This window comes from Anaerococcus sp., from assembly GCF_030825785.1.
Lineage (GTDB): Bacteria > Bacillota > Clostridia > Tissierellales > Peptoniphilaceae > Anaerococcus.
In genome coordinates, this window is sequence record NZ_JAPJPG010000006.1 from 1 (window position 1) to 53,573 (window position 53,573).

57 protein-coding genes, 3 tRNA genes, 1 riboswitch and 1 other annotated feature are annotated in these 53,573 nt (G+C 36.4%); of the genes, 10 read left to right on the plus strand and 50 right to left on the minus strand.

The genetic code is table 11. The features are described from left to right. The 8 genes from pheS to RCH56_RS01590 all read right to left on the minus strand — a co-directional run. Positions 1 to 881 (minus strand): phenylalanine--tRNA ligase subunit alpha (gene pheS / locus RCH56_RS01555; protein ID WP_306483243.1); only part of this gene is annotated, 881 nt, incomplete at its 3' end. A 261-nt stretch (positions 882 to 1,142) separates the two neighbouring features. Continuing rightward, entirely contained in the window at positions 1,143 to 1,868 is a 726-nt protein-coding gene (locus RCH56_RS01560; RefSeq protein WP_306483244.1) for an RNA methyltransferase, read from the minus strand. Beyond that, on the minus strand, positions 1,868 to 2,221 hold the full coding sequence (gene rplT, locus RCH56_RS01565) for a 50S ribosomal protein L20 (RefSeq protein ID WP_297380389.1): 354 nt from the start codon (positions 2,219 to 2,221) through the stop codon (positions 1,868 to 1,870). Before rplT ends, RCH56_RS01560 begins: the two co-directional genes overlap by 1 nt. A gap of 10 nt (positions 2,222 to 2,231) precedes the next feature. Then, a complete protein-coding gene (gene rpmI, locus RCH56_RS01570; RefSeq protein WP_306483245.1) occupies positions 2,232 to 2,429 on the minus strand; it encodes a 50S ribosomal protein L35 in 198 nt (65 codons plus the stop codon). A 1-nt stretch (position 2,430) separates the two neighbouring features. Next, positions 2,431 to 2,985, minus strand: a complete 555-nt coding sequence (infC, locus tag RCH56_RS01575) for a translation initiation factor IF-3 (RefSeq protein ID WP_015778266.1) — start codon at positions 2,983 to 2,985, stop codon at positions 2,431 to 2,433. Further along, positions 2,962 to 3,078 (minus strand) — a sequence feature (ribosomal protein L20 leader region). Its footprint overlaps the gene before it by 24 nt. Before the next feature lie 90 nt (positions 3,079 to 3,168). After that, positions 3,169 to 3,621: a MarR family winged helix-turn-helix transcriptional regulator gene (locus tag RCH56_RS01580; protein WP_306483246.1), complete on the minus strand. Its 453-nt coding sequence runs from the start codon at positions 3,619 to 3,621 to the stop codon at positions 3,169 to 3,171. 11 nt (positions 3,622 to 3,632) lie between these two features. Further along, positions 3,633 to 4,487 (minus strand): DegV family protein, encoded by an 855-nt coding sequence (locus tag RCH56_RS01585; RefSeq protein ID WP_306483247.1) that lies wholly within the window; start codon positions 4,485 to 4,487, stop codon positions 3,633 to 3,635. Positions 4,488 to 4,791: 304 nt separating this feature from the next. After that, a complete protein-coding gene (locus RCH56_RS01590; RefSeq protein ID WP_306483248.1) occupies positions 4,792 to 5,538 on the minus strand; it encodes a metal-dependent hydrolase in 747 nt (248 codons plus the stop codon). An 85-nt stretch (positions 5,539 to 5,623) separates the two neighbouring features. On the opposite strand from RCH56_RS01590, the gene RCH56_RS01595 reads away from it, so the two are divergent. Both RCH56_RS01595 and RCH56_RS01600 read left to right on the plus strand, forming a co-directional pair. Then, positions 5,624 to 6,103: an aminoacyl-tRNA deacylase gene (locus tag RCH56_RS01595; RefSeq protein WP_306483249.1), complete on the plus strand. Its 480-nt coding sequence runs from the start codon at positions 5,624 to 5,626 to the stop codon at positions 6,101 to 6,103. Next, entirely contained in the window at positions 6,100 to 6,771 is a 672-nt protein-coding gene (locus RCH56_RS01600; protein WP_306483250.1) for a hypothetical protein, read from the plus strand. Before RCH56_RS01595 ends, RCH56_RS01600 begins: the two co-directional genes overlap by 4 nt. Positions 6,772 to 6,883: 112 nt before the next feature. Here the strand turns inward: RCH56_RS01600 and RCH56_RS01605 are convergent, their stop codons facing one another. The 7 genes from RCH56_RS01605 to RCH56_RS01635 all read right to left on the minus strand — a co-directional run bounded on the left by RCH56_RS01605 (position 6,884) and on the right by RCH56_RS01635 (position 14,437). Next, the gene (locus tag RCH56_RS01605) at positions 6,884 to 8,227 is read right to left on the minus strand and encodes an acetyl-CoA hydrolase/transferase C-terminal domain-containing protein (protein ID WP_306483251.1); all 1,344 of its coding nucleotides are present in this window, start codon (positions 8,225 to 8,227) and stop codon (positions 6,884 to 6,886) included. Positions 8,228 to 8,405: 178 nt separating this feature from the next. After that, positions 8,406 to 9,590, minus strand: a complete 1,185-nt coding sequence (locus RCH56_RS01610; RefSeq protein WP_306483252.1) for an acetyl-CoA C-acetyltransferase — start codon at positions 9,588 to 9,590, stop codon at positions 8,406 to 8,408. Between the two features lie 44 nt (positions 9,591 to 9,634). Further along, positions 9,635 to 10,477, minus strand: a complete 843-nt coding sequence (locus RCH56_RS01615) for a 3-hydroxybutyryl-CoA dehydrogenase (protein WP_306483253.1) — start codon at positions 10,475 to 10,477, stop codon at positions 9,635 to 9,637. 41 nt (positions 10,478 to 10,518) lie between these two features. Further along, a complete protein-coding gene (locus tag RCH56_RS01620; protein WP_306483254.1) occupies positions 10,519 to 11,298 on the minus strand; it encodes an enoyl-CoA hydratase-related protein in 780 nt (259 codons plus the stop codon). A gap of 142 nt (positions 11,299 to 11,440) precedes the next feature. Beyond that, on the minus strand, positions 11,441 to 12,445 hold the full coding sequence (locus tag RCH56_RS01625; RefSeq protein ID WP_306483255.1) for an electron transfer flavoprotein subunit alpha/FixB family protein: 1,005 nt from the start codon (positions 12,443 to 12,445) through the stop codon (positions 11,441 to 11,443). Between the two features lie 9 nt (positions 12,446 to 12,454). Further along, entirely contained in the window at positions 12,455 to 13,264 is an 810-nt protein-coding gene (locus RCH56_RS01630) for an electron transfer flavoprotein subunit beta/FixA family protein (protein WP_306483256.1), read from the minus strand. A 33-nt stretch (positions 13,265 to 13,297) separates the two neighbouring features. Then, positions 13,298 to 14,437 carry an acyl-CoA dehydrogenase gene (locus RCH56_RS01635; protein ID WP_306483257.1) on the minus strand — a complete coding sequence of 380 codons (1,140 nt, stop codon included), beginning with the start codon at positions 14,435 to 14,437 and terminating at the stop codon, positions 13,298 to 13,300. Between the two features lie 521 nt (positions 14,438 to 14,958). On the opposite strand from RCH56_RS01635, the gene RCH56_RS01640 reads away from it, so the two are divergent. The 4 genes from RCH56_RS01640 (at position 14,959) to RCH56_RS01655 (ending at position 18,418) form a co-directional block, all read left to right on the plus strand. Next, positions 14,959 to 16,383: an FAD-binding oxidoreductase gene (locus RCH56_RS01640; RefSeq protein WP_306483259.1), complete on the plus strand. Its 1,425-nt coding sequence runs from the start codon at positions 14,959 to 14,961 to the stop codon at positions 16,381 to 16,383. 15 nt (positions 16,384 to 16,398) lie between these two features. Further along, positions 16,399 to 16,746 carry a CidA/LrgA family protein gene (locus tag RCH56_RS01645; RefSeq protein WP_306483260.1) on the plus strand — a complete coding sequence of 116 codons (348 nt, stop codon included), beginning with the start codon at positions 16,399 to 16,401 and terminating at the stop codon, positions 16,744 to 16,746. Next, complete coding sequence (locus RCH56_RS01650; RefSeq protein WP_306483261.1) at positions 16,746 to 17,438, plus strand: LrgB family protein; 693 nt, start codon at positions 16,746 to 16,748, stop codon at positions 17,436 to 17,438. Before RCH56_RS01645 ends, RCH56_RS01650 begins: the two co-directional genes overlap by 1 nt. Positions 17,439 to 17,545: 107 nt before the next feature. Then, on the plus strand, positions 17,546 to 18,418 hold the full coding sequence (locus RCH56_RS01655) for a MerR family transcriptional regulator (RefSeq protein WP_306483263.1): 873 nt from the start codon (positions 17,546 to 17,548) through the stop codon (positions 18,416 to 18,418). Positions 18,419 to 18,537: 119 nt separating this feature from the next. Here the strand turns inward: RCH56_RS01655 and RCH56_RS01660 are convergent, their stop codons facing one another. From RCH56_RS01660 to RCH56_RS01700, 9 genes are all read right to left on the minus strand, one after another. After that, the gene (locus RCH56_RS01660) at positions 18,538 to 18,900 is read right to left on the minus strand and encodes a desulfoferrodoxin family protein (RefSeq protein ID WP_306483264.1); all 363 of its coding nucleotides are present in this window, start codon (positions 18,898 to 18,900) and stop codon (positions 18,538 to 18,540) included. Between the two features lie 76 nt (positions 18,901 to 18,976). Then, positions 18,977 to 20,263: a histidine--tRNA ligase gene (hisS, locus tag RCH56_RS01665; RefSeq protein WP_306483265.1), complete on the minus strand. Its 1,287-nt coding sequence runs from the start codon at positions 20,261 to 20,263 to the stop codon at positions 18,977 to 18,979. A gap of 70 nt (positions 20,264 to 20,333) precedes the next feature. Then, positions 20,334 to 21,008: a DUF6873 family GME fold protein gene (locus RCH56_RS01670; RefSeq protein WP_306483266.1), complete on the minus strand. Its 675-nt coding sequence runs from the start codon at positions 21,006 to 21,008 to the stop codon at positions 20,334 to 20,336. Positions 21,009 to 21,048: 40 nt separating this feature from the next. Continuing rightward, positions 21,049 to 21,122: transfer RNA gene (locus RCH56_RS01675), tRNA-Cys, on the minus strand. 8 nt (positions 21,123 to 21,130) lie between these two features. Next, a tRNA-Gly gene (locus RCH56_RS01680) sits at positions 21,131 to 21,205 on the minus strand. 316 nt (positions 21,206 to 21,521) lie between these two features. Beyond that, a tRNA-Phe gene (locus RCH56_RS01685) sits at positions 21,522 to 21,597 on the minus strand. Positions 21,598 to 21,764: 167 nt separating this feature from the next. Next, positions 21,765 to 23,630, minus strand: coding sequence for an ABC transporter ATP-binding protein (locus RCH56_RS01690; RefSeq protein ID WP_306483267.1), 1,866 nt, complete (start codon positions 23,628 to 23,630; stop codon positions 21,765 to 21,767). After that, on the minus strand, positions 23,623 to 25,386 hold the full coding sequence (locus RCH56_RS01695) for an ABC transporter ATP-binding protein (protein WP_306483268.1): 1,764 nt from the start codon (positions 25,384 to 25,386) through the stop codon (positions 23,623 to 23,625). The genes RCH56_RS01690 and RCH56_RS01695 overlap by 8 nt, the downstream gene beginning before the upstream one ends. After that, a complete protein-coding gene (locus RCH56_RS01700; protein ID WP_306483269.1) occupies positions 25,383 to 25,826 on the minus strand; it encodes a MarR family winged helix-turn-helix transcriptional regulator in 444 nt (147 codons plus the stop codon). The genes RCH56_RS01695 and RCH56_RS01700 overlap by 4 nt, the downstream gene beginning before the upstream one ends. A gap of 102 nt (positions 25,827 to 25,928) precedes the next feature. Here RCH56_RS01700 and RCH56_RS01705 point away from each other — a divergent pair, with 102 nt between their 5' ends. Both RCH56_RS01705 and RCH56_RS01710 read left to right on the plus strand, forming a co-directional pair. Further along, complete coding sequence (locus tag RCH56_RS01705; RefSeq protein WP_306483270.1) at positions 25,929 to 26,834, plus strand: AAA family ATPase; 906 nt, start codon at positions 25,929 to 25,931, stop codon at positions 26,832 to 26,834. Further along, positions 26,827 to 28,557 (plus strand): hypothetical protein, encoded by a 1,731-nt coding sequence (locus tag RCH56_RS01710; RefSeq protein ID WP_306483271.1) that lies wholly within the window; start codon positions 26,827 to 26,829, stop codon positions 28,555 to 28,557. The genes RCH56_RS01705 and RCH56_RS01710 overlap by 8 nt, the downstream gene beginning before the upstream one ends. An 89-nt stretch (positions 28,558 to 28,646) precedes the next feature. Here the strand turns inward: RCH56_RS01710 and murJ are convergent, their stop codons facing one another. From murJ to srtB, 17 genes are all read right to left on the minus strand, one after another. Continuing rightward, positions 28,647 to 30,191, minus strand: coding sequence for a murein biosynthesis integral membrane protein MurJ (gene murJ / locus RCH56_RS01715; protein ID WP_306483272.1), 1,545 nt, complete (start codon positions 30,189 to 30,191; stop codon positions 28,647 to 28,649). A 186-nt stretch (positions 30,192 to 30,377) separates the two neighbouring features. Next, complete coding sequence (locus RCH56_RS01720; RefSeq protein ID WP_306483273.1) at positions 30,378 to 31,904, minus strand: 4Fe-4S dicluster domain-containing protein; 1,527 nt, start codon at positions 31,902 to 31,904, stop codon at positions 30,378 to 30,380. An 18-nt stretch (positions 31,905 to 31,922) separates the two neighbouring features. After that, a complete protein-coding gene (locus RCH56_RS01725) occupies positions 31,923 to 32,204 on the minus strand; it encodes a hypothetical protein (RefSeq protein WP_306483274.1) in 282 nt (93 codons plus the stop codon). A gap of 65 nt (positions 32,205 to 32,269) precedes the next feature. Then, positions 32,270 to 33,895, minus strand: coding sequence for an ATP-binding protein (locus RCH56_RS01730; RefSeq protein WP_306483275.1), 1,626 nt, complete (start codon positions 33,893 to 33,895; stop codon positions 32,270 to 32,272). Beyond that, positions 33,892 to 34,551 carry a response regulator transcription factor gene (locus RCH56_RS01735; RefSeq protein ID WP_306483276.1) on the minus strand — a complete coding sequence of 220 codons (660 nt, stop codon included), beginning with the start codon at positions 34,549 to 34,551 and terminating at the stop codon, positions 33,892 to 33,894. Before RCH56_RS01735 ends, RCH56_RS01730 begins: the two co-directional genes overlap by 4 nt. Further along, positions 34,552 to 35,169: a PhoU domain-containing protein gene (locus RCH56_RS01740; protein ID WP_306483277.1), complete on the minus strand. Its 618-nt coding sequence runs from the start codon at positions 35,167 to 35,169 to the stop codon at positions 34,552 to 34,554. A 1-nt stretch (position 35,170) separates the two neighbouring features. Beyond that, positions 35,171 to 35,953: a phosphate ABC transporter ATP-binding protein PstB gene (gene pstB, locus RCH56_RS01745; protein ID WP_105301021.1), complete on the minus strand. Its 783-nt coding sequence runs from the start codon at positions 35,951 to 35,953 to the stop codon at positions 35,171 to 35,173. Positions 35,954 to 35,972: 19 nt separating this feature from the next. Beyond that, positions 35,973 to 36,785, minus strand: coding sequence for a phosphate ABC transporter permease PstA (gene pstA, locus RCH56_RS01750; RefSeq protein WP_306483278.1), 813 nt, complete (start codon positions 36,783 to 36,785; stop codon positions 35,973 to 35,975). A gap of 9 nt (positions 36,786 to 36,794) precedes the next feature. Then, positions 36,795 to 37,658, minus strand: coding sequence for a phosphate ABC transporter permease subunit PstC (pstC, locus tag RCH56_RS01755; protein WP_306483279.1), 864 nt, complete (start codon positions 37,656 to 37,658; stop codon positions 36,795 to 36,797). Position 37,659: 1 nt separating this feature from the next. Continuing rightward, a complete protein-coding gene (locus tag RCH56_RS01760; protein WP_306483280.1) occupies positions 37,660 to 38,643 on the minus strand; it encodes a substrate-binding domain-containing protein in 984 nt (327 codons plus the stop codon). Positions 38,644 to 38,786: 143 nt separating this feature from the next. Then, on the minus strand, positions 38,787 to 39,782 hold the full coding sequence (locus tag RCH56_RS01765) for a sugar kinase (protein ID WP_306483281.1): 996 nt from the start codon (positions 39,780 to 39,782) through the stop codon (positions 38,787 to 38,789). Positions 39,783 to 39,888: 106 nt separating this feature from the next. Further along, complete coding sequence (locus RCH56_RS01770) at positions 39,889 to 41,190, minus strand: TRAP transporter large permease (protein ID WP_306483282.1); 1,302 nt, start codon at positions 41,188 to 41,190, stop codon at positions 39,889 to 39,891. Further along, the gene (locus RCH56_RS01775) at positions 41,187 to 41,738 is read right to left on the minus strand and encodes a TRAP transporter small permease (protein WP_306483283.1); all 552 of its coding nucleotides are present in this window, start codon (positions 41,736 to 41,738) and stop codon (positions 41,187 to 41,189) included. Before RCH56_RS01775 ends, RCH56_RS01770 begins: the two co-directional genes overlap by 4 nt. 1 nt (position 41,739) lies before the next feature. Next, entirely contained in the window at positions 41,740 to 42,762 is a 1,023-nt protein-coding gene (locus tag RCH56_RS01780; protein WP_306483284.1) for a TRAP transporter substrate-binding protein, read from the minus strand. A gap of 17 nt (positions 42,763 to 42,779) precedes the next feature. Beyond that, entirely contained in the window at positions 42,780 to 43,778 is a 999-nt protein-coding gene (locus RCH56_RS01785) for a LacI family DNA-binding transcriptional regulator (protein WP_306483285.1), read from the minus strand. A gap of 267 nt (positions 43,779 to 44,045) precedes the next feature. Further along, positions 44,046 to 44,948, minus strand: coding sequence for a DNA-3-methyladenine glycosylase (locus RCH56_RS01790; protein WP_306483286.1), 903 nt, complete (start codon positions 44,946 to 44,948; stop codon positions 44,046 to 44,048). Continuing rightward, positions 44,948 to 45,724 carry a class B sortase gene (gene srtB, locus RCH56_RS01795; protein WP_306483287.1) on the minus strand — a complete coding sequence of 259 codons (777 nt, stop codon included), beginning with the start codon at positions 45,722 to 45,724 and terminating at the stop codon, positions 44,948 to 44,950. Before srtB ends, RCH56_RS01790 begins: the two co-directional genes overlap by 1 nt. Positions 45,725 to 45,822: 98 nt before the next feature. On the opposite strand from srtB, the gene RCH56_RS01800 reads away from it, so the two are divergent. Together RCH56_RS01800 and RCH56_RS01805 are read left to right on the plus strand one after the other, a co-directional pair. Then, the gene (locus tag RCH56_RS01800) at positions 45,823 to 46,056 is read left to right on the plus strand and encodes a glutathione S-transferase N-terminal domain-containing protein (protein ID WP_015778308.1); all 234 of its coding nucleotides are present in this window, start codon (positions 45,823 to 45,825) and stop codon (positions 46,054 to 46,056) included. An 8-nt stretch (positions 46,057 to 46,064) separates the two neighbouring features. Continuing rightward, a complete protein-coding gene (locus RCH56_RS01805) occupies positions 46,065 to 46,868 on the plus strand; it encodes a Cof-type HAD-IIB family hydrolase (protein WP_306483288.1) in 804 nt (267 codons plus the stop codon). Positions 46,869 to 46,909: 41 nt separating this feature from the next. On the opposite strand, the gene RCH56_RS01810 is transcribed toward RCH56_RS01805, so the two are convergent. The 9 genes from RCH56_RS01810 to thiD form a co-directional block, all read right to left on the minus strand. Beyond that, positions 46,910 to 47,128 (minus strand): hypothetical protein, encoded by a 219-nt coding sequence (locus RCH56_RS01810; RefSeq protein ID WP_306483289.1) that lies wholly within the window; start codon positions 47,126 to 47,128, stop codon positions 46,910 to 46,912. A 140-nt stretch (positions 47,129 to 47,268) separates the two neighbouring features. Further along, positions 47,269 to 47,976 (minus strand): aldose epimerase, encoded by a 708-nt coding sequence (locus RCH56_RS01815; protein ID WP_306483290.1) that lies wholly within the window; start codon positions 47,974 to 47,976, stop codon positions 47,269 to 47,271. Beyond that, positions 47,976 to 48,485 (minus strand): ferritin, encoded by a 510-nt coding sequence (locus RCH56_RS01820; protein ID WP_306483291.1) that lies wholly within the window; start codon positions 48,483 to 48,485, stop codon positions 47,976 to 47,978. The genes RCH56_RS01815 and RCH56_RS01820 overlap by 1 nt, the downstream gene beginning before the upstream one ends. Continuing rightward, positions 48,485 to 48,787, minus strand: coding sequence for a hypothetical protein (locus RCH56_RS01825; RefSeq protein ID WP_306483292.1), 303 nt, complete (start codon positions 48,785 to 48,787; stop codon positions 48,485 to 48,487). Before RCH56_RS01825 ends, RCH56_RS01820 begins: the two co-directional genes overlap by 1 nt. 136 nt (positions 48,788 to 48,923) lie before the next feature. Further along, positions 48,924 to 49,559, minus strand: a complete 636-nt coding sequence (locus RCH56_RS01830) for an epoxyqueuosine reductase QueH (RefSeq protein WP_306483293.1) — start codon at positions 49,557 to 49,559, stop codon at positions 48,924 to 48,926. A gap of 71 nt (positions 49,560 to 49,630) precedes the next feature. Continuing rightward, positions 49,631 to 50,020, minus strand: coding sequence for a 30S ribosomal protein S9 (rpsI, locus tag RCH56_RS01835; RefSeq protein WP_306483294.1), 390 nt, complete (start codon positions 50,018 to 50,020; stop codon positions 49,631 to 49,633). 11 nt (positions 50,021 to 50,031) lie between these two features. After that, complete coding sequence (gene rplM, locus RCH56_RS01840; protein ID WP_105301041.1) at positions 50,032 to 50,472, minus strand: 50S ribosomal protein L13; 441 nt, start codon at positions 50,470 to 50,472, stop codon at positions 50,032 to 50,034. 191 nt (positions 50,473 to 50,663) lie between these two features. Then, positions 50,664 to 51,821: a putative hydroxymethylpyrimidine transporter CytX gene (gene cytX, locus RCH56_RS01845; RefSeq protein ID WP_306483295.1), complete on the minus strand. Its 1,158-nt coding sequence runs from the start codon at positions 51,819 to 51,821 to the stop codon at positions 50,664 to 50,666. A 6-nt stretch (positions 51,822 to 51,827) separates the two neighbouring features. After that, the gene (gene thiD, locus RCH56_RS01850; protein ID WP_306483296.1) at positions 51,828 to 52,625 is read right to left on the minus strand and encodes a bifunctional hydroxymethylpyrimidine kinase/phosphomethylpyrimidine kinase; all 798 of its coding nucleotides are present in this window, start codon (positions 52,623 to 52,625) and stop codon (positions 51,828 to 51,830) included. A gap of 65 nt (positions 52,626 to 52,690) precedes the next feature. Beyond that, a riboswitch (TPP riboswitch) is annotated at positions 52,691 to 52,793 on the minus strand. Positions 52,794 to 53,573 lie beyond the last annotated feature (780 nt).

Sequence of the window (53,573 nt, forward strand, 5' to 3'; positions counted from 1 at the left end):
AGTACATTTGGATGAACCATTCCTCCACCCAAAAGTTCCATTGACCAACCAGTGTTACCACAAGCAGGACATCCCTCTCCCTTACAGATTGGACAAGTTACGTCTACTTCAAGGCTTGGCTCTGTGAATGGGAAGTGGTGAGGACGATATCTTAGTTTCATCTCATCTCCAAACATTTCCTTGATAAAGGTCTCTAGAGTCGCCTTAAGGTTAGCCATAGAGACATTCTCGTCAACTACCAAACATTCCAATTGGTGGAACATTGGTGAGTGGGTTGCATCGACTTCGTCGTTTCTGAAAACTCTGCCTGCTGAAACCATTTTTATAGGAAGTTTGCCTTCGTTCATTACTCTAATTTGCATGCTTGATGTGTGAGGTCTAAGCAAAACTTCATCATTTATATAGAAGGTATCTGATGTTGACCTTGCTGGGTGATCTTCTGGTGAGTTAAGATCATCAAAGACGAACTTCACTGTATCGACTTCTGGACCTTCTACTACATCAAAGCCCATGTTTTGAAAGATTGATTCTAGCTCCTCCATAGTTTGGTTGATCACTGCCAAATGACCTGATTCGTACTTGTCGAAGTGGGCTGTGACATCAATTTTTTCTGCCTTAACCTTCTCTTCTAGGAGGGCTTTTTTGATTTCTTCGTTTTTAAGAAGAAGTTTCTCTTCTATTTCCTTGCTGGTCTTGTTGATTAACTTACCTGCGGCTGGTTTTTCTTCATTAGGAAGTTTGGCAATTGACTTTTTAAGATCTGTTATCTCTCCCTTTTTTCCTAAGTACTTGATTCTTAGCTTTTCCAAGTCGTCTAGTGACTTAGCAGCTTCTATTTTATTAGTAAAAGTTTCTAATACTTTTGTTAAATTCTCTTCCATTTTTCCTCCAAATAAAAAAATCCGCCCTCTAAAGGACAGATATTTCTGCGGTACCACCTTATTTGATTTATATACAATATTTACTAAAATTTAGACTTCTAATAAATACTTATATAAATCCACTCTTAGCTTTAACGTAAGCTTAGACGTATCGACTACTTTATTCATCTCAAGCTTCATCGGTGAATATCCCTAGTCGTTACTTAAAAGGCTCTCAACATCCCCAATTTGCTGTATAAGAATAACTAAAGTCTTTCCGAATCAATAGCCTAGTGTATTCATCATTATGCTCGCTGCGATAGCAGCGTTTAAGGATTCGATTTCTCCTTGCATAGAAATTTTGATAAAATCGTCGGTCAATTTCCTTATATCCTCACTCAGTCCATTGGCCTCGTTTCCTATAGCAAGAATTATCAAATCGTTAGAACTATCATACTTTCTAACATCGATTCCTTCCATATGACTCGAAAGAAATCTATAGCTTTTCTTAAGCTTTCTTATCTCCTCTAGGCTAAGCTCCACTATGTTTTCCCTAAAGACTGACCCCATGGATGCCCTTAGACATTTCTCGTTGTAGATATCCACGCATCCCTTGGTTAGGATTATATCAGAAAAACCAAAGGCTTCGGCAGATCTAATTATTGTTCCCATATTACCAGGATCAGAAATATGATCAAGAAGAAGGATCCTATCTGATTTTAAATTACAAGCTTCTTTCTTTCTGATTACTGCAGCATAGCCGTCTGGAGATTTTAACTCGCTTAGCTTAGCAAATAAGTTTCTATCAAATACAAGGTAAGGGATATTTCCTTCAAAAGATATCCCCTCTCTTAAGAAAAGAAAGTCTATCTCGGCATTAGACTTGATAGCTTCCTCGATTAGCTTTCTTGACTCAATGACAAATAGTCCTTCCTTGTCCCTGTATTTTTTGTTTCTAAGTTTTTTTATTAATTTAAACTTTGGGTTAGCTTGAGATTTGATTATCATTAAGCTGCTTGGTTTGCAAGCTCTACAAGTTTAGCGAATTCTTCTGGGTTGTTTACTGCAAGTTCAGCAAGCATTTTTCTGTTGATGTCGATGTTTGCTTTCTTAAGGTTACCCATAAATTTAGAATAGCTTGTTCCGTTAAGTCTTGCTGCTGCGTTGATTCTAGCGATCCATAGTTTTCTGAAGTCTCTTTTTCTGTGCTTTCTTCCGATGTAAGCATAGTTAAGAGATTTCATTACAGCTTGGTTAGCTGTTCTGAATAGAAGGCTCTTGGAACCGTAGTATCCTTTAGCTTGTTTTAATACTTTTTTGTGTCTTTTTTTAGCGTTTACTGCTCTTTTTACTCTTGCCATCTATATCCTCCTATGCACCGATCATGTTCTTAACGTTTTTCAATTCACTTGATGAAACAACTGTTGCTTTTCTTAGTCTTCTTTTTCTGTTTGGTGATTTCTTAGCTGTAAGGTGTCCCTTGTAAGCTTTTCTTCTCATTACTTTTCCGCTGCCAGTAACTTTGAATCTCTTAACTGCAGCTCTTCTTGTTTTATTTTTCTTTGCCATCTTATTCTCCTTTTTCATCATTTGGTTCTAGAAACATTACTAGAGATCTTCCTTCCATTTTTGGTTTTTTGCTAACCTTGTAAGAATCTCCTAGCATTGTCTTAAACTTATCCATCAATTCGTAGCCAGGCTCTTTACGTCCAAGCTCTCTACCACGGAATCTTATAGAAACTTTTACTTTATCCCCGTTATTTAAGAATTTCATGCTTTGATTTGCTTTTGTTTGCAAGTCATTATCTTCTATATTAAGAGAAAATCTTGTTTCTTTTAGTTGAGCATTTTTTTGTTTTTTTCTATTCTCTTTTTCTTTTTTCTCTTGATCATATTTGAACTTGCCGTAATCCATTATTCTAGTAACAGGTGGCTTAGCCTTTGGGCTCATCAATACTAGGTCAAGTTTGCTATCATAAGCCATGTCTAGGGCTCTGTTTAGGTCAACTATTCCTACCTGATTACCATTTTCATCAATAAGTCTTACTTGCTTAGCTCTAATTTCATCATTTATTCTTAAATCTTTTATAAGTATACCTCCATATATTAAAAAAAGCGGGCACAAAGTACCCGTTCCAATTTATAATTAAATCTCGTAATTAAAAATTATTAACCTACAAACTTAAGTCGGCAGGTGAGTTGGGTACTTCTTTGTTGTCTACGCTTCTTATAGTACTATATCATGGCTTTTTTGTCAAGAGTCTTTCTCTTATTTCTGACAAAAAACACCTATTTTAATTAATTATTTCTATCTAAGAAATTCTCTAAGCTCTTTTTCAAGCTCCCTATTTACAAGGTCCAAATTATCATATAGATACTCTCTCTCTTTGCTATCAAGTTTATCTTCTACTTTTCTAAGAACCCTTGCAGTAAGCTCATTTTTAATCCTTTTGTATGAAAAGTATTTATCTGTTAAGACTATGTGAGTAATCCTTGCGTCCTCCATTGACTTAGTCTTTGTTATATAGCCCTTCTTCTGTAAGATATTAATCCTATAAGAAACATTGGGCTGGGACATATATAGAAACTTTACCAAGTCGTTTATACTTGGTCTATCGAGATATTCTATAACTTCTAGGATCATACTCTCAGCCAAACTTAGAGATGAGGAATGATAGTTCATAAAGACTGACCTAAAAAAATGAAGCTTGGTCTTTTTTACAATCTCATCTAGAATATTATCCTTATTTTTCTTATTCATAACTACCCTATCTAGCTTATCTTTAGAAAGGCAAAGCCGAATAGGCCAGGTCCTGTATTAGCTCCAAGAGTTGGGGAAATTTGTCCTTTGATAAAAAGGCTCGCCCCATCAATAAATTCCTTTAGGGTATCTTCAAGCCTATCGGCCATATCATTGGAGTCACCATCTCCTATAAATATATAGTAGTTTTTGGCATCTTGTAAATATTCCTTGGCGATCTTATAGAATTGCTTGAAGATCCTCTTCTCTCCTCTGACAATCTTCATTAGCTTAAATTTACCCTCTTCAGGATTAACCGTGATTAGTGGCTTAACATTTAAGGAATCAGAAAGCTTGCCAAAAGTTTTTGGGACTCTCCCACCTTCTACTATATATTTTAGGGATTCCAAAGTGAAAAATACCCTAGAATTCTCACGGGTCTTCTCCAATTCTTCTTTTACCTCTCCGAAACTTTTCCCTTGGTCTATTAGATCTTTGGCAAAAAGAGCCAAAAAACCTTCTGCCATGGTAAGATTTCTACTATCAAAGGCATAGGTTTCTATATTGGAAGCTTCGAGCATATCACATAAATTATAAGTTCCCGAGAAGTGACTTCCTATACAAAGCATTATTACCTTTCCGTATCCGTCATTTTTGATCTCTTCAACAAGCTCCATTATATCTCCTGGCGCTGGAAGACTTGTTTTTGCCTTATCTCCTTCTTTTTTGATATAGGAATAGAATTCATCAGGACTGATATCAATCCTATCCTTAAGGAATTCTCCTCCTATATTGACATATAAAGGAAGATAATATATGCCCTTTTCCCTTGCAAGCTCTGGGGAAATATCAGCCCCTGAATCTACCATTATTGCTATTTTTTCCATATTTACTCCTAACGATTCTCTATATTAATAAATCTTCTATAGCTACTTTTTATTATTACTAAAGCTTTTAGAAAATTTCTATATTAATCAAGAGAAATACAAACACAACTATATTAAAAGTCTCTTAAAGACTAGTAAAACTATTATTAGTAAATTATCCATAAATACTAGGACCTTTCCATAGGATAAGTATTACTATTTACTCGTCTTTGTCAAAGATCTTATTACCTATGGATGAATCTTCGTCTAAAATCTTTTATTACGGCTTATTATACCACTTTGTAGGCTTATCTACTATCCTACTTTAATCATCCATGTCTATTTCAAAATCCTGATTATCTTCGTCAATAAATCTCACGTCTGTAGGATTCTCTGAAAAACTTACGGCAAAATCCTTGCTCATTTCAAAGTCCTCATCGACGTTTAGGGGGAAAAATATTTGTGGATTGAATATCTCTATAAAACTTCTTGGATAGGAGAAACTAGCACTTCCCTCATCTGTCTTTATGGGAAAAAATCCTAAGTCTATTTCTCCTTCTCTATCAAATATTTCATAAAGATAATTTATAAGTTTAGTATTCCCTTCTCCTTGTTTAAAGAAAATAGACTCACCCGTATAAAAGATAGAAAAATCAAAAACCTTTACAAGAAAGCTTAGACCAAATCCATTAGCGGAAAAACTTAAGACCTCTATATCCTTAGTTAGCTTATATCTATCCGATGAATTTATGAAAATCACATTCCTTTTTTTATATAAGTCTTTGAGATTTTCGACGGAAAGCCCCTCATCATTTAGATAAATCACATTGCCATCTCCCTTATCGTAGGCAATGTCTGAGGATAAAACGTAGCTAAAGTTATCCATATCAAATAACTTCAAAATCTCTTGGGTATAGTGACCATCCCTGTTGCTTGTGGCAAAGAATATAGTCTTCTTATCATCTGGAATGTTGAGTATCCCATTACAATAATCGAAGACTAAAAGATATTCTCCAAGCTCCAAACTATAGCAATTCTCCCCTACATAATTTACTTTGATATCATCATACATAACAAACTCCCTTACTATCTTTAAAATATATACCCAATCTTGTCAAATATAAATTTATCGTATAATTACTTTGAAGGGAGCTAATATGAAAAAAGATTTTAAAACTAATGCCATGAGAATTTTAGACAATTTGAATATAGATTATCAACACGTTGATTATGAGTTAGAAGGAGACTTTACTTCTGCAGTAGATATAGCAGAAAAAACTCACGAGGATGTAGATATAGTCTATAAGACTCTTGCAACTATTTCTAAAGACAAGGAAGTCTTCGTCCTCGTAATACCTGCAGCAGATTCTATAGACTTCAAAAAGGCAGCGAGAGCCTGCGGAGTAAAAAGCCTTTCTATGCTCCACCTAAAAGACCTTAAGAAAACCGTAGGCTATGAGAGGGGAGCTACAACAGCGATTGCTATGAAAAAGGACTATCCAGTAGTCCTTGACGAAAAGGCCAGAAATCACGATATAATCAAAGTGTCTGCTGGCAAAATCGGTCACGGCTTAAAACTTAGACCTGATGATTTCATAAAGGCAACTAAGGGCAAATATGAGGATATTACCCAATGAAAATGATTAAAATCTTAACTTCTGGAAATTTATCCTATGCTTATAATAAATCGTCTGATTTAAAGGAGAAATTGGAGGAAGATAGGGAGGAAGAACACTTAAGTGAAGTTAAGTTCCTAGTTGCTAACGATAGAGATTATGAGAAGCTGATGATTTTTGTAATCCTTTCTCCCATTTTTATAGCGTGTCTTGATTCATCGAGCCAAGAACTGGACTTTTTTAGGAGAAGAATTTCAAATTCTAACTTTTCCTACGGACTTTATCCAGAGTTTTTCCCCTTTAATGAGGAAAAATATAGGAGTTTTTATATGAATAAGGAAAATAAAGAAGATATTTTCCTAAATGAAGAAGGCCTTATAGAATTTACTATAAATCCTCTCAAGGATGAATACATACTAGCCTTGACATACTTAATAGAAAAACTTATAGAAGATGATAAAAATAGAAAAAAACTTCTCACTTATTTTGCTGAAATCAGAAACGATATAGTAATTAACGGCAGAAGGTCGATTCTTGCAAATGGCATCCAGGCCTTTTATCTATCAAAATATGTAGTTGTGCGGATGATTGAAATTATAGATAAGCTTATGACAGAGGAAAAAAATGGTACTATATACCTAAAAGCAATTTATGATAGACTAGAAAATCTTAAGCGATGTGATTTTTAAACAAATATCTTGTATTTGACAATTAATTCTTAACTTGATTAAATAATAACATATAAAACTAGATTTAATGATCTAAAGCTCGCAAATTAATGCGAGCTTTATTGATTTTAGCTTATTTATTAGATTTTCTCCAAATTCCTAGTTTTTCTGCTTCTTTGATCAACTCATCTCTATTGTCTGGATGAGCTAAGCTAACAAGAGCTTCTGCTGCTTGCCATGTTGATAGACCTTTGAAGTTTACTATACCTTGTTCTGTTGCTATATAGTGGGTGTTGCTTCTTACAGCAGTTGCTTGGGTACCAGGTTTGAAAGTTGGAACTATATTTGAAATTCTCTTACCTTCCTTGTTAACTCTAGAAGACTTAAGAGCTATAAATGATCTACCACCCTTGGATCTGTAGGCTCCAAGTACAAAGTCAAGGGCTCCACCTGCTCCAGAGATATGCTTACTACCTACAGATTCGGCAGAAACTTGGCCCCAAAGGTCAACTTCTAATACTGTATTAATTGATACATAGTTATCGTGAGCTGCTATTACATCAATATCGTTTACATAAGAAACTGGAGCTGCCATGAGTTCTTCGTTGCCATCGATATAGTCATACATCTCTTGGCTTCCTACTGCAAAGGCATATACTTGCTTACCTGGGTTTATATCTTTTCTCTTGCCTGTAATTCTTCCAGCTTGAGCCATCTCCCTGAAACTATCTACATACATTTCTGAGTGAACTCCCAAATCTTTTAAATCAGACTTAGCAATTTGACTTCCTATAGCATTAGGGAGCCCTCCGATACCCAATTGTAGAGTATCGCCATCTCTTAGATTATCTACAACATATTTGGCAACTTGGATTTCTTCTTCTCCAAATTTTGCGCCTGGTAGAGTTAGCATATCGTAGTTGCTTGATTCATAGACATAGTCCACGTCTTTGATATTGATAAAATTTCTAAATCCACCGAGAGCAACTGGTACGTTTTCATTAACCTCTAGCACAACTTTTTCTGAGTTTTCAAAAGATGTTAGGGCGTGAGATGCTGATAGTCCAAAATTGAAGTTACCGTGTTTATCCATAGGAGAAACTTGGATAACTGATACAGTAGCCTTATTTGCATTTTCTGCTATATATCTTTCTATTTCAGAGTATTTGATTGGAATAAAATAAGCACCGTACTTATTGTTGTTGACTAACTTTCTTTCTGGTCCAGTTGAGTGCCAAGAATGATAGATGAAATGTTCTCCTGTGCTGTCTGCCTGGCCTACATATGGGTTGTAAGGAACAACACCACTTCTAATCTTTACGTCTTTTAATTCGTCTACTCTTGCTGCAAGAGCCTTATCAAAGTCTACTGGTACCAAGGCTCCCCAGCCCATTTCAACCCAATCCCCGTCTTTAACGAGTCCTGCTGCTTCCTTTACTGTTATTAGTTTATCTTGATATAATTTTTCAAAATCCATTTTGAACCCCTTTTTATATTAAAATCGTTTTCAGTATATATTATACCCATAAATATATGTTTTATTCTCTATTTGATATTTATTATCAACCACTTTCATTTAATCTTTATTCTAATTTATAGGTGTTTTTAGATAAAATAAGAGGGTGTAAGCATACACCCTCCATCATTATTAATTCTTATCTTTCAACTACTACAGCAGTACCCATACCACCACCTATACATAAGGTTGCAATACCTTTTTTAGAATCTCTCTTTTGCATTTCGTAAAGAAGTGTTGTAAGGATTCTTGCTCCACTTGCTCCAACAGGGTGTCCAAGAGCGATTGCACCACCGTTTACGTTAACTATATCTGTGTTAAGACCAAGCTCTTTGATTACAGATAGGGCTTGAGCAGCGAATGCTTCGTTAGCTTCGATTAGGTCGATATCTTCAAGTTTTAGATCAGCTTTTTCAAGAGCTTTTCTAACTGTTGGGATTGGGCCTGTACCCATGATAGCTGGATCAACACCTTCTGTAGCGTAGCTTACGATTGTAGCAAGTGGCTTAACGCCTAATTCTTTTGCTTTTTCTTCACTCATTACTACTAGTGCTGCAGATCCATCGTTAAGACCTGATGCGTTAGCTGCTGTTACACTACCACCATCTCTCTTAAATGCTGGTTTAAGTTTAGAGATACCTTCAGCTGTTACGCCTTCTCTGATGTGTTCATCTGTATCAACTACAGTTACATTTCCTTTTCTATCTTTTACTTCTACAGCTACGATTTCGTCTTTGAATTTACCTTCTGCTCTTGCTTTTTCTGCCCTGTTTTGGCTCATTGCAGCAAGCTCGTCTTGTTCTTCTCTTGTTAGACCGAATTTTTCAACTATATTTTCAGCTGTCATACCCATGTGATAGTTGTTGAATGCATCCCAAAGACCATCTTTAATCATTTCGTCTACAGCCTTCTTATCTCCCATTCTAGCTCCCCATCTTTCGTTTTGAAGAAGGTATGGTGCATTTGACATTGATTCTGTACCACCAGCTACAACTATGTCAGAATCTCCTGCCATAATCATTTGAGCTGCTAGAGATACACTTCTAAGTCCTGAACCACATACAATATTAAGAGTCATTGCTGGTTTTTCTTTAGGGATACCTGCTCCGATAGAAATTTGTCTAGCTACGTTTTGTCCAAGACCTGCTTGAAGTACGCAACCAAATACCATTTCATCTACATCTTCTGGTTTAATTCCTGCTCTTTCAATTGCTCCCTTAACTGCTGTAATTCCTAAATCTTGAGCACTAACTGATTTTAATGCTCCGCCGTATGATCCTATTGGCGTCCTTGCTGCACTTGCTATTACTACTTTTCTAGTCATATTATCTCCTTATATTTAAAATTCGTTTACTTTTGGTCTATTTTTTATTTGCTGTAGTCGTAGAAACCTTTACCAGTTTTTCTACCAAGGTCTCCTGCTCTTACCATTTGTCTTAGAAGTGGATTTGGTCTGTACTTGCTATCTCCAAATTCGTTGTATAGAACTTCCATGATTGCAAGACATGTATCAAGGCCTATAAGATCTCCTAGAGCAAGAGGTCCCATTGGATGGTTTGCACCAAGTTGCATTCCCTTGTCTATATCTTCAACGCTTGCAAGTCCATCTGCAAGAACTCCGATTCCTTCGTTAATCATTGGGATTAGAAGTCTATTTACTACAAATCCTGGTCCTTCTTTAACTTCTATAGGTTGTTTTCCTAAATCTTCTGCAAGTTTAAATATTGTTGTGTTTGTTTCATCAGATGTGTGAAGTCCTCTAATAACTTCAACTAGTTTCATAACTGGAACTGGATTGAAGAAGTGCATTCCAATAACGTTTTCTGGTCTGTTTGTAGATGCAGCAATATCTGTAATTGATAGTGAAGATGTATTAGATGCAAGGATTGCTCCTTCTTTTACAACTTCGTCAAGTTCTTTGAAGATTTCTTTTTTAAGTTTTGGATTTTCTGTAGCAGCTTCTATAACTACGTCACAGTCAGCCAAATCTTTTACTTCTGTTGTGTAAGTAATATTTTTAAGAGCTGTATCTTTTTCATCTTCTGTCATTCTTTCTTTAGAAACTTGTTTAGCATAGGATTTTTCAATTCTTGCTTTAGCTTTTTCTAAGAATTCATCTTTGATATCTCTAACTACTACTTCGTATTTTCTTGCAGCAGTTTCTACGATACCGCCACCCATAATTCCTGAACCGATTACTCCAATTTTCATAATTACTCCTTTATTTTTCTCTCTATTTTATACTTACCCGATTATTTATTTTTAAACTCAGCCTTTTCCTTATTTAAGAAAGCATTCATGCCTGCCTTTTGATCTTCTGTCGCAAATGAAAGACCAAATAGGTTTTCTTCAATCTTAATAGCTGAATCTATATCAACTTGTCCACCAACGTTTATAGCTTCTTTGGCAAGTCTTACTGCAACTGGTCCGTTAGAAGCAACTTTAGAAGCAAGTTTTGCTACTCTTTCTTCTAATTCATCGGCAGCAACTACTTCTTGAACAAGTCCTATTTCTAATGCCTTATCAGCCTTGATATTTGATGATGTATAGATTAGATATTTCGCATATCCAGGTCCAACTAGTCTTTGTAGTCTTTGTGTTCCACCAAATCCTGGTAGGATTCCAAGACCAGTTTCAGGTTGACCAAATAGCGCCTTATCACTTGCGATTCTAAAATCACAGCTCATAGCAAGCTCGCATCCACCACCTAGGGCGAATCCATTAACAGCTGCTATTGTTGGGATTTCGAGACTTTCTAGTTTTCTAAATACTGCTAGCCCCTTCTTACCAAAAGCTTTTCCTTCAAGTGGAGAAAGTGTTGACATTTCCTTGATATCTGCTCCTGCAACGAAGCTTCTTCCCTCGCCTGTTACTATTAGGGCTCTTAAGTCCTTGTTTTCCTTAATTTCATTTAAAACTTTGTCAAGTTCATCAAGAACTTCAGAGTTAAGTGCATTAAGAGCCTTTGGTCTATTGATTGTAAGCTTTCCTATGAAGCCATCAACTTCGTACTTGATTGTCTTATATTCCATAATCGCCTCCTGTTTAGCAATAAATTATTACTAGGTCTTTATTTTATGATATTTTTTTATCAATAAGCTTCAATAGTTAGCTGCTTATAATCTGATGTTATTAAACTATCATCTTCTAAGCAGCTTCTATCCTACAAGCTAATTAGTTAGCTTTTCTTTCTTTTATTAATTCTGTTAATTTTGGAACTACTTCAAATAAGTCCCCAACAATACCGTAGTCAGCTATATCAAATATTGGTGCATCTGGGTCTTTGTTAATAGCTATGATTGTATCACTTGCTCCGATACCAGCCAAGTGTTGGATAGCTCCAGAGATACCAACTGCTATATAAACTTTTGGTCCTACAGTCTTACCTGATTGACCTACTTGGTGAGAGTGAGAAATCCAACCAGCATCTACAGCAGCACGTGATGATCCTACTGTACCATCTAAGGCTTCTGCTAATTCTTCGATTAACTTAAAGTTTGCAGGATCTGCAAGTCCACGTCCACCAGAAACGATGTATTCTGCACCAGCAAGATCTACATCTTCTCCTTCATCTCTTGGGATGAAGTCTAAGATTTTTGTTCTAACTTCTCCGTCATATTTAATATCTTCAGAGATTTCATCGATTTCATCTTTTGCGCCAACTTCTTCTTTAGAGAATACCCCTGGACGAACTGTACCCATTTGTGGTCTAGAATCTGGGCAAAGGATTTGTGCCATTAAGTTACCACCGAAGGCAGGTCTTGTCCATTTTACATTTCCTGTTTCAAAGTCAACGTCAAGTTCTGTACAATCTGCTGTAAGTCCAGTTCCAAGTCTTGAAGAAATTCTTGGACCTAGGTCACGTCCTACGTTAGTAGCACCGATTAGGATTACATTTGGATTGTGTTTTTCAACAAGTTTACATACAGCATTTGTGTAGATGTCTGTATTGTATTGTTTATATTCTTTACCTTCTACAGTAATTACGCCGTCAACGCCGTATTTTTTAACTTCTTCTTTTGCATTATCAGCATTTTCGCCTATGATTACTGCATATAGTTTTTCTTTAAGTACATCAGCCATTTTTCTGCCTGGATTTAGTAATTCTAATCCAACATTTAAGGCTTTTCCTTCTTCATTTGTTTCTACTATTACCCAAAGATTTTTACAATCTGTCATACTTCCCCCTTAAATAAGCTTTTGATCTACTAGAGCATCCATTAACTTAGTTGCAGCTTCTTCTGCTTCCATGTCTTCAAACATAACTGCAATTTTTGTTCTGTCTGGAGCGTAAGATTTATTAACTCTAGTTGGAGATCCCTTAAGACCAATTTTTGTCTTGTCTATTGTAGCTTCTAAGTCGTCGAATGTGATTTGTCCGATTTCAGCTTTTTTAGCTTTGAGCTTGTTTTTGATTTTTGGATATCTAAGCTCTTCGTCACCATACTTTGTAAATGTGATTAGGGCTGGAAGTACACATTGTACGTTTTGAGCTCCGCCTTCTACTTCTTGTAAAACTTTAATTCCTTCATCGTTTAGCTCTGCTGTATAAGCACGTGTAACTTGAGGAAGTCCTAGGTGTTCTGCAAGTTCTGGTCCTACTTGTGCTGTATCTCCGTCGATTGCTTGAAGACCACAGTAAACTAGGTCAGGTTCGCCTTCTTTTTCTGCTACTGCCTTTATAGCATTAGATAGAATGTAAGATGTAGCAAGTGTGTCAGATCCACCGAATTTTCTATCTGTTACAAGATATGCCTTATCAGCACCAACAGCTAGACAATCTCTAAGCATTGCTTCTGCTTGTCCAGGTCCCATTGATATTACTACAATGTTTACTTCAGGATCCTTGTCCTTAAGTCTAAGAGCTTGTTCAAGAGCGAAAGCATCATAAGTATTTAGGATACTTGGAACGCCCTTTCTTATAAGTGTATTTGTGATAGGATCGATTTTGATCTCATTTGTGTCTGGAACTTGTTTCGCACATACGAAAATATTCATATATCCCCCTTTAATTCTAAGTAACTATCGAGCTTATTTATTTAATAATGCGCCAGATACAACCATTAACATTACTTCTGAAGTACCTTCATATATTTCTGTTATTTTTGCATCTCTCATCATTCTTTCAACTTCATATTCTTTGATATAGCCGTATCCACCTAGTAGTTGAACAGCCTTTGTTGTAACATCCATTGCAACTCTTGATGCTTTAAGTTTTGCTTCAGCTGCTGCTACTGTGTAGCTTTCACCAGCATCTTTAAGTGTTGCTGCTTTATAAACTAAGTGACGAGCTGATTCAATGTCAATTGCCATTTCAGCAAGTTTGAATTGTGTATTTTGGAATTTAGCTAATGGTCTTCCAAATTGGTTTCTTTCTTTTACGTATTTAACTGCCTTATCAAGAGCACCTTCAGCTATACCTAAAGCTTGAGCTGCTATACCAATTCTACCACCATCTAGTGTTTGCATTGCGTATTTGAAGCCCTTACCTTCTTCACCAAGTAGGTTTTCTTTTGGAACTTTACAATCTCTAAAGATTAATTCCATTGTTGATGAACCTTTGATACCCATCTTATCTTCTACTGTACCAAAGTCGAATCCTTCCATTCCTTTTTCAACGATGAATGCAGAAATCCCTCTAGTTCCTTGCTCTTTATCAGTCATTGCAAATACAACATAAGTATCAGCGTAACCTGCGTTCGTTATAAAGATTTTTGATCCGTTTAGTACGTAGTGATCTCCATCAAGTTTAGCAACAGTTTTTTGTCCTGATGCGTCTGTTCCTGCATCTGGTTCTGTAAGTGCGAATGCACCGAGTTTTTCACCTGAAGCAAGTGGTGTTAAGTATTTTTCTTTTTGTTCTTCGTTACCAAATTTGTTAATACAATCAGCGCAAAGTGATGTATGAGCTGAAACGATAACTCCTGTTGTTGCGCATGCTTTAGAAAGTTCTTCTACAGCAAGAACATATGTAAGTGTGTCAAGGCCTATTCCACCGTATTCTTCATCGAAAGGAATTCCGAAAAATCCTAGCTCTTGCATTTTTGCTACGTTGTCTTCTGGGAACATGTGTTTCTCGTCTACTTCTATTGCAAGTGGAGCAACTTCTTTTTGAGCAAAGTCTCTGAACATGTCTCTCATTTCTAATTGTTCTTCTGTTAACTTATACATAATCTCTCCTTATAAAACTTTTTAGATGATATATCAGAACTGATATATTCTTAACTAACTCTTATGTTATTATATTAACAATGTTAACGACAAATGTCAAGCTCTTTTTTAAGTTTTTACAAAATTTTAATATAGATTTTATAAAAACCTAAGCCCATGAAATTTATTTTCCTTATATATATAAACATTTTCCTTATCGACTTAAATAAATTAACTATTTATTAGTAGAATAAGTATATTTATACAATATAAAAGCATATTTTCATAGATATAAGCTTATTTATCTCTTCATTAATCATGATATCACAAATAACTATTATGTCAATCGTTTACAGAGATAATTTCATTGTTTCCCTATCAAAAAACCTTATAGCGGTATAATGTTTAATTTTCAACGATATTTGATTTTAATTCTTGAAAAATTTTTTTTGAAAACATTTTTACAAATCTAAAATCTTGTGATATAATCTAAGCATAAATATTAAATGATATTTAATACATATTATTTATAGGAGGTTTAAATGAATAATTATAACGCAATATCAGATGATATTATCCAACAAATCAAAGACGCCGTTTCTGGCAAAGTTTATGTTGGAGACGAGGTAAACGAAGACTTCTTCCATGATGAAATGCCAATCTATGGTGAAGGCTACCCAGATTGTCTTGTCGATGCAACATCTACAGAAGATGTAGCAGCTGTAATGAAGATCTGTAACGAAAACAAAGTTCCTGTTATAGCAAGAGGAGCTGGTACTGGTCTTACAGGTGCTGGTGTTGCTATTAAAAAAGGTGTAATGATCAACATGCAAACCATGAACAAAATTATTGAATATGATGAAGATAACATGGTAGTTAGAGTACAACCTGGTGTTTTACTAAATGATTTGGCTCAAGACTGTCTATCAAAAGGTTACCTATACCCACCTGATCCAGGTGAAAAATTCGCAACTCTAGGCGGAAACGTTGCTACAAACGCTGGTGGTATGCGTGCTGTTAAATACGGTACAACAAGAGATTATGTTAGAGCTATGGAAGTTGTTCTTCCTAACGGAGAAATCACTAATTTTGGTGCTGTAATTTCTAAATCATCAACAGGTTATTCACTTAAGGATCTTATGATTGGTTCTGAAGGAACACTTGGAATCATAACAGAGTTAACACTAAAAATAGTTCCAGCTCCAAAGACAACTATTTCATTAATAGTTCCATTTGAAGACTTAAACAGCTGTATAGCAACTGTCCCAAAACTATTCCAAGCTAATCTTAACCCTCAAGCTATCGAATTTATGGAAAGAAAGATAGTTCTTGCTTCTGAAAAATATATCGGAAAGGAAACTTTCCCTAAAAACATCGAAGGTACAGATGTGAATGCTTACCTACTTATCACATTCGATGGTGATGATGAAGATGGTATTTACGATACGATGGAAAGAGCTGCAGAAGTTCTTACAGAAAATGGAGCAATCGACGTATTAGTAGCTGATACTCCAGCACAACTTAAAGAAGCGTGGGCTGCAAGAAGCTCATTCCTTGAAGCAATCGAATCTCAATACGAACTTCTTGATGAATGTGACGTCGTAGTTCCAATAACAAAAATTGCAGAATATGTAGAATTCGTAAATGAAACTTCTGAAGAATATATGTTCGACGTACAAAGCTTCGGTCACGCAGGAGACGGAAACTTACACATCTACACCCTTTCTAATGAAAGTGACAAGCTTGACCAATTCAAGGACGAAGTTAATGAATTCATGCTTATAATCTACAAGAAAGCATACGACCTCGGTGGTAAACTATCAGGTGAGCACGGAGTAGGATCTGGTAAGCTTAAATATCTAAAGGAATTTGAAGGAAATTTAAATACAGGAATAATGAGAGGAATCAAGAAAGTATTCGACCCTAATATGATTCTTAACCCAGATAAAGTTATAGGACTTGAATAAAACTAAGGAGTAGCAATGAATTATCTAAAAGAATTTGTAATTCTTTGCGTATGTTTATTCCTAGGTGTCATTACGAGACACCTCATAAACTTCCCTATACCTGAGGCTGTATATGGTATGATCTACCTCTTTATAGCACTTAACTTTAAAATATTAAAGCCTGAGGACGTACAAGAGACTTCAGATGGTATCTTACACAATCTAGCCTTCCTTTTCGTTCCAGTTGGCGTTGGTATAATAGCAAATTACGATGTAATCCAAGGTAACATTGCCAAATTGTTAATTATCACAGCCATTGGAACAGCTTTGACAATGGCCGTAACAGGTATCGTTGTTCAATTACTACAAAGGAGGAAGAAATAATGTTTGATAACTCATATTTCGGTATAATCCTATCATTTGCTGCCTATGAAATAGGAAAATGGATAAATAGCAAAGTAAAAAAACCACTTGCCAATCCCCTCCTCATAGCAATCCTATTGATAATTGGATTTCTGTCAGTAACTGGCATACCTTATGAAAGTTACAAAAAAGGTGGAGATTTCATAGCGTTTTTCATCGCTCCTGCTACTGTTGCAATGATTTTAGACCTATACGCAAACCTTGACTCTTTAAAGGCTAACCTAGTTCCAATCTTAGTCGGAGTTCTAATAGGTTCTATTTTCTCAATGCTTTTGGCAATAATCTTGTCAAAAGTAGTTGGATTTAATGGACAGATGATTACATCACTAGTTCCTCAATCAATCACAACAGCTATAGCCATCTCACTAACAGATGAATACGAAGGTATCGTGGCCCTAACTGCTATGATAGTTGTGTTTAGAGGTGTAATAGGAGCTGCTATGGCGCCAAGTATTCTAAAAATATGTAAACTAAAAGATCCTGTTGCCCAAGGTGTTGCAATAGGAACAGCAAGCCACGCTGTCGGTACTAGCCAAGCTAGACAAATAGGTAAGATTCAGGGCGCTATGAGCGGACTTTCAATAGCTGTTGCAGGTATCATAACTGTATTTCTTATGCCACTTGCTATGTCTGTTGTAAACTTAATAGCATAAGATAAAAACTGTCAGTATATTCTGGCAGTTTTTTATGTATAATATTTTCTTTTATGATATAATATCTGTAATTCATAAAATAAAATTGGCAAAAGGAGGTGGCCTTAGTGCAAGATCACTATACTATCGGTAAAGTCTCAAAAATGAGCAATATTCCCAAAGAGACCTTGAGATATTACGATAAAATAGGACTATTTTGCCCTGATTACAGAGATAATGAAACAGGCTACAGATATTACAGCAAAGAAAGTCTTAAGACTCTTCTCATCCTAAGACGACTTAGAAATCTAGGTTTTTCTATAGAGGCCCTCAAAAATAGTTTGGACGTAAACTCTCTAGACAATCTGGAAAGTTTGATTTACGAAAAATCTTTAGAATATGAAAAACAAATACAAATACTTCAGGCTAGAAAGGTTGCCTGTGATATTGCTATCAAAAGATTTGCCAGGGCCAAGAAGGCTACAGACTACATAATTAAGGAAGGAATAGATCCAATAGACTTTCCAGTTAAGATCGACTACATAGAAGAAAACCCAGTGGTATTTTCAAGAAAAATTATGAAAAATTACGTTCATCCAGATATTACTCTTGCAAGATGGATCGATATATACGAAAAATGCACAGAAAATGGCCTAGAAATGATGGGGTCAATTCTTATAATCTTTCACGGAAGGCCCTTCGATCAATTTCTAGAAAAAAACTCTGACGTAGAATTTGCTATGCAGGTAACAAAAATCGAGGCTGGTAGACTTAATAAAAGAGTAACGAGATTTTGGGGAGGATTCGAAGCTGTAACTTCCTATTATGTGGGAGATTACAAAAATATTAGACAAAAACATAAGAAAATGCTAACTCGGATTAATGACCATGGTTACAAGGTCACAGGTCCTATAACAGAGGAGTTTCTCATCTCTCCCCTAGATGTCGACGATCCATCTAAGCATGTGACAAAAATAATTATCCCTATCGAAAAAAGATAAGCAAGATAATATAAAAGAATTTAAAAACTTTATATCTTATTCGAGATTTAAATAATACATAAAATAAAGAAAATTGTCAAAAGTAAAAGCGGACCCTAAAATCCGCTTTTTTCTATCTATTAGTCAAGTTCTAGTGAGTTTTCCCATAGACCGTGGATGTTACAATAGCTTAGTGCGTAGAAAGTACCTTTCTTTTCTGTTTTGATTACGCCTGATGCACATGGTTCAGAAAAGATTTCATCTTCGCCGTGAGCTGAGTATTGGTATGATCCAACCTCTACTGGGAATTTGCCATCTTCGGCCTTGAAGAATACTTTAATCCAAGCGATGTGGTGTTCAAGTGTGTTAGGATGTTCAATTTCCTTACCAACTCTTGCGTTAACTCTTATTTTACCATCTTCAAGTCTTTCAACTTCTAGTTCTGGTACGTGTTTTTCAGCTTTCCAATCACCTGATTGTACAGTTTCAGTTAATTTTGTCATATTTTTACCTCCATATGATCATATGTTGTCTACATAATAACTTATACCCAATATTTTAAAAAATATAGCCTATAAATCAAAGTTCTTCGAATTTTTTACTAACTTGCTCTCCAGTTTCCATGTCCTTTATGGAGTATTCTCTCTTACTCATCTCTTCTTCACCTAAGATAATTACTCGTCTTATTCCACACTTATCCGCATAGTTCATCTTCTTCTTAAACTTCACGCTTTCAAGGTAGATATCTACACTTTCCCCAGAATCTCTTAGTTTGTTTAGGATTTCTATACCATATTCATTTATAGACTCATCCATTGGAATTATAAGAATATCTGTCAAGCTCTTTATCATCTCATCAATTAGACCGAGTTCTTGAAGTTGGTAGAATAGTCTTGTAAGTCCGATTGACATACCTACTCCTGGTAGTTTTTGCTTGGAGAAATTGCTTGCAAGATCCTCATATCTTCCACCTGAGCAGACAGAACCAATCTTTTCATATCCATTTATAAAGGTCTCATAGACTGTAGATGTGTAATAATCGAGCCCTCTTGTTATGGCAAGGTCGATTTTAATGTTGTCATCAGGTATGCCTAGATCAACCATGTACCTATAGACCTTATTTAACTCATCTACTCCCTCAAGGAAAAGCTCATCACCAGAAAAATCAAAGAGCTTATATAAAAGCTTTTCATTAGAATCTTCGTTTTCTATAAATTCTACGATTGTCCTAGCTTTTTTCTCATCTGTTAGTTTAACAAGTTCTTCAAATGTATTTTCTATGCCTATCTTGTCTTTTTTATCAATTGTCCTTAGGACGTCGGTAGTATCCTCTATTCCTAAACTTTTAAAAAAACCATTTAGAAGTTTCCTATTATTTATCTTAAAGGTTATTTGAGGAAAATCTAGCTTTTCAAATATCTCATAAATTACCCTTGGTAGGAGGGCGTCATTGTAAATCGAAAGACTGTTATGGCCAATAATATCTATATCAGCCTGGTAGAATTCCCTATATCTTCCCTTTTGATTTCTCTCACCCCTGTAGACTTTTCCTATGTGATAGCGTTTGAAAGGGAAATTTAGATCTTGAAAGTGCTCTGATACGTAGCGTGCTAGAGGAACAGTTAGATCAAATCTCAAACTCATATCCTTAGAATCAGAGGCAATCTCATAGATTTGTTTTTCAGTTTCTCCGCCTCCCTTAGCGAAGAGTATCTCATTTTTCTCAATAACTGGCGTATCGATTGGCATAAATTGATATTTCTTGTAGGTTTCTTCGACTATGTTTTTAATATTATCAAAAACTAATTGCTCCTTAGGTAAAAGTTCCATTACCCCCGCAATTGTAGATGGTTTTACAATGTTCATACTATCCTCTCTTTTTTCTTTACTATAATAAATTATACGATTTTTTCCAAAAGAAAAAAGCCTAGACAGCCTATATACAAATCAAAGACCCCAGGTCAGTAAGGTCTGTCTTTGGATAAATAATTTCTATATTTTCCCTATCGCAAGCTTTTTTGATTCTCTTAAAGGACTTTTGTCTTGATATGTCTCCAGTAAAAACTAATTTCTCATCTATAATACCGCAAGTTCCTCCAATAAAGCCTTGGCCAAAACCATCAAGCTCGATTTTATCATTTTCTAGTAAGATAATATTTACTTTGTCCTTAAGGGCCTTATAAATCCCGTAATCGCTTGTAAGTAGACTTTCTCTAAGAGGAATAATAGAACATCTACTATAGCCTTGCTTTACAAAAAGATGTTTATAATTCCTCCCTTTAAGGCTTCTCTCGATGTTTTCCTCAGTAAAGTCATTGTGGATATAAAAATCCTTGAAAGTCAAGAGGTTATAGATACAATCTTTAGGATATTTCTTAAAAACAGATGATCCCTTTATAAGATTTTTAGAAGAGAGCTTCACTTTATAATATGGAAAGACCTCCTCGGCTACTACTATATTATCACTATCTATGGCGAAAATAGAAAGATCAGGATGATCAGCAATCCTCCTATCGAGGTTTGGATTATCTATAGTCTCTATAAAATCTATATTTTGATCAGTTAAGAATTTCTTAAACTCTAAACTTGCCTTATTACTTAAAATTAACATAAATACTCCTAATAAAAAAAGCTCTCCGAAGAGAGCGATTTGGAGGCGCCACTCAGATTTGAACTGAGGGTAAAGGTGTTGCAGACCTCTGCCTTACCACTTGGCTATGGCGCCAAAAACAATGGAGCGGATGACGAGATTCGAACTCGCGACCCTCGCCTTGGCAAGGCGATGCTCTACCACTGAGCCACATCCGCACATCTATTATTATATATCATAATTTGGATTTGTAAAGTTTTTATTATATTTTATTTAATTTTAAAATATTAAATAGCTAAGAAACCAATATATCAATGCTTAGAGATCTCTCGAATTCGCATAAGATAAGGAATTGTTTATAATACTCTTATACTTATAATAGTAAGGTGAACTTCCTCCTTGGCCAGACGGGCCTTCTGCTACGCAGAACCACTCCGTGGTGGATCCTCTACTGGCCAGACAGGATTTCTATTCTCGGGCTTCGCCCTGCGACCATTTCATGGAGACTCCTCTATAAGCCGGAGGGGCTTGTTCTGGTGCCCAGAGGCGGAATCGAACCACCGACACGGGGATTTTCAGTCCCCTGCTCTACCGACTGAGCTATCTGGGCTTATTAGTTAATACCTATATATGATAACATAGGATTTTGGCTTTGTCAAATGTTTTCATTGCCCTTAGGATTTTCTTTAATTTATCAAGCTTTTATCTATGTCATTCTATGTAAAAATAGACGGAATTTTTCATCCGCCTATTTCATCTTTTATCTTCAACTGTTTCCTAGTCTAACTCTAGTTGGCCAGTGTAGAGTTGCCAGTAGGTTCCTTTTTCTTCTATTAGCTTATCATGGCTTCCTCTTTCGATTATCCTTCCATTTTCCATTACCATTATTACATCAGAGTTTTGGATGGTGGATAGTCTGTGGGCTATTACTATTGAAGTCGATCCTGCCATGAGGTTATCCATCGCTTCTGTTACTTCAAGCTCTGTTGCTGTGTCAATGGAGCTTGTCGCCTCGTCTAGGATTAGCATTGGTGGCTCGGCTATCGCCGCTCTTGATATCGATATGAGCTGATTTTGCCCATCTGATAGGCTTGATCCGTCTCCGTTTATTTCTGTATCGTATCTTTCAGGAAGTCTCTTGATAAAGGAGTCTGCTCCTGATAGTCTTGCGGCAGAATTAATCTGATCTGAATCTGCATCAAGCTTACCATATTTGATATTTCCTTCGATTGTATCAGAAAAGAGATTTACTTCTTGAAGGACCATACCGAAAGCCTTTCTTAGGGCTTCTTTTTTGATATTTTTGATATTAATACCATCGACTTCAATTACTCCATTATCTATTTCATAAAATCTTGTAATCACATTGGTTATGGTTGTCTTTCCAGCTCCAGTAGAACCTACAAAGGCAATCTTCTCGCCTGGATCTGCGTAGAAGGAAATGTCTTTTAGAATTTGGTTTTTGCCATCATATGAGAAGTCCACGTTTTTAAATTCCAGTCTTCCTTCTAGAAGTTGGTATTTATCTTCGCCGTCTTCTTCCCATTTCCAAGCATATCTTCCATTCATTCCAACATGCTCTGTAATAGTTCCGTCTCTTTTAACTATTGCACTTACAAGATCAATATAGCCAGTGTCGATTTCTTCTTCCATATCCATCACCTCAAATATCCTATCAGCTCCTGCAAGGGCTTGGAATACTGCGTTTGCTTGTTGGGATATGTTTACTATAGGGTTTTGGATTTGTCTAATATTTGATAAAAATGCTGCAAGTACTCCGACTGTGATATTTCCTTTTATAGTAAGGTAAACTCCCAGTACTGTGATTAGAGCGTAGAGTATGTTCACTGAGTTAAGGAGAAAAGGCATGATTTTTCCTGCATTGATAATTGCCTCGGCAAAGCTTGCTCTTAGTTCTTCACTTTTTTCAATAAATTCTTCTTCTGCAATTTTTTCTCTTGAAAATACCTTAACCACTTTTTGTCCAGAAAGCATCTCTTCATTGAAGCCGTGAAGCTTTGACACGTTGGCTTGGGCCTTGGCGAAAAACCTCCCTGACCTTAGTACAATCTTTGATAGAATTGGAATCATAACTACAAGTCCTATGATTAAGCATAAGGTTAGGTTAAAGTCTAGCTTAAACATAACTATTAGGGTTCCAAAGAAGGTAAGTACACTTCTTATAATTGTTGGAACTGTGTTGGCCAAGGCTTGGGATAAGACGTCCGTATCATTTGTGAAACGACTCATTATCTCCCCATGTTGGTTATTGTCGAAAAATCTTACTGGAAGAGTTTGAATCTTATCAAAAAGGTCGCGTCTTATGTTTCTGATTGATCTTTCACCGACTCTTACCATAAGTCTTGAATATATTAAACTTGTTACAGCCGATACTAAATAGATAAAGCCCATTTGTATGACAGCAGTCTTAAGTCCTGGGACATCTCCTTTGAGGATATGATTATCTATAATAGGCTGGAGCATATTTACTCCCCAAATTTGGGTCACTGTAGATATTATTACTCCAAGGATAATCACAATCATCTGCCATTTGTAATCAAAGAGATAGGCCATGAGCCTTGACAAGGACTTAAATGACATTTTCCTTCTGTAATCTTTTTTTTGTATGCGATTATCAGTCATTATCATTACCTCCTTGTTGTTGAATATCATAAGTTTGTCTGTAGTTTTTGTTTCTTTCGTAAAGCTCGTCGTGAGTGCCTATATCAGAAATTTTTCCTTCTTCCATAACGATAATTCTATCTGTGTACTTAAAAGAAGATACCCTTTGTGAGATTATAATCTTGGTTAAGTCTTTTAGGTTTTTATCTATTCCTTCCATAATCGCAGTTTCAGTCTTGGTATCTACTGCAGAGGTTGAGTTATCGAGTATCAAGATTTTTGGTTTCTTTAAGAGAGACCTTGCTATAGTTAGCCTTTGTCTTTGACCACCGGAAACTCCACTTCCTCCTTGACCTAGGACTGACTCATATGAGTCATTTCTTGCTCTTACGAAATCATCTGCTTGGGCAATTTCTGCTGCAAGACGAACTTCTTCATCACCTGCTTCGCTATCTCCCCAGCGTAAGTTATCCGCTATAGTTCCAGAGAAAAGTGTGTTTTTCTGAAGTACTATCGAAACCCTATCTCTTAGGGTCTTAAGGTCATATTCTCTTATGTCATGTCCCCCAACCTTAAGGCTTCCCTTACTTATATCGTAAAGTCTTGGTATAAGTTGGACTAGGGTAGACTTGGCAGATCCTGTTGGCCCAAGGATTCCTATTGACTCTCCGCTTTTGATGTGAAGATTGATATCTTCAAGCTGATAATTATCTGAATCTTCATCGTACTTAAAGGAGACATCATCAAAGTCGATTGATCCATCTTCAAGATCAAGACCTTCTACTTTGTCATCATTATCCATTGTTGGCTCTCTTTTTATAACTTCAACTACACGGGTTATACCTGGTGAAGCTGCCATAAACATAGTAAGAACCATGCTCATGCCGATGAAGGCTCCTAGAAGCATAATTGCATACATGTTAAAGGAAATTAGATCTCCTACACCAAGTCTACCCTCGATAATCTCGATACCGCCATAGTAGGTTAGACCTACGAAGGTTGCAAACAAAATAAAGTTTGCTACAGGGAAGACATAGCTCATAGGTCCTTGTGAACCATCTGCTAGCTTAAACATCTCTTCGTTTTGAAGGCCAAACTTATCCAGTTCATATCTTTTTCTAACGAAAGACTTGATTACCCTCATATTGTTTAAGTTTTCTTCTATAACTAGGTTTAACTTATCGTATTGGAAACGAGCCTTCTTGAACTTTGGTAAAGCGTAGGTAGTAAGTGCCATCAAGGCTATGAAAAGCAAAGGCACTGCTACAAGAAATATAAGGGACAATTTGGCACTGGCCCTAAAGGCTAAAACAAAGGAAAATATAGCCATAACAATAGTCTTACTTACAAATCTTGTTGACATAAACATTGATTGGGCTAGCTGTTGCATATCAGAAGTTAACCTGGTTAAGAGAGATGGAACTCCAAAATATTCCAAGTCTTCGAAAGAAAACTTCTGTATGTTTTTGTATTGGGCCCTTCTTGCATTATCAGCAAGTCCACTCGAAGTAAGACCTGCGTTTTTAGTAGCTTGCATACCAAAGTACATGGTTACAAGAGAAAGAACTACCATCAATACTCCATATTTTATAGCAAGACCTAAGTCCTTGTCGTTTACGGCAGTATTTAGGGTCATACCCATAATCATTGGTATAAGTAGTTCTAGAATTGTCTCAAGCGTTGTGAATATCTGTGACAGCAATCTAGTTTTTTTGTACTTTCCAAGATGCCTCTTCATATAAGAAAAGGATCTGTTAAATTCCTTTATACTATTCATCTATCCTCCTTCATAAAATTATTAGAAATTGAATCCAAGAGAAGTTCTAAGTATTTAGTAATCTCTCTTACATTCTTTTCTCCCAAATCCTCATACATGGCTCTGATGGCCTCTTCTATTGGGACTAAGACCTCTCTCATCCTAAACTCGCCCCTCTTAGTAAGGTAGAGGTTTTTCGCTCTCTTGTCATCCTCATCTCTTCTAAGTTCGATAAACTCCTTTTCCTTTAAATTCATGATTGCGCTATTTATAGTCTGTTTGGGGGCTTTGAACTTATTTACGAGAGTCTTTTGTTTTACTTTTTCATTCATTCCGATTTGGATTAGAATCATACTTTCCAAATCGTTTAGGCCATAATAGTTTGCTCTTTCCCTATTGAGGCCGTTGGCCTTTCTTAGTAGAGAAAAAATATTAATTATGGCTTTTAGTTTTTCGTCCATCTACCCTCCTTACTTTTGTTTACCATCATATTATAGTCCGATTTTGGACTATGTCAAGTGAAAAATCCTCCTTAGATTGTATAGTATAAAGCGAGGTGAAACATGATTAAATACTTACAAGAAGAAAATATAGACGAAAATTTGATAAAACAATTAGAAGAATATAGAAAAGAAAATGGACTTACTGATAACGACAGGGTGATCAAACCTGAGTACAAATACTACGGCAAGGAAGTTCTAGAGCAAGCCATAGCCGCCCTCCTCGCAGGAAAAAACATCCTCCTTACAGGAGCAAAGGCTACAGGAAAGAATGTACTTTCATCAAATCTTTCCTACCTCTTCCAAAGACCATCCTACAACGTATCCTTCCACGTAAATACTGACTCCGCAGCCCTTATAGGTGCAGATACCTTCAAAAACGGCGAAGTTGTCTTTAGGAAGGGTCCTATAACGGAAGCGGCAGAAAAGGGTGGCTTTGCCATCTTAGATGAGATAAATATGGCCAAAAACGAAGCTATCTCAGTCCTACACGCAACCCTCGACCATAGAAGGATAATAGACCTTGCAGGCTACGATAAGATTGCCCTTGACCCAAATACAAGATTTATCGCCACCATGAACTACGGCTATGTAGGAACAAGAGAGCTTAACGAGGCCCTTTCTTCAAGATTTATGATTATAAATGTACCAAATATTACAAAGGGAAATCTCGATAAGCTCCTAGCTGATAACTTCCCAACCCTTAAGGAAAAATACAGGAAGGCCTTTATCGACTTATTTATAAGTCTCCAAACAAAGAGCGAAAACAACGAGATTTCTACTAAGTCAGTCGACCTACGTGGACTAATAGGAGCTATTGAAACAATTAAGATTGGTCTATCTCCTTACCAAGCCCTGATGATGGGTCTTGTCAACAAATCCTTCGATGAATTCGAAAGACAAATAGTCCTCGACGCCCTAAAGAGTAAAATTCCTACAGATATAGGAGAAAGTGTATTTGATGAATGATCAACTAGAAAAGATTAGACAGTACAACATAATCTGGGACTTCGCCAAGACCTACAAGTTTCTTCCCAAAAAGTCCTATCCCATGGAAGATATCTATCTAAACATGATCACAGGCTTTAAGATAGGGACCTTTGATTTTAAAATCCTAGATTCCTTCTTCGCCTATATCAAAAAAGACAACATGTTCTTTGATGATTTCAAGTTTATGACAGAAATCCTAATGGAAGAAATAGCCTTTAAGGAAATAGCAAAAGAAAATTTAGTAATAGATGATTTTAGGAAAAAATACGCAAGAAAGGTTATGGCGAAGTATTCCTACCATGAGCCCAAAGATCTAAGGGAGCAAATCGAGAAGGCCTACTACGGGAAGATTTTAGATAGGCCAATTACTGAAGGCAAGCTCTTTAGAGATATCTATTATGCCCTATTTTCAATTCACACTACAAGGACCAATGAATTAGTCGATAAATTAAATGACTTCTTCGAGAAATACTTCCGCCTGGATAGGTCGGCCAAGGATAGGGATAGGTTTAAGGAAATGGTCTCAGAAAATAAGGCCAAGGACTTCAAGGACCCAGATGAGATAGATGACAAGAACGCTGAGTACTCCGAGGAATATCTTTCAGAGCAGTTTGGTATAGGAAGTGCGGAGTTTACAGGAAATATATATCTCGCCGAAAAAAAGGAAGATAATGACAAAAACCTCATGTTTCTAAACACAGGAGAAGACACCTACCACTCTTCTACTGAATTTATCGAGGACTTCTACGGACTTTCTGTAATGGCCAAGGAGAAAGTCTCTGCCCTAGAGACTAAACTTTGTAAGGGAATCCACAAGAACAAAAGGCTCTACTTTACTAGGGGCGAATATTCCACCAAGGCCAACGCCAGATTTTATAAGAAAGGTCGCCGTGAGCAAGCCGAAAAGACCGAAGAATATATCAAGGAAAATGCTGCCATTAACAACAGATCTATCAACGAGCTTACCCTTTCGATCAAAAACTCCATAGCAAACTTCCTAGAATACAACGAAGTCTACAAAAACTACGGAGCTATCGACTCGACAAAAGCCTGGAGGGCTAGCGTTCTCCACGACTACGACGTCTTTAACAACGAAGAAAGCGACGATATATCGAAATTTAAGGTTGATCTAATACTCGATGGTTCTGCCAGCCAAATCGGCCGACAAGCCATGGTCGCAAACGAGGCCTATATTATAGAAAAGGCCATGGATGCCCTAGATATTCCAATTAGAGTCATGAGCTTTTCTACCCTAAGAGATTTTACAGTCTTTAATATATATAGGGACTATGACGAAAAGGAAAATAACGAGAAAATTTTTAACTTTTTCGCATCTGGATCAAACAGAGACGGGCTCGCCTTTAAGACAATCCATGAACTAATAGAAAAGGATGACGAAAACACCAAAAATATAGTGATAATCCTTTCTGACGGCAAGCCAAATGACGAAAGAAGCAATATCAACACAGTAAAACTCCTCGATAAGGACCAATATGTAGAGGAAGTCGCAGTCAAAGATACTGCCAAGGAAGTTAGAAATATAAAAGAAGACGAAATCTCAATTCTCGGAGTCTTCACCGGAGAAGAAGAAGACGTAGAAAACGCTAAGCTAATCTACAACACAGATTTTTGTAGGATAACCAATCTAGAAAACTTCTCAAAGATTGTTTCAATTTTTATGAAAAACCAAATCCTCCAATAGGATTTTAGGCTAATAATAAAAATGACATAAAAATTAGAGGGGCCGTCCCTCTTTTTTAGCACAGAAAAACCGGCCTAAGCCGGTAATTTCTATTTTAATTTCTTATTTTCTTTCCTAGAACTTATTTTGTGATAAATCCTATTTACCATTTCCATAACTTCAGGAATCCTAGCTAGAAGAATTGCTAGTCCATAAACTAGCATGGCGGCAATTATCGCTACAAATAAGGCCACAAGTCTTGGAGCAAAATTTGAAAGAGCTCCATTAACTCCTACAGCAACTAGGGCCATAAGTCCTGTCGCAAGGCCTATCTTTATAAGAGAAATTAGGGAAGTCCTAAAGTTAAAGCTTCCAAATTTCTTCCTAAATTGGTAAATCATCAAGACAGTACCAATAGCAGTAGATAAAACTGTCGCATAGGCAAGTCCTCTTATGCCAAAGAAGTTAATTAAGATAAAGTTAAATATAACATTTAAAATCTGTTGGATGATTACAACGACCACCGGTGTCTTGGAATCTCCAACTGCATAGAAGCCCCTATCTACCACATCAATAGTGGATTGAAAGATGTTGTTTGGAGCGTAAGCTACGATAAGGCTTGCAACTGCTATTGTATCTTCCCTAGTAAAAGCATTTCTCTCAAATACAACTCCTATGATAGGCTCCGCAAGGACAGCCATACCAATACTTGCAGGAATTAATAGAAGCATGGTAGACACTACAGATGAGCTGATTGATTTTTTCATCTTTCCTATCTCGCCACTTGCCCCATATTCTGCTATAGTTGGAAAAAGGGCTGTAGTAATAGAAATCGTAATTATTCCTGTAATCATAGTAAGCATTGTCTTTGAATAAAAGAGCTTGGAGATAGATGCCTTTCCGAAGAAGGCTGAAGCCATAGAGTTATCTATAATTATAGAAATCTCTCCTGCTGCTGATGATAAGATTATTGGAATAGCAACGATCATCAGACTTCTTACATACTTATTGTGGATATCTAAGATTTTCTTATGCTTATAACCTGCCTTCCTACAAGCTCTTGGAAAGAGAATGTACTGGAGTGAGTTACCCAAGAGGGCTCCGATAATTAGCATATAAGGATTCTTAGTGATTCCTGTAAGAACAGTGAATAAAATGATTATAATATTCATTATAATTCCTGTAATCGCAGGATCGAAGAAGTTTCCCTTTAAGTTCAAATATCCTCTAAATACTGCTGAATAAAGATAAGCAAAGACTGCAAACATCATTATTCTAGTGTAGTTTGTGGCAAGATCCAAAGACTCACCGCTTAGATCTGGGGAAAGTAGCTTAGAAAATGGCCTAGCAAAAACCATTCCTATTATTACTGCAAAAACAGCAAATACCATGAGGATATTGAAAATATTTGATGTAAATTCCTCTGCTACCTCTTCCCCTTCTTCCTTCTTGGCCTTATTATAAATTGGAATAAAACCTGAAATTATTCCAACAGCCACGAAGTTTGCTATAACAACCGGCAGGGTGTTGGCGGTTGTGTAGATACTTTTTAAATCACCTGCTCCAATGTATGACGCCATAACAGATTCTCGCAAGAATCCAAAAATCTTGGAGATTACCGTCACAAACATGAGCATTATAGTAGTTTGACCCATAGTTACCTCTCTTTATTTCTTATCTTCTTATTATATCATTTAGAATGATAAAGACAAATAAAACATGCCTTTATTACAAGCTTAGTAAATAATAGATAAGCTAGAAATATCTATCAAAAAAGCCCTACTCAAAGAAGATTTATATTTTTTCTTCGAGTGAGGGCTTATCCTTATATTTTTATAATATTATTTTTGTAATTTGCTATCATCTGGTCTATCTTCTGCAGGAATCTTATCATTATCAGCAGGAGATCTATAGATTGATTCAGCAGCAAAAGCCTTAACTTTCTTGCCGGTCTTCGTTTCTGCAACTACTGTTCCAGGTCCTCCGACACAGCCTCCCATACAAGCCATACCTTCTATAAGCTTTCCGTCCATTCTGCCGAGTTTAGCCATTCTTGCAAGCTTAACGCAGTTGTCTAGTCCTTCTGCATTTTCTACTTCAACCTTGACATCTGGGTCGATTTCTCCGATTCTTCTCTTGACAGCTTCGGCAACTCCACCACTTACTGCGTAGAATCTTCCTGTCTCTGAAGCATCCATCATTGGTTCATCTACTTCGATTTCTGATGGTTCGATTCCCTTAGCAAGGAACATACCTAGAAGCTCTTCGTAGGTTATTACAAAGTCTATTACTTCAGCTACTTCTTCTTCTAAGGCTTCGAGTTTCTTGGATATACATGGTCCTATAAATACAACTTCACAGTTTGGATCACGTTTTTTCATTTGTTTTCCTGAATAGATCATTGGTGTTGATGATTCAGAAATCTTGTCGTTGATATCTGGGAATTGCTTTCTTACCATTGATTTCCATGAGAAGCAACAGCTTGTTCCCATAAATGGAATCTTGCCTGTTGGAACTTGTTCCAAGAACTCGTGGGCTTCGTTCATTGTAGTAAGGTCAGCTCCGAGCCCTACTTCTATAACATCATCAAAGCCAAGTTGTTTGATAGCTTCTCTGATTTGTTCTGGACTTACATTTACACCGAATTGTCCAACAAATGATGGGGCAATTACAGCATAAACTTTTCTATCTGATTGTAGGGACTTGATAAGTTGGTAAATCTCACTCTTATCTGAGATTGCTCCAAATGGGCAAGTTATAATGCATCTACCGCAAGCTACACACTTATCTTCGTTAATTTCAGCACGACCTAATTCATCAGATCCAATAGCCTTTACTCCACATGATTCTGCACAAGGTCTTTTTTGGTGGTTGATTGCTTGGTATGGACAAGCAGCCACACATTTACCACACTTGATACATTTATCTTGATCTATTATTGCTCCCTTGGCAGTATATGTAACAGCGTTTTTAGGGCAGACATTCACACAAGGATGTCCAATACAAGCATGGCATTGGTCTGTTACTGTGACTTTATTTTCTGGGCAGGCTTCACAGGCAATTTTTATAACAGAGACTAATGGTGGATTGTAGATTCTTTTGTCATAATCCATCTCATCAAGGCCATCTGTGACAGCATCTGTATTAGCTGCACTTCTTGCGTCAAGACCTATACACATTCTGAGTCTCTCGCCCATTACTGCTCTTTCTCTGAATATATTTTCCCTATATCTCGCTTCCTCTCCTGGAAGGATATCAAACACTTCTAGGGCAATATCCGTAATTGGCCTATTTTCGTAGGCAATTTTGGCAACCGCCTCGAAGGCCATCCTTCTAATATTAAGTATATCTATGTATGACTCTTTCATTATTAACCTCTTCTTTTCCTACTTCTCTGGTTTTAATTTATCAAACATCATCTCCATCATAACCTCAGGCTTAGCCTTCTTTATATATGTATCGTCGATTTTTACTAATGGAGCGTTTTTAGATGGATTTTCGATTTCATCCATTATATTTTCGTAGACAATTTCAATTTCTGGAGCATCTCCTAAGCCCTCAAGCTCATAAGCGTACTCTATATCGGTTTTCACTATGTTTGCTGAATCGTATAAGAATTCGTTTCCGTGGGCAGTGCATCTAGCACATGAACATACAGTTACTTTCATAATCTCCTCCAAATATATTCTTAATAAAATTGTATCAAATTTAACAGGATATAGCAATTAATTTCCTAAATATCTATAATTATCCTGAAAGTCGAACCCTTATCGACCTTGCTTGTAACCTCCAGTCCGAAACCAAGATAGTCAGCAATGTGCTTGGCTATGGATAGACCAAGCCCAGTCGATCTGCTATCCCTTTTTCTTGCCTTATCAGCCATGTAGAATCTTTCAAATATCCTAGGCAAATCTTTTTGGCTGATTCCTACTCCATTGTCCTTAATGAATATTATTAGTTTCTTATCTAATATTATTGAAGAAATCTCAATTCTTCCGCCATCTTCTGTATATTTAATGGCATTTTCATAAATGTTTGATACAAGGTCGGTAAATAAGGATATAGAAGTTCTTATTTTAAAAGACCCTACCGTATTTACTATTTTGATATTTTTATCATCAGACCTTTTCTTGTAATTATCCACACAAAGCTCGGCTATTTCTTTTATATCAAATTCTATTTCATCGATTCCCTGGCCATTTTCGTCAAGGCTTGAAAGTTTTAGGATGTCATCTATGATCTGAAGGAGCCTATTTCCTTCCTTATAGATGATTTCTGCGAAGTTTCTCACATCACTTTCCTTAGCAATGCCAGTAGATATGAGCTCTGCGTAACCATTAATTGAAGTGAGAGGACTTTTTAATTCATGGCTTACATTAGCAGAGAACTCCCTCCTCATAAGCTCTGCCTTTCTTGTCTCTGAGTTATCTATTATGATTATTACATAGCCCATATCGTAGCTATCAATAATTGGATCGACAAAGACTTTTAGGTGGAAGTTGTTTACATCAAAGGCCATAGCCTTGGTTTTTTTAGTCTTTTGAATTTCCTTAATGGCTTCTTTATAATCCTTATCGTCAATAAGATCTATAAAGCTTGTATCGGAGCTTTTGTCCAGATAGTCTTGTGCTGCCTTATTCATTATCTCGACTTTTCCATTCTCATCACAAATCACAAGTCCTTCTTCCATATTTTCGGTAATATCTATTATTTCCTTAAATCTACTAGCCTGGGCCATCTCACTTGCCTTAAGCTTCTTGTTGCTTTCTACTAGATTTTTAAAATATGGGCTTATCTCCTTATATCTTGGGTCAAGACTTGTAAAGTCATAGTCCTCCTCAAAACGACTTAGTCCTTCTGTATATCTCTCCACAAGATTTTCTGCCTCAAATTTTATAATTCCTACTATTAATAGATAAAGGACAAGATAAATTGATAGAATTTTGCCATCGAATATGTCGAGTATTGTATTTTGGGACTTAATCATAAGATTATTGTCATCACCTATGTAGTAGGCAGTATTTAGGGAGTCCTTGATACCGTATTTGATTTCTCTAATTTCCCCATCATTTCCTATCTTTAAATCTCGAGGCTCTATTTTATTCATCGAAGTATATAGGATATTTTTATCATTATCGAAATATGTGAGCTTATATCTTGGATAAGACTTCTCAAAATCTTTTAAAATCTCGGTATCTCCACTCTTTAATTCATAGAAAATAAAGCCCAAAGAATCCTCCATGAATTCATTTTGAGCTTTTATTTTTCCTTCAAAGGAAATGCTGATATTTATTAAAAATGTTACAAACATTACAAGGCTAAATATCCTTACAAGGCTTTTTTCTAGTAAATCTTTCATATTTCACCGAATTTATATCCTAGGTTCCTGACAGTTTCTATATATTTTCCAGCATCCTTTAGCTTAGATCTAAGACTTGCTATGTGGACATCTACCGTTCTCGTCTCTCCCTCGTAGTCGTAGCCCCAAACTTTAAGTAAGAAGTCATCACGGGTTATGACATTTCCTATATTAGACATAAAGAGAAGTAACATCTCAAATTCCTTGTAGGTTAGGTCAATCTTCTCGCCACAGACTTTTACCGAACGCTTTTTCATATTAAGTCTTACTTCTTTGTAGCCTATGTGGTCTGTATCCTTTTTCTTGCTTCGCCTAAGGACTGCCTTGACCCTGCTGATTAATTCTAATATTGAGAAGGGTTTTGTTATATAGTCATCTGCCCCTAGGTCAAGTCCCATTACTTTATCAAACTCATCAGTCCTTGCTGTAAGCATGATGATAGGCATATCAGAAAACTCTCTAATCTCCTTAAGGATAGTAATGCCGTCCTTTTCTGGTAGCATTATATCTAGAATTAGAAGCTCGCCTGGATTGTCTCTTACATCATCTACTACAAGCGAACCATCTTCGTAGCCACTTACCTCATAGCCTTTTTCTCTTAGGGCATATTCTACTAAATTTCTTATAGACTTATCGTCTTCGACAACGTATATCATCTAAAGCCTCGTTGCAAGATCAGCTACTCTCGCGAGCCTATCTCCTAACCTTTCAAAATACTTGTAGAGGAGGACTTTTTCTGATAACTCCATAGGGGCAATATTATCCTTCTTGTTCTCGTTTGAAATGTATGAAATTGCCTCTTCAAATAACTTGTTGTTTACTTCATCTTGCTTTATTGTTTCCTTGGCAAGATCCATATCATAGTTTACGAAAGAATTGATAGCATCTTTCGCCATCTTTGTCTCATTTGCTATGAACTTATTTAGAAAATCTTTTTCACTTTCATTTAGAGAATACTCACCTAATATAAAAGAAACTTGCTCGAAGTGGCCTGCGATTCTTTTAAACGATGAGGCTAGTTTCATTGACATTTGAAGTAGCTTTAGGTCTTTAGCAACTGGTTGTTGGAGGGCCATAAGCTCAAAGCTGAGCCTTTCGATTTCATTTGCTTTTCTTCTAATATCATCGTGAATATCGACTAGGTCCTTAAGCTCATCTTCCTTGGAATTTTCTATAAATTGGCCAATTTTCTCATAAGAGATTATGACGTAATCCATAAGGTCTTTGGCCATTTTCTTGATATTGTCTAAATCTTCGTTGTATTTTATTCTCATATCAACCAAACCTTCCAGTTATATAATCTTCTGTTCTCTTATCTTTTGGATTTTCGAATATATCTATTGTATTTGCCATCTCTATTACCTCTCCTGTTAGGAAGAAGGCAGTTTGATCTGAAATTCTAGCTGCTTGTTGCATATTATGAGTTACAATTACTATAGTATATTCGTTCTTTAGTCCATCAAGTAGGTCTTCTATGGCTGATGTCGAAATTGGGTCAAGGGCACTTGTTGGCTCATCCATCAAGATAATATTAGGATTTACAGAAAGGGTTCTCGCTATACAGATTCTTTGCTGCTGACCTCCAGAAAATGATAGAGCGTTTTGGTCAAGCTTATCCTTTACCTCATCCCAAATCGCAGCTGACTTTAGAGATTTTTCTACAATCTCGTCTAAGCGATCTTTGTCTTTGATCCCAGAAATCTTAGGGCCATAGGTTATATTGTCATATACAGACTTTGAAAAAGGGTTAGGTGATTGGAAAACCATTCCGACCCTTCTTCTTAATTCTACTACATCTACGTCCTTCTTGTAAATATCATCTCCATCAATTGTGATGAGTCCTTCAATTTTACAATCATCTACTAGGTCATTCATCCTATTAAAACATCTTAGCATAGTAGACTTACCACAACCAGAAGGACCTATGAAGGCTGTAATCTTCCCCTTCTTGATATCCATATTTACTTTCTTTAAGGCCTTGAAGTCTCCATAGTATAAGTCAACGTCCTTGACTCCTATGGCAGTATTATTACCATTTATTATTTCTTTATTTTCCATTAATTGTTATCCTTTCTTCCTATCCTACAAGTTTCTTGCTGATTTTTGCTGATACGAAGTTTATAGCTATGACGAATACCAAAAGAAGGACTGCTGTTGCATAAGCTTCATTTACGTGGAAACCTTCTGATGATAGAACGTACATGTGCACTGCCATTGTCCTTGCTGAGTTTAAAAGCCCCTTTGGAATTGATGGTTGGGTACCCATAGTATAGATTAGGGCAGCTGATTCTCCAACGATTCTTCCTGTTGAAAGGAATATTCCACCCAAGATTCCATCCATGGCATCTGGTAATACTACCTTAAAGATTGTCTGAATCTTTGTAGCTCCTAGGGCAAGGGAGGCGTGGGCTTGGAGTGGGTTTACAGTAAGGATTGCTTCTTCTGTTGTTCTAATTATAGTAGGGAGGACCATTATTGAAACTGTGAAGCAACCTGCAATAAGGGAGTAACCCATACCAAGACCCAGGCCTGTGCTTGTAACAAAAAACAAGTATCCAAACAAACCATAAACAATGGAAGGGATAGATGAAAGAATTTCCGTTGAAAATCTTACAAGCTTGATAAAGATTTTATTCTTCGCATACTGTGAAAGATAAATCGCCGTGAAAATCCCAATAGGTAGAGATATCAACAAGCTTAAAATTATAGTAAATAAGGTCGCTATCAAGGCTGGCATTATCGAAACATTTTCTGTAGTATAATTCATTTCGAAAAGTCCAGGAGATATATTAGGTATACCCTTAAAGAGAATATAGGCAATGATTATCCCACTCATAGCAAAGGCTATGAAGGTAAAGACCATTATTAAAGTTTTGTAAGTTTTGCTCATAAATCACTCCTATAATTTCTTTTCATTTCTATCTCTTATGATATTAAAGACAATATTTATCAAAAGTATGAAGAAGAAAAGCACCATACCTGTTGCAATCAAGGCTTGTCTATGCATACCTGAGGCATAACCCATCTCCAAGACTATATTTGTTGTAAGGGTTCTCGAACCTTTAAGGATTTCCGTAGTAAGACGTGGTTGGTTGCCGACAACAAGATATACTGCCATGGTCTCTCCGATTGCCCTACCTATTGCAAGGATTATCGAAGAGAAAATCCCGCTTTTGGCATAGGGAATCATGACCTTTCTTATAGTCTCTTCCTTGGTTGCGCCAAGGGCAAGAGAGCCTTGATAGAAGGTCATTGGCACTTGCTTAAGGGAGTTTTCAGAAATATTTACCATAGTAGGTAAAATCATTATAGCAAGTAGGATAGATGCTGTAAGCATTGTCATACCACTTCTGATATCAAAGATAGACTTAACAAGTGGAACTATAACCATCATGGCAAAGAAACCATAGACTACCGAAGGAATCGCTGCCATTAGGTTAATTAACGATTTGAGCGGAGAATAGCTTTTCTTAGCATAATAGGCCATAAATACTGAAGTAGCTAGACCAAATGGTAAAGCTATGATTGTCGATAATATAGTAACGATAATAGAACCTACTATCATTGGATAAATTCCAAAGTGAGGGTTTCCCGCTGTTGGCTTCCAAACTTTGCCCGTTATAAACGGAACAAGTCCGTATTCATTAACAAACTTAATCCCTTCATTGAAGATGAAAAAGATTATAAGAAGGATAAGGAATACGGACATTGCTGCTGATAATAGGAAAATTATCTCTCCGATTCTTTCCCTAGTTTTATTCATATTACTTCTCTAATTCACTAGTATTTGTAATTGTTCCGTTAAAGATTTCTTTTAACTGATCAACTGAAACGTCTTCTAGCTTGCTGTCTTTATTCACAACTACTGCGATTCCGTCGGTTGCTATAACAGATACCTGAAGTTTTTCTTTTTCTTCATCCTTAAGCTCACGAGAAGCCATTGCGATTTGAGCTGCTCCATCGATACAAGCTTCGATTCCTGAAGATGATCCTGTGGATTGTATTTCGATCTTAGCATCTGGGTTAAGCTTTTGGTATTCTTCTACCATTTTTTCCATAAGTGGAGTAACTGATGTAGAACCTGCTACTGTAATTGTTCCCTTTGCACCACTTGCTTCATATGCTTCAGTTTCTTTTAGTGGAACGTAGCCTTCTTCAAGAACAAGCTTTTGAGCTTCTTCTGATTTAACGTATTTTAGGAAGTCCTTTGATAGGTCATCTAGCTCACTTTCCTTATAAGCGAGGTTGAATGGGCGAGCAATCTTATAAGATCCGTCTGCTATTGTCTCTTCTGTTGCTTCTACTCCGTCAACCTTAAGGGCTTTTACAGTGTCATTTAGGGAACCAAGTGAAATATATCCGATTGCGTTAGCATCTTGGCTTACTGTTTGCATAACACCATTTGTTGAGTTTTGAACTACGGCATCTTGAGTAGTCATATCTTCTTTTGCACCGTCAACTTCTTCTTCAAGTCCTACGATTTCGATGAAGGCACCACGTGTACCTGAACCATCTTCTCTAGAAACTACTGTGAAGTCATAGTCTTCTGCGCTTGCTGTGTCAGTTTCTTCTTTTTTCTCTTCAGGTGCTTTAGCTGCATCATCAGTTTTTGCTGCGTCATCAGTCTTAGCTGCGTCTTCTGTCTTAGTTTCTGTAGAAGTGTCAGCTCCTTTATCATTTGAACAACCAGCAAAGATTAAGCCGAAAGATAGGGCTGCTGCTAAAATTTTTGCGTTTTTGATTTTCATAATATCTCCTTTGAATTTTATCTATTACTTATCTTGTGCTTACATAATACTATCCGATTGTATGGCTTAGTTTAAATAAATGTAAAGTTTATGTAAAATTTCTTTACAAATAAAAAGCCCTGGTCAAACCAGGGTGGTAAATCTTATGAAAACGACAACATTCTCTTATCTCCGCTTACAAGTCTGCCGACTTGTTTTTCATTAAAGATTGCATAGTCTCCTATTATCGAGTGTTTAAGAGCTGATAGGGCTGTGGCGAAGTCTAGGGCCTCGTGAATTTTAAATCCATTGATATATGCATGAATGAGACCAGCCGCAAAGGCATCTCCTCCTCCAATCCTATCTACTATATCAAATTTGTATCTTTGTGACTTAATATATTCCTTACCATTGTAAAGACCTGCAGAAAGAGAATTGACTGAGGCTGAGTAGGAGTTTCTGATAGATGAGATGGTATATTTGATATCATACTTATAGCTAATATACTTAAGCATCCTAGAAAGTATCTCATCATTGAATTCTCCAGTAAAATAATCGTGCCTTGTTGGAAGGACCCCAATAAGTATATCGACCATAGGGAGGATTTCTTTATAGAATTCACAAGCTTCATCAAGGGTCCAAAGACTTGACCTATAGTTTAGGTCAAAGACTACATCTAGTCCTCTCTTCTTGGCTTCTTTTATCGAATATGTAACAAGTTCAGATCCCTCTTTCGATATAGCTGCTGTAATTCCAGTAGCAAAGTAGACAGACTTCCCTTCAAATATCCCATCCCAATCAAACTCTTCTATCCTAGCCTTAGATATGGAGGAATTTTTCCTATCATAGATTACCTTAGGAGATCTAAGACCTACGCCTTTTTCCGCATAGTAAATCCCTAACCTATCTCCTCCCCTAACTATGTAGTCGGTATTGATTCCAAATCTTCTTATATTATTAAAGGCAGCCTGGCCCATCTCGTTATCTACAAGTTTTGTTACATAAGTCACATCATCACCTAAATTAGCAAGGGCTATGGATACATTGGCTTCCGCCCCACCAAATATTACTTCAAAACTATCAGCCTGGACGAATCTTTCAAAATCAAATGGAGAAAGCCTAAGGGTTAGCTCTCCAAGTGTTACAACTTTAGCTTTCATAATTGCTCCTTTATATTGCTCTTAGAAATAGAAATATCGATACAAGTATTAAATGATATAAATATAAGGGGAAATTTTACTCTCCCCCAATTTTACTTATTCTATCTTATATTAGTCCAGCCTTAAGTGGTAGGACTAGTGATGTCATTGGAACATAAGTTACTAATAAGAGTCCTATGAGAATTGCTACATAGAATCTTAGCATGTAAGGCATAACCTTAGATAGACTAGTATCTCCAACCTTGATTGCAACGAAAAGTGTATTACCAACTGGTGGTGTGATATTTCCAATACATAGATTGTAGACAATCATTAGACCAAACTGCACAGGATGCATACCAAATTCTGTCGCTATAGGAAGAAATAGTGGTGTAAAGATCAAAATCGCTGGTGTTACGTCCATAAAGGTTCCTGATATAAGCAAAATTATATTCATAATCAAGAAGATTACATACTTGTTACTTGAAACGGATAACAAGGCATTGCCTACCATTTGTGGAATTCCTGTAAAGGCCATTACCCAAGAAAGGATATTTGATACACCAATTAGGAAAACTACTATGGCACTCATCTTAGCTGATTCTACAATTATATTCCAAACCTTTTTTAGATTTAAGTTCTTGTAAATAAAGCCTAAAATTAAGGAATAAAGTACAGATATAGCAGAGCCTTCTGTAGCTGTAAAGATTCCTGCTACGATTCCTCCTATAACTACTATGATTAGTCCTAGTGAAGGGAGGGCTCTTAGGGTCGCTCTTCCAAGATTTGCAAAGGAAAACTTTCCTTCATTCGCCTTGTAGCCTTTTTTCTTGGCTATGGCTACTGCTATTATGATACAAGCTACAGACCAGATTAGTCCTGGTATATATCCTCCTAGGAAAAGTGCTGCAACGGATGTTCCTCCAGAAACTAAAGAATAGGTGATTAGGGCGTTTGATGGTGGGATCAAAAGTCCTGCTGGAGCTGAGGCTCCATTTGCAGAAGCTGATACCGCCTTATCGTAGCCTTGTCTTTCCTCTCCGTCTTTTACCATAGATCCAACTGCTGCTGCAGCTGCTGATGCAGATCCTGAGATTGCTCCAAACAAAGCATTAGCTCCGACATTTGTGACAAGCAAGGCTCCTGGTAGCTTGCCTAGAATTGCCATTACAAAATCAACTAATCTTTTGGCTATTCCTCCCTCATTCATTAAGTTTCCTGCTAGGATAAAGAAGGGAATCGCCGTTAAGGTAAAGGAGCTCATGCCGACGAAGGTTCTTTGAGCTGCTGTTAGGGTTGCTACATCCGCTGGTACTGTTGTTATTATTGTGATGATTGAAGCTATACCGATGGAGAAGGCAATTGGCACTCCAGTCGCCAGTAGTATAACTAAAGATAATAAGATTATGGCTAGAGCATTTGCACTCATTTTCTACCTCCTTCATATTTGGCTACTTCTTCTGTGTCATTGGCCATATTTGAAGCAATTTCTTCGTTTGATTTGGCCTTTACGAATTCTTCCTTACCAGCTAGGATATCTTTTATGTTCATTATCGTATAGCAAATATTTATTATTCCAGTTATAGGAAGTGGAATATAGAAATATCCTACTGCTATGGATAGGGATGATGTAGTCTGACTTAGAGCAAGCTTAGTAATAGCGATACCTCCCATAGTTAGAACTGTTAGGGAAAAAAGTAAAATCATGAGCTCTCCAAAGATTGCAAGGACCTTTTGAGTCTTTGGCTCTCTTTTTTCTACTAGAACTGGTATATTCATGTGGCCCTTCTCGCTTACTACAAGACTTGCACCAAAGAGGGTTGACCAGGCGAATAGATAAGCTACTAGCTCCTCTGACCAGGTAGATGGATTATTTAGGATGTATCTTGTAAATACTTGCCATACTACTAGGATAAACATAATCAAAAGACTCGTGCCTGTAAGCCCTTTCAAAATATTGTCTAAAGTTTTTCTCATATCAGCCCTCCTTTGCTGGGTATTGCTCGTTATATTTTTGGATGGCATCGTAGAAAGGAGCTAGCTTGTCATTTCTTTCAAGTACTTCCTTTGTAAGTGGTGCCACAGCATCTACGAAAGGTTTTTGGTCAGGATAGATAAATTCTACTCCCATTTCGCTTGCTTTTTCTTTTGCCTTATCTACTGCGATTTTCCATTCTTTTCTTTGAACTTCGTTTAAAACTTCAAATCCCTCATCGAAGACTTTTCTGTCTTCTTCTGGGAGAGCTTCTAGCCAGTTGTAGTTTGCGATTACTATATCTGGAACCATTTGGTGCATATCGTAAGAATAGTACTTGCACACTTCTCCGTGGCCATTGTCTGTAAGACTCATCTCGTTGTTTTCTGCTCCATCGATAATACCTGATTGAAGAGCAGTATATACCTCTCCAAAGCCCATAGGTGATGCAGAAGAGCCTAATAGATCCATCATCCTAACATTGGTAGGAGATTGTTGAACTCTTATCTTTAATCCCTTGAGGTCTTCTGGGGAATTCACTGGCTTATCCTTGGTATAGAAGGATCTAGAACCTGCATCGAGCCAAGCAACTCCTTCAAAGCCACCTTCTCTTGTAGATTCAAAAATAGGCTTAACAATTTCTGGATCGTCCATTACATGATGGTAGGCTTCGCTTGATGCGAAAAGATATGGGAGGTTAAAGATCTCCCAAACATCATTGAAGGTCTCAAGGATTGCGTTACTTGCAACACAGATATTGATCGCTCCTGTTTGGGTCAGCTGAACCATGTCGATTTGAGATCCCAAAAGCTCTGATGGATAGACTTGGATGTCATACTTATCTCCAAGCTTATCTTCTACATATTCCTCAAAAGCCAGAAGACCCAAGTGAGTTGGGTGGTTTTGGGATTGGTTGTGGCCGACTCTTATTATTGTCTTTTGACTTTCACTATCCGCCTTGGAGCAAGCAGTAAAAATAAGAGCAAAAATAACAGCCATAAAAATAGTTTTAAATTTACTTTTCATATTTTCTCCTTTCATAATTACACAGTTTCCTTCTCTACTAGCTTCGCCTTGACCATGATATTATTACTAGCTTCTTCGCCCTTCATAATTTTAAATAAATTGCTCACAGCAAGGTCTACCTGCTTATCTATCCTCTGGTCAATGGAAGTAATTGTTTGATTGGTGAAATTCGTAGCATCGATATTGTCAAAACCTATTAGTCCTAGATCTCCTGGAACCTTGTGGCCTGAGTTAACATAAAGCTTGTAAAATATTACAGCAAGACTATCTAGCTCAAACTGAATACAATCAAAATTATTTTTGCCTATAAAATCGATTAGACCATCAAACTCACTTACTTCGTGACTTGTAAGCTTGTATTCTACAAAATTAGGTTTTTCATAATATCTGTAAAGACCTTCAATAAATCCAGCCTTCTTGGCCACATAAGAACGAGTAACAAAGCCCCTATCCAAAGAAACATAAAGTGGCTTCTTATAGCCTTTTTCCTTAAAAAGTTTTACCGCCTGATCCATAGCATCGATTTCGTCTATGTATACATTAACAATCCTATCGCTAGCCATAGTAGAGCTTACATTGAGCATGGCCATAGGTATATCCTTGCTTACTTCGACAAGAGTCTTGTAGAATTCTTCTTGCTCGTAAGTAGATCCGACTCCGATGATTGCCTCTACTTGATTTTCTAAAAGTAGATCAAGGTAGGATCTCTTCTTTATCAAATCATCAGTAGTTACGCACAAAAGTGTAGAATATCCTGAAGACTCCAACCTTCTTTCAAGCTCATAGGCAGATTGTGACTCGAAATACTTTCTTATATCAGGAACCATAATTCCAATAAGCTCGCTGCTTTTCTTGGCAAGAGATCTTGCAATCCTATTGGGAGTGTATCCGTTCTCCTTGATTACCTTCTCGATTTTCTCCTTAGCCTTCTTGCTGACATTGTTTTGCTTGTTGATAACACGAGAAACAGTGGCAGTTGAGTAGCCCGAAGCCTTGGCTATGTCATATATATCCATAACTTTCCTCCTATAAAACCCTTTCCCAAAGGTGGAATGAGAAATTTGTAAGCCTAATCTTAGTTTCATATAGCAAAATCAATATCTTGCTCCTTTTTTTGCAACCGCTTACATATTTATATTATAATAATATCTCATTGTTTGTGAAATGTCAAATGATTTTAAATTTTTCATAATAAATTTATAAGAAAAAAAGCCCTCGCATAATAAGAGTATCAAAGATCTAATTAATCTAGATCACTCTTATTTTTGCAAAAGCTTAAGTTATTATTTTCCGATTTTTTCTTCCCTTCCATAATAGAAAAGATATTGTTGGGCGTAGCCAGCGTTTTTGCCAAAATATTTTCTAGCATATTCGTCAACTTGTTTCTTAGGGACTTCCTTTTTAATAAAAAGCGTCTCCATAACTCTCTTAATCCACACATCTACTGGGAAGGTCTCTCTCCTGTGGTAGGCGAAAAGTAAGATGCAATCAGCAACCTTTGGTCCAACTCCTGGTAGTTCTATTAGACTTTTCCTAAGATTTTCTGTATCCAAGTCATTAGCTTTTGCTAGGTGTCCTTCATAGATCATCCTGCTTGCTTCTACTATTCTCTTATCCCTGAAGCCTACTCTAGCATATTCTCTTAAGTCTTCCGGCTTAACTTTCATCAAGACTTCTGGAGTCGGAAAGGAATAATACTTTCTTCCCTTATATTCTCCTAAAAAGTTTCCATATCTTTCAGATATAATCCTAACAGCCTTTTTTATCCTAGGGATTTGGTTATTGGCTGATATTATAAAAGAAATTGTAGTCTCAAATACTTCTTGGTTTAGGATTCTGATTCCATAACCATAGGATGTAGCTTTTTCCATTACAGGATCAATAGCTATCTCTTCTTTGATAGCCTCATAATCAAGACCTAGGTCAAAGTAGTCGTAAAATATATCATTAAAATCTTCTAGGCTGATATTTCTAATAAGATAAGAAGTATCATCAAGCTTTAGGACATTGATAATCTTTTCCATAAATACAGCCGTATATGAACCGTCCTCTTCCTTATGGAAGTTAAAGCATTGGCCACATTCGAAAATATGACTGGGTTCAAAAGAGGCCTCCCTTAGGATGAGCCCCTTTTCACTTTCTTCTATATTTATTTTTCTCTTTGAATTTGTCGTGTATCTTTCCACTATCTTATCCTTACTGCATGCACTGCTAGTCTTTGATCTTCATAATCGTATTGACAGGTTGATAGAGTTACTATGGTGTCATCTTCGTTAAAATCTCTAGTATCAAGGCTTACCTCAGAGCTTTCCTTCAACTTATTAAAATATGGAATCTTGTCAGCATCGTACATAAATTCAAGAGTCCTATAGTCATAGTCGGAAGGAGTACCATAAGCTGAGAATATCTCGTATTCACGAAGGCCTTCTTCTGTTGTTACATACATAACCCTATGATTTTCCGCAAATTCTTGGTCTCTATATTTATCTAGCGGAGTAAACATTGACTCAAGCTCTAGATGATGGCCGTAAATTACGGTATTGTCATCGCTTATGTCAGTTGAATTGTTAGTATCCATAAATATCGAACCTGCTATATCATATTCCTTGTTGAGTCCCTTCCTTAGATAGAAGCTGTTATCTTCCGCATGAAGGATTGGGTATTTGATAGCTGTATTAGGAATCTCAATTACTCCTACTACATCTGAGTTCTCTTCCTTGAACTTCTTTAGTAGATAGAGGTTTTGCTCTTCAAGTTTTTTGAATTTCTCATCTTCTGTAAGCTCTTCACTCTCATTATTGTTTTTGGACTCGCTTTTGCTTTCTTCTATAAGTCCTGCTATATGCTTGTTATTTTTCATATTAGTCCAGTAGTCATAGCCCCTCTTACCTAAGATACCTAGGCAAACAATTATTACGACTATTAGAATAAATCTAATAACAGATATTATTTTGTTTTTCATCGAACCACCTTTGTATAAACTTTAAAATATTCATATAATAAGTATAATATACCTTAATGAAGATAATATGAAAGTTTTTAAAAAAATGAGGTGAAATAATGAAAGATTACAAATTATTCGTAGGAACTGTATGCCCATATTGTAAAAAAGTTGAAAACTTTATGAAAGAAGAAAACATAGAACTTGAAGTTGTAAATATAAACGAAGATAGAGATGCCCTAAATGAACTAGTAGAAAAGGGAGGTAAAAGACAAATCCCTTGCCTCTACCACGACGGAGAATACCTCTACGAATCAGACGATATCATAGAGTTTTTGAAGGCTAATAAATAGGATTTCCTATGATAAAATTAGTAGCATCAGATGTTGATGAAACCCTGGTAGATCAGGATAAAAATGTACCAGAGAGAAATAGAATCGCTATCAAAAAGGCTCAAGAAAAAGGCATCATAGTGATGCTTGCCACAGGTCGTGGTACTTACGAGCTTTTCGATATACCTAAACAGGCTGGAGTAATCCACGATGATCGTTATGTGATCTGCTGTAATGGGGCGATTGTTATGAATATCAAGACTAAAGAGATTGTCCACTCCATGGGACTAAAGTATGAATATGCCAAGACAATTTTTGATTATGCCTATGCTAATAATCAAACTTGCTATATCTACACCCTAGATCACAAGTATGGTCTCAATCTCGATCGTGATTCCTATGCGGAAGAACAAATCACCGAGCTTACTGACAATAACATTGATTTTATAAAAGATCAAATCATCCTAAAGGCTATCCTTAAAAACAAGGACATGAACTACCTCCAAGGACTAGAAATCGACATAGCCTATCTTACCAACTACGATGTGGAGATAGCCTATTCATCAGATATGTTCATGGAAATAAATGCCAAGGGTGTAAACAAGGCAAGAGCCTTAGAGAAAGTATGTGAGCACTATGGAATAGGTCTTGACAAGGTACTTGCTATTGGAGATAACTACAATGATGTCGCCATGCTAGAAGAGGCTGGCACTTCTGTCGCTGTAGCCAACGCCCACCTCCAGGTAAAAGAATCCGCAAACTTTGTAGCAGAAGCTACAAATGAAGAAGGTGCTGTAGGTGAAGCTATTGAAAGATTTGTTTTAAACAAATAAAATAAGAGCCGTTGCAAGTAAAATGCAACAGCTCTATTTTTTTACCAAGTTTGATAATTTTCCTTATAGTACTTATATCCAAAATATCCAAGGCCTCCGATTACAAGTACTGGCAAAAGCTTAATTATAAGGCCTAAGAAGCCTCCAATTACTGCTAGTGGCAAGGCCAATAGAGTAATCACTAATAAAACAGGCAGGAATACTAGGGCCAATACAAGTCCAATTATTCCTAGACCCAACTTAAATACAAACTTAATCATTCCCCCTCCTAATACTAAAAAAAGTATTAGCATTACTATTGTTGCCATAATTATCTCCTTTATTCTTCTTAAGATAATTATACACATTATTAAGTTATTTTCAAGTTGTATTGTTAATATTAATTTGGTACTTAATTATCTTAAATATTCTTAATCAAAATATCAAATTCTTGAACGAAAGTTTTTCCATCTTCGATATAGAAAGGCTCTAAGTTATCATCTAAGAAGCTTTTCCCATTGTAAGTAGGCTCAATACAGATATAATCATCCAAAAAGTCAGACCACAAGGTAAAAGTACCTACATTTTCTAATCCCTTAATTTCAACTTTCCTATCTGCCATAGTAAAAACCATGGAAGAAGCCTCAATGAAAATAGAATCTGGAAGGTCTTTCTTTTCGATTTTATAATCTCTTAGGGTCAAATCTTCGAATCTTGTCTCAAAATATGGATGAAAGGCAGGAGCTAGAGGAAGGATTTTCTCTCCCTTATTTTTTATAGTAAGCTTTGTCCTTAATCCATGATCCAACAATTTATAGGAAATTTCAAAATAAACTTTATCATAAGAGCCAAGGCCTTTAAGTCCTAGCTTAAGATAATCCTTCCCATAATCTTTTACTTCCCATTTCTTATCTCTGCCAAAGCCATGGCTAGGAAGTTCACTTAACAGTTTATCATCAGAAAAATTAGGGGTGCACACATGCATGCCACCCCTAATCTTGTAGCTATCAGCCAATTTTAGACGAGATTTTGGGAAGAATACAGACTCTCCTCCATATGATAAATCTTCTACATAAGCTCCATCTAAATTTATATGTGCTGCAAGCTTCTTATTTTTAATTGTTTCCATTATTCAGCGATATTTGGTTCTGTTGGTTCTGGTCTTTGGCCAAGTTCAGCATCAAGGATATAAATTGAGTGCCAATCATCTCCAACTCTTTCTAGTCTTGTGATGATTTTACTAAATGTTTCTTCTTCTTCAACTTGTTCGTCGATGTACCATTGGATAAAGCTTCTTACTCTCTCATCAACCCCGTTTGCTTCTTTGGCGATGTTTGTGATTCTTCTAGTAACTTCTTTTTCGTGTTCTAGAGCTTTCTTCATAACATCAAGAACTGATTCATAATCTCCTTGTGGTTCAGGAATTGCAGTATAAACTGGTTTGTAGCCAACTGATTGAAGGAAGTCTTTCATACCTTCTCCGTGGAAGATTTCTTCTGTTACTTGGTGGTCTAACCATGTTGTAAATCCATCAAGGTCAAGGTCATCTGTGTAAGCTGCCATAGCCTTGTAAATATAAGCTGACTCAAATTCAAAGTTCATTTGTTCATTGATTAAATCAAAAATTTTCTTATCCATTATTTTAATTCTCCTTCTTCGATGTAATTATCATATAGGGTGTAGACCCCATATATGTACATACCTTTCTTTATAATTATATCTATCACTTCATTGATAGAAGTTGGGAGGATATCAACTGTGAAAGAATGCTCTTTTATAGTAAATCTCTTTGATTTGATGATATTTTTCTTCATCAAATCATTAAAAATACCCACAGCAATAGACCCCTCAAAGCTTTTATCCAAATCGAAAGTTACAGGATATACTTCGTCCGCCTTATCTTTATCTAGTATTTTCTTAATAAGCATCAAATCTTTCATAATCCTCTCCTATAAGAATATTACCCAATTATTTTAAAAAATAACTTATAATGAAAGTATATTAAAAGTAAGATTAAAAAATACATGCCATAGATAATTGTATTTTACAGATTTAGCAACTTAAGATAATCCAATCCTAGTTCAAATCTATTTTATGTTTTTCCTCCATCTCCTTAAAGGAGAAGATACAACCGCAATAATCTTGCCTGTAAAGATCATATTTTTTTGAAAGCTCTATGGATTTCTTGTAGCCATTTTTCTTCTTAAAGTCCGAATAAAGATAGCTTACCCCATACTCCTTTTCTAAACTCTCTCCTATCTCATTAAGCCACTGGCTGTTTTTGTAGGGAGAAATCGAAAGTGTTGTAGAAAAATAATCGTAGGATTTTTCTTTGGCAAATTTTGCCGTCTCCTCTAGTCTTAACCTGTAACATTTATAGCAGGCCTCTCCTCCTTCGTGATCATCTCTTCTAAGCTTTGCAATATCTGAAAAATCAGATATATCATTTGGAGGAAAGATTATCTTAGAATCTATACCGATAGCCTCCTTCAAATCTCTTAGGGTATCTACTCTTTTTTCTAGCTCGCTTGTTGGATAAATCATGGGATTATAATAGAAAAGATCAATCTCAAAGTCGTCGTATATCCTCTCAATAACAGCAGTTGAGCAAGGTGCACAGCAAACTTGCATCAAAATCCTTGGCCTTAGCCCCTTTTTCTTGTTTTCTCTTATAATCTCTTCCATCTTGAGATTGTAATTGATTTTTTGCATTTCTTATCTCCTTTAGATAATTTTGCTAAAAAATAAACCGCAAGTCGTAACCTGCGGTTGTAATTGTTTGATTATCTCTTTGAGAATTGAGATGATTTTCTTGCCTTTTTGAAACCAGGTTTCTTTCTTTCTTTTTTACGAGAATCTCTTGTTAAGAATCCTGCTCTCTTAAGGGCTTGTCTATAGTCAGGGTTAGCAATTAGTAGCGCTCTTGCGATAGCGTGTCTTATTGCTCCTGCTTGTCCTGTATATCCTCCACCATTAACATTGATTTTGATATCGTAGTTGTTTAGGTTCTCTGTTAATTCAAGTGGTGATTTTGCTATTACTTTTAGTGTATCATAGTTGAAGTATTCGTCTAGGCTTCTTCCATTAACAAGGATTTCTCCGTTACCAGAAACCATAGTACATCTAGCTACAGATGTCTTTCTTCTTCCTGTTGATTGAATTATATCTGCCATCTAAGCCCTCCTTAATTTAATTCCAAAACTTCAGGCATTTGGGATTCATGTCCGTGTTCGCTACCAGCGTAAACTCTAAGCTTCTTAGCCATAGCACGACCAAGTTTGTTGTGTGGAAGCATGCCCTCTATTGCGTGACTTACTATAAATTCAGGTTTTTTAGATTTCATATCCTTGAATTTAGTAATCTTTTGTCCACCGCTGTATCCTGAGTATCTTTGGTATTCTTTTTGGTCTTCTTTGTTACCAGTAAGAACGACTTTGTCAGCATTGATTACAATAACATAATCTCCAGTATCGTAGTGTGGAGTAAATGTTGGTTTGTTCTTTCCTCTTAATATTGCTGCAACTTGGCTAGCTAGTCTACCTAGAACCATTCCTTCTGCATCAACGACATACCATTTTCTGTCGATTTGATCAGGAGTTGCAGTCCATGTTTTTTGATATTTCATAAAATTCCTCCTATAAATTTTTCGCCTACTATATTTAGACACCGCTTCTAGTAGGTGGCGGCTTTACTCGTCCTGACATTTGTTTATAATCGCATTCAGGATTTGCGATTTTCATCGAAAAGCTTCATAAAAGAAACTTTAAGTTGACTCATATATAATACTACTGAATCTAGCTCTTGTCAATTATTTTACTACTTTCTAGAGATTATTTTCCTTAAAATCAAAGTTACTATGATTGTAAGAAGTACAGATAAGATAGAAGCACCAATTGCCACATCTAACTTTAGTAAAATCCTATAGATTATAAAACCGAATACCCAACTTATAATATTTACTTTCTCATCTACTTTTGATTTTTCATTCTTTAAGAAAAAGTCTCCTATCTGAACTGCTATCATAGGGGCAAAGACAGATCCGATTAAATAGAGGAAGTTTGTAATATCATCCATTGGATAAATCATAGCCAAGATAATACCAACTACACTTACAATTATAGAAGACTTCTTTCCATCTGCATTTTGCTTGATTGACTCAAATGAAATTCCTGCTGAATAGGCATCTAGGAAAGTCGTAGTTACAGTAGATAAAATTATTATGATTATTGCCAAAACTCCAATTCCTGAATAGGAAAATATAGCAGAAAGAGTTGATTCTCCAGTAGCGATTGCTCCTGTTAGACCAATGACATACATCCACATGGATACTAGAGAATAGATACCTACAGAAATCCAAGTCGCCTTCTCTGGCTTTTCAGCCTTCGATGTGTAATCAGATATAAGGGGCAACCAACTCATAGGCATAGCTATAGCTAGCTCTACTGCTCCTCCAAAAGATAGGGCATCAGCACTTGCATCTGATATCAAATTACTAGTAAAAGATTTTCTAGACATCAAAATCGTTAGGATAAAGAGGGCTATCATTGAAACTGTATTTATCTTGCCAAGATTGGTAATCCCTACTGCGATCCATACTATAATAAGTATTCCGATAAGAAGAGCCCAAATCTTATTTCCCCTTCCAAAAAGATCGCCAGAAGAGATTGCTCCATCATAGATCATAATTGCAGTCCATCCAACTAGTTGGAGGAAATTTAGGATTGCAAAAAATACACCACCGAGCTTTCCAAAACTAAGCTTTGTCGCCTCCATTGCAGAAAGCCCCGTCCTTGCTCCAATAAGCCCTGACAAGCTCATTAGGATAAAGCCTGCTATATGGCCTATAACAATAGCAAGAATTGCACTTTTAAAATCCATTGAGGCATAATAAGTCCCTGTCAAAATCTCAGCTATTGACACTCCTGCTCCAAACCAAATTAGTCCATTTTCATATATACTTGTTTTCTTTTCCATAAATTCCTACTTCTTGTATTCATCCTTAATATCAAAGGCGTGGTTCATTGGTCCAGATCCCTTTCCTAGATTTAGGCCATCCTTTAGGCAGCCTTCCAAATATTTTTTCGCTTTTCTTATAGCTTCTTCTAGGTTATAGCCCTTGGCAATATTTGCAGAAATCGATGAAGAAAGAGTACAGCCTGTCCCGTGAGTGTTGGGATTATCAATTCTTTCTCCTTTAATCCAAATCCCAGAGCCATTTTCGTAAAGATAATCATTGGAATCATTTATCCTATGGCCACCCTTAAGAAGAACATTCGCCCCATAATCTTCATAGATCTTCTCTGCTGCTTTTTTCATATCAGCTTCATCATTAATCTTAAGGGAAGAAATTAATTCTGCCTCCGGGATATTTGGGGTTATTAGTAGAGCAAGAGGGAAAAGTTCTTCTTTTAAAGCTTCAATTGCATCATCCTTTAAAAGCTTAGAACCTGATGTTGCTACCATAACAGGATCTAGAACTATATTTTTCGCTTCGTATTGCTTTAATTTAAGAGCTATTGACCTTATCAATTCCTTATCGGAAACCATGCCAATCTTAACAGCATCTGGGAAAATATCTGTAAAAACTGCATCCATTTGTTTTTCTAGAAACTCACTAGTAACATCCATAATCCCACTAACGCCTGTAGTATTTTGTGCAGTAAGGGCAGTAATTACAGACTCAGAAAAGACTCCGTTTAGACTCATAGCCTTAAGATCAGCTTGAATACCAGCTCCTCCAGAAGAGTCAGAACCAGCAATAGTAAGTGCTACTTTCATAAAAACCTCCATAATTTATTACAAGAAATATCCTCAAAAGAAAAAGCGGATGACAAAACAAAGTCATTCCGCTTGATAAATTTCCCTACGTTGGCATTATCCAAATCAGGTAAGGTCGAGGGTACAACCCTCCTCTCAGATCCTAAAAGAACTCCCTTGCTTTATTCTTTTTATATATAAATTGTAAGGTCTTAGTATGCAAAAGTCAACTGGAGAAAGATATTTTATAAATATCTTTGACAAAATATTTTTGATATATTTATCTGAACAATATAGTTACTGTAATAATTAAGTTAATATCTCGTTCTCTAGGGGACAGCCTAAGGATTCCTTAAAATATTTTAAAAATTTAAGATTAAACTTTTTAGGAATAATATATCTTGATAATTTACATTTACTTCTTATGAAGGTGTCCCCTCGAACCTCTGGGAGACAACCTCTTGGGGCTTTCGGCATGCCCCATCCGGTTTTAATTAGCCCGTCGGCGAGTGAGACCCAGGCCCTCTTTTCCACTCAACCCCGCGGGCGGCCTCGGCAGGGGCCAATAAAAGGAAGAAGTTCGCTCCGCGAATTCCTCTTAAGCTTTTGGGTAGGCTTTCATATGGAAAGCCTTATTGAATTTAAGTAGTAGGCTTGCATAGGCAAGCCTATTTTAGTACAAAAAAATATGATACGCTTTGCGAAAGCAAAGCTTACTGCTCTAATTCCTCATATACGAGTAGCATGTATAATCAGAGTGAGCGTTAAGAAAATTTATCTGTTTGAGCGTAGCGAGTTATAAATTTTTAGCGAATGATGATTAGGAATACCTAGCTACTAAACAAATTAAAACGAAGAGTTCCGCCTACTAAAAAAGATTGGCGTAAGCCAATCATCTGGTTTCGCACTCCGCCAAGGAGCAGAGGGGGTGAATGAAAAGAGGGTTCAGGGAGAAAGGTAGAGGGGGCC

Excerpts from the sequence above, each read along its gene's own strand:
- RCH56_RS01605 (WP_306483251.1), bottom strand. The coding sequence starts at position 8,227 with ATGGATTTTGAAAAATTATATCAAGATAAACTAATAACAGTAAAGGAA.
- RCH56_RS01820 (WP_306483291.1), bottom strand. The coding sequence starts at position 48,485 with ATGGATAAGAAAATTTTTGATTTAATCAATGAACAAATGAACTTTGAA.
- RCH56_RS01635 (WP_306483257.1), bottom strand. The coding sequence starts at position 14,437 with ATGTATAAGTTAACAGAAGAACAATTAGAAATGAGAGACATGTTCAGA.
- rpmI (WP_306483245.1), bottom strand. The coding sequence starts at position 2,429 with ATGGCAAAGAAAAATAAAACAAGAAGAGCTGCAGTTAAGAGATTCAAA.
- RCH56_RS01660 (WP_306483264.1), bottom strand. The coding sequence starts at position 18,900 with ATGACAAAATTAACTGAAACTGTACAATCAGGTGATTGGAAAGCTGAA.
- RCH56_RS01610 (WP_306483252.1), bottom strand. The coding sequence starts at position 9,590 with ATGACTAGAAAAGTAGTAATAGCAAGTGCAGCAAGGACGCCAATAGGA.
- RCH56_RS01670 (WP_306483266.1), bottom strand. The coding sequence starts at position 21,008 with ATGTTAATTTTAAGTAATAAGGCAAGTTTAGAGTTTAAGAAATTCTTA.
- RCH56_RS01560 (WP_306483244.1), bottom strand. The coding sequence starts at position 1,868 with ATGATAATCAAATCTCAAGCTAACCCAAAGTTTAAATTAATAAAAAAA.
- RCH56_RS01740 (WP_306483277.1), bottom strand. The coding sequence starts at position 35,169 with ATGAGAATAAAATACAACGAAGATTTAGACAATATCAAGAAAATGGCC.
- RCH56_RS01600 (WP_306483250.1), top strand. The coding sequence starts at position 6,100 with ATGAAAATGATTAAAATCTTAACTTCTGGAAATTTATCCTATGCTTAT.
- rplM (WP_105301041.1), bottom strand. The coding sequence starts at position 50,472 with ATGAAATATCAAAAAACATGGACTGCAACTCCTGATCAAATCGACAGA.
- RCH56_RS01725 (WP_306483274.1), bottom strand. The coding sequence starts at position 32,204 with ATGAAAGTAACTGTATGTTCATGTGCTAGATGCACTGCCCACGGAAAC.
- RCH56_RS01705 (WP_306483270.1), top strand. The coding sequence starts at position 25,929 with ATGATTAAATACTTACAAGAAGAAAATATAGACGAAAATTTGATAAAA.
- cytX (WP_306483295.1), bottom strand. The coding sequence starts at position 51,821 with ATGGAAAAGAAAACAAGTATATATGAAAATGGACTAATTTGGTTTGGA.
- RCH56_RS01700 (WP_306483269.1), bottom strand. The coding sequence starts at position 25,826 with ATGGACGAAAAACTAAAAGCCATAATTAATATTTTTTCTCTACTAAGA.
- RCH56_RS01765 (WP_306483281.1), bottom strand. The coding sequence starts at position 39,782 with ATGAAAGCTAAAGTTGTAACACTTGGAGAGCTAACCCTTAGGCTTTCT.
- murJ (WP_306483272.1), bottom strand. The coding sequence starts at position 30,191 with ATGGGTCAAACTACTATAATGCTCATGTTTGTGACGGTAATCTCCAAG.
- RCH56_RS01590 (WP_306483248.1), bottom strand. The coding sequence starts at position 5,538 with ATGTATGATGATATCAAAGTAAATTATGTAGGGGAGAATTGCTATAGT.
- RCH56_RS01730 (WP_306483275.1), bottom strand. The coding sequence starts at position 33,895 with ATGAAAGATTTACTAGAAAAAAGCCTTGTAAGGATATTTAGCCTTGTA.
- RCH56_RS01785 (WP_306483285.1), bottom strand. The coding sequence starts at position 43,778 with ATGGATATATATGACATAGCCAAGGCTTCGGGCTACTCAACTGCCACT.
- RCH56_RS01595 (WP_306483249.1), top strand. The coding sequence starts at position 5,624 with ATGAAAAAAGATTTTAAAACTAATGCCATGAGAATTTTAGACAATTTG.
- RCH56_RS01830 (WP_306483293.1), bottom strand. The coding sequence starts at position 49,559 with ATGCAAAAAATCAATTACAATCTCAAGATGGAAGAGATTATAAGAGAA.
- pstB (WP_105301021.1), bottom strand. The coding sequence starts at position 35,953 with ATGGAAAATAAAGAAATAATAAATGGTAATAATACTGCCATAGGAGTC.
- RCH56_RS01690 (WP_306483267.1), bottom strand. The coding sequence starts at position 23,630 with ATGACTGATAATCGCATACAAAAAAAAGATTACAGAAGGAAAATGTCA.
- RCH56_RS01625 (WP_306483255.1), bottom strand. The coding sequence starts at position 12,445 with ATGACAGATTGTAAAAATCTTTGGGTAATAGTAGAAACAAATGAAGAA.
- srtB (WP_306483287.1), bottom strand. The coding sequence starts at position 45,724 with ATGAAAAACAAAATAATATCTGTTATTAGATTTATTCTAATAGTCGTA.
- RCH56_RS01810 (WP_306483289.1), bottom strand. The coding sequence starts at position 47,128 with ATGATTAAGTTTGTATTTAAGTTGGGTCTAGGAATAATTGGACTTGTA.
- RCH56_RS01770 (WP_306483282.1), bottom strand. The coding sequence starts at position 41,190 with ATGAGTGCAAATGCTCTAGCCATAATCTTATTATCTTTAGTTATACTA.
- RCH56_RS01650 (WP_306483261.1), top strand. The coding sequence starts at position 16,746 with ATGTTTGATAACTCATATTTCGGTATAATCCTATCATTTGCTGCCTAT.
- thiD (WP_306483296.1), bottom strand. The coding sequence starts at position 52,625 with ATGAAAGTAGCACTTACTATTGCTGGTTCTGACTCTTCTGGAGGAGCT.
- RCH56_RS01615 (WP_306483253.1), bottom strand. The coding sequence starts at position 10,477 with ATGAAAATTGGAGTAATCGGTTCAGGAATTATGGGTGGCGGTATCGTA.
- RCH56_RS01580 (WP_306483246.1), bottom strand. The coding sequence starts at position 3,621 with ATGAATAAGAAAAATAAGGATAATATTCTAGATGAGATTGTAAAAAAG.
- RCH56_RS01815 (WP_306483290.1), bottom strand. The coding sequence starts at position 47,976 with ATGGAAACAATTAAAAATAAGAAGCTTGCAGCACATATAAATTTAGAT.
- RCH56_RS01805 (WP_306483288.1), top strand. The coding sequence starts at position 46,065 with ATGATAAAATTAGTAGCATCAGATGTTGATGAAACCCTGGTAGATCAG.
- RCH56_RS01630 (WP_306483256.1), bottom strand. The coding sequence starts at position 13,264 with ATGAATATTTTCGTATGTGCGAAACAAGTTCCAGACACAAATGAGATC.
- rplT (WP_297380389.1), bottom strand. The coding sequence starts at position 2,221 with ATGGCAAGAGTAAAAAGAGCAGTAAACGCTAAAAAAAGACACAAAAAA.
- RCH56_RS01585 (WP_306483247.1), bottom strand. The coding sequence starts at position 4,487 with ATGGAAAAAATAGCAATAATGGTAGATTCAGGGGCTGATATTTCCCCA.
- RCH56_RS01710 (WP_306483271.1), top strand. The coding sequence starts at position 26,827 with ATGAATGATCAACTAGAAAAGATTAGACAGTACAACATAATCTGGGAC.
- RCH56_RS01640 (WP_306483259.1), top strand. The coding sequence starts at position 14,959 with ATGAATAATTATAACGCAATATCAGATGATATTATCCAACAAATCAAA.
- RCH56_RS01800 (WP_015778308.1), top strand. The coding sequence starts at position 45,823 with ATGAAAGATTACAAATTATTCGTAGGAACTGTATGCCCATATTGTAAA.
- pstC (WP_306483279.1), bottom strand. The coding sequence starts at position 37,658 with ATGAATAAAACTAGGGAAAGAATCGGAGAGATAATTTTCCTATTATCA.
- RCH56_RS01760 (WP_306483280.1), bottom strand. The coding sequence starts at position 38,643 with ATGAAAATCAAAAACGCAAAAATTTTAGCAGCAGCCCTATCTTTCGGC.
- RCH56_RS01695 (WP_306483268.1), bottom strand. The coding sequence starts at position 25,386 with ATGAATAGTATAAAGGAATTTAACAGATCCTTTTCTTATATGAAGAGG.
- rpsI (WP_306483294.1), bottom strand. The coding sequence starts at position 50,020 with ATGGCAGATATAATTCAATCAACAGGAAGAAGAAAGACATCTGTAGCT.
- RCH56_RS01720 (WP_306483273.1), bottom strand. The coding sequence starts at position 31,904 with ATGAAAGAGTCATACATAGATATACTTAATATTAGAAGGATGGCCTTC.
- RCH56_RS01780 (WP_306483284.1), bottom strand. The coding sequence starts at position 42,762 with ATGAAAAGTAAATTTAAAACTATTTTTATGGCTGTTATTTTTGCTCTT.
- RCH56_RS01735 (WP_306483276.1), bottom strand. The coding sequence starts at position 34,551 with ATGATATACGTTGTCGAAGACGATAAGTCTATAAGAAATTTAGTAGAA.
- RCH56_RS01645 (WP_306483260.1), top strand. The coding sequence starts at position 16,399 with ATGAATTATCTAAAAGAATTTGTAATTCTTTGCGTATGTTTATTCCTA.
- RCH56_RS01825 (WP_306483292.1), bottom strand. The coding sequence starts at position 48,787 with ATGAAAGATTTGATGCTTATTAAGAAAATACTAGATAAAGATAAGGCG.
- RCH56_RS01620 (WP_306483254.1), bottom strand. The coding sequence starts at position 11,298 with ATGGAATATAAGACAATCAAGTACGAAGTTGATGGCTTCATAGGAAAG.
- hisS (WP_306483265.1), bottom strand. The coding sequence starts at position 20,263 with ATGAACATTGTAAAACCATCTACAATTGCGGGGGTAATGGAACTTTTA.
- pstA (WP_306483278.1), bottom strand. The coding sequence starts at position 36,785 with ATGAGCAAAACTTACAAAACTTTAATAATGGTCTTTACCTTCATAGCC.
- RCH56_RS01775 (WP_306483283.1), bottom strand. The coding sequence starts at position 41,738 with ATGAGAAAAACTTTAGACAATATTTTGAAAGGGCTTACAGGCACGAGT.